This window comes from Paenibacillus allorhizosphaerae (genome assembly GCF_042659105.1).
In the GTDB taxonomy this organism is placed as follows: domain Bacteria; phylum Bacillota; class Bacilli; order Paenibacillales; family NBRC-103111; genus Paenibacillus_G; species Paenibacillus_G allorhizosphaerae.
Genome location: NZ_JBHSRV010000004.1, coordinates 1 through 57,671 on the forward strand (window position 1 = coordinate 1; position 57,671 = coordinate 57,671).

50 protein-coding genes and 1 tRNA gene (1 of these 51 running past the window's edge) are annotated in these 57,671 nt (G+C 53.9%); 9 read left to right on the forward strand and 42 right to left on the reverse strand.

The annotated features are described in order from the left end of the window. Positions 1–355 precede the first annotated feature (355 nt). Positions 356–428: transfer RNA gene (locus tag ACFQI7_RS16320), tRNA-Ala, on the reverse strand. 96 nt (positions 429–524) lie between these two features. Then, a complete protein-coding gene (nrdR, locus tag ACFQI7_RS16325) occupies positions 525–1,007 on the reverse strand; it encodes a transcriptional regulator NrdR (RefSeq protein WP_218094547.1) in 483 nt (160 codons plus the stop codon). 99 nt (positions 1,008–1,106) lie between these two features. Between nrdR and ACFQI7_RS16330 the strand changes: the two genes are divergently transcribed. Next, complete coding sequence (locus ACFQI7_RS16330) at positions 1,107–1,331, forward strand: alpha/beta-type small acid-soluble spore protein (RefSeq protein ID WP_218102453.1); 225 nt, start codon at positions 1,107–1,109, stop codon at positions 1,329–1,331. Positions 1,332–1,420: 89 nt separating this feature from the next. Here the strand turns inward: ACFQI7_RS16330 and ACFQI7_RS16335 are convergent, their stop codons facing one another. From ACFQI7_RS16335 to polA, 5 genes are all read right to left on the reverse strand, one after another. Beyond that, positions 1,421–1,999: a lytic transglycosylase domain-containing protein gene (locus ACFQI7_RS16335; protein ID WP_218102452.1), complete on the reverse strand. Its 579-nt coding sequence runs from the start codon at positions 1,997–1,999 to the stop codon at positions 1,421–1,423. Next, positions 1,996–2,592: a dephospho-CoA kinase gene (gene coaE / locus ACFQI7_RS16340; protein ID WP_218102451.1), complete on the reverse strand. Its 597-nt coding sequence runs from the start codon at positions 2,590–2,592 to the stop codon at positions 1,996–1,998. Before coaE ends, ACFQI7_RS16335 begins: the two co-directional genes overlap by 4 nt. Before the next feature lie 28 nt (positions 2,593–2,620). Then, positions 2,621–3,328 (reverse strand): MntP/YtaF family protein, encoded by a 708-nt coding sequence (locus ACFQI7_RS16345; RefSeq protein WP_218102450.1) that lies wholly within the window; start codon positions 3,326–3,328, stop codon positions 2,621–2,623. 70 nt (positions 3,329–3,398) lie between these two features. After that, positions 3,399–4,256, reverse strand: coding sequence for a DNA-formamidopyrimidine glycosylase (mutM, locus tag ACFQI7_RS16350; protein ID WP_218102449.1), 858 nt, complete (start codon positions 4,254–4,256; stop codon positions 3,399–3,401). Positions 4,257–4,279: 23 nt separating this feature from the next. Next, positions 4,280–6,961 (reverse strand): DNA polymerase I, encoded by a 2,682-nt coding sequence (gene polA / locus ACFQI7_RS16355; protein ID WP_218102448.1) that lies wholly within the window; start codon positions 6,959–6,961, stop codon positions 4,280–4,282. Positions 6,962–7,143: 182 nt separating this feature from the next. Here polA and ACFQI7_RS16360 point away from each other — a divergent pair, with 182 nt between their 5' ends. Further along, a complete protein-coding gene (locus tag ACFQI7_RS16360; RefSeq protein ID WP_218102447.1) occupies positions 7,144–7,902 on the forward strand; it encodes an HAD family hydrolase in 759 nt (252 codons plus the stop codon). On the opposite strand, the gene ACFQI7_RS16365 is transcribed toward ACFQI7_RS16360, so the two are convergent. The 10 genes from ACFQI7_RS16365 to ACFQI7_RS16410 all read right to left on the reverse strand — a co-directional run bounded on the left by ACFQI7_RS16365 (position 7,865) and on the right by ACFQI7_RS16410 (position 18,411). Then, entirely contained in the window at positions 7,865–9,685 is a 1,821-nt protein-coding gene (locus ACFQI7_RS16365; RefSeq protein WP_218102446.1) for a GGDEF domain-containing protein, read from the reverse strand. The two genes, ACFQI7_RS16360 and ACFQI7_RS16365, sit on opposite strands and share 38 nt — an antisense overlap. A gap of 120 nt (positions 9,686–9,805) precedes the next feature. Then, entirely contained in the window at positions 9,806–10,465 is a 660-nt protein-coding gene (gene phoU / locus ACFQI7_RS16370) for a phosphate signaling complex protein PhoU (protein ID WP_218102445.1), read from the reverse strand. A gap of 33 nt (positions 10,466–10,498) precedes the next feature. Beyond that, positions 10,499–11,278 (reverse strand): phosphate ABC transporter ATP-binding protein PstB, encoded by a 780-nt coding sequence (gene pstB / locus ACFQI7_RS16375; protein WP_218102463.1) that lies wholly within the window; start codon positions 11,276–11,278, stop codon positions 10,499–10,501. Positions 11,279–11,289: 11 nt separating this feature from the next. Next, positions 11,290–12,147 (reverse strand): phosphate ABC transporter permease PstA, encoded by an 858-nt coding sequence (pstA, locus tag ACFQI7_RS16380; protein WP_218102444.1) that lies wholly within the window; start codon positions 12,145–12,147, stop codon positions 11,290–11,292. Continuing rightward, on the reverse strand, positions 12,144–13,082 hold the full coding sequence (gene pstC, locus ACFQI7_RS16385; protein WP_218102443.1) for a phosphate ABC transporter permease subunit PstC: 939 nt from the start codon (positions 13,080–13,082) through the stop codon (positions 12,144–12,146). Before pstC ends, pstA begins: the two co-directional genes overlap by 4 nt. Before the next feature lie 104 nt (positions 13,083–13,186). Next, positions 13,187–14,299 (reverse strand): GerAB/ArcD/ProY family transporter, encoded by a 1,113-nt coding sequence (locus ACFQI7_RS16390; protein WP_230415594.1) that lies wholly within the window; start codon positions 14,297–14,299, stop codon positions 13,187–13,189. A 60-nt stretch (positions 14,300–14,359) separates the two neighbouring features. Next, the gene (locus ACFQI7_RS16395; protein WP_218102441.1) at positions 14,360–14,593 is read right to left on the reverse strand and encodes a hypothetical protein; all 234 of its coding nucleotides are present in this window, start codon (positions 14,591–14,593) and stop codon (positions 14,360–14,362) included. Positions 14,594–14,600: 7 nt separating this feature from the next. Beyond that, positions 14,601–15,812, reverse strand: coding sequence for a Ger(x)C family spore germination protein (locus tag ACFQI7_RS16400; RefSeq protein ID WP_230415592.1), 1,212 nt, complete (start codon positions 15,810–15,812; stop codon positions 14,601–14,603). Positions 15,813–15,839: 27 nt separating this feature from the next. Further along, the gene (locus ACFQI7_RS16405; RefSeq protein WP_218102440.1) at positions 15,840–17,369 is read right to left on the reverse strand and encodes a spore germination protein; all 1,530 of its coding nucleotides are present in this window, start codon (positions 17,367–17,369) and stop codon (positions 15,840–15,842) included. A 136-nt stretch (positions 17,370–17,505) separates the two neighbouring features. Next, complete coding sequence (locus tag ACFQI7_RS16410) at positions 17,506–18,411, reverse strand: phosphate ABC transporter substrate-binding protein (protein WP_218102439.1); 906 nt, start codon at positions 18,409–18,411, stop codon at positions 17,506–17,508. Between the two features lie 226 nt (positions 18,412–18,637). On the opposite strand from ACFQI7_RS16410, the gene ACFQI7_RS16415 reads away from it, so the two are divergent. The 3 genes from ACFQI7_RS16415 (at position 18,638) to ACFQI7_RS16425 (ending at position 20,364) form a co-directional block, all read left to right on the forward strand. Further along, positions 18,638–19,162 (forward strand): hypothetical protein, encoded by a 525-nt coding sequence (locus ACFQI7_RS16415; RefSeq protein WP_218102438.1) that lies wholly within the window; start codon positions 18,638–18,640, stop codon positions 19,160–19,162. Positions 19,163–19,227: 65 nt separating this feature from the next. Further along, positions 19,228–19,938, forward strand: coding sequence for a methyl-accepting chemotaxis protein (locus ACFQI7_RS16420; RefSeq protein WP_218102437.1), 711 nt, complete (start codon positions 19,228–19,230; stop codon positions 19,936–19,938). Between the two features lie 75 nt (positions 19,939–20,013). Next, positions 20,014–20,364 (forward strand): WGxxGxxG family protein, encoded by a 351-nt coding sequence (locus ACFQI7_RS16425; RefSeq protein ID WP_218102436.1) that lies wholly within the window; start codon positions 20,014–20,016, stop codon positions 20,362–20,364. Positions 20,365–20,417: 53 nt separating this feature from the next. Here the strand turns inward: ACFQI7_RS16425 and ACFQI7_RS16430 are convergent, their stop codons facing one another. Next, the gene (locus ACFQI7_RS16430) at positions 20,418–20,678 is read right to left on the reverse strand and encodes a YqkE family protein (protein WP_218102435.1); all 261 of its coding nucleotides are present in this window, start codon (positions 20,676–20,678) and stop codon (positions 20,418–20,420) included. 82 nt (positions 20,679–20,760) lie between these two features. Next, on the reverse strand, positions 20,761–22,083 hold the full coding sequence (locus ACFQI7_RS16435) for an ABC transporter substrate-binding protein (protein ID WP_218102434.1): 1,323 nt from the start codon (positions 22,081–22,083) through the stop codon (positions 20,761–20,763). A gap of 89 nt (positions 22,084–22,172) precedes the next feature. Here ACFQI7_RS16435 and ACFQI7_RS16440 point away from each other — a divergent pair, with 89 nt between their 5' ends. After that, complete coding sequence (locus tag ACFQI7_RS16440; protein WP_218102433.1) at positions 22,173–23,000, forward strand: AraC family transcriptional regulator; 828 nt, start codon at positions 22,173–22,175, stop codon at positions 22,998–23,000. A 134-nt stretch (positions 23,001–23,134) separates the two neighbouring features. Here the strand turns inward: ACFQI7_RS16440 and ACFQI7_RS16445 are convergent, their stop codons facing one another. Then, a complete protein-coding gene (locus ACFQI7_RS16445) occupies positions 23,135–25,447 on the reverse strand; it encodes a glycoside hydrolase family 95 protein (protein ID WP_230415590.1) in 2,313 nt (770 codons plus the stop codon). A 204-nt stretch (positions 25,448–25,651) separates the two neighbouring features. Continuing rightward, positions 25,652–27,940, reverse strand: a complete 2,289-nt coding sequence (locus tag ACFQI7_RS16450; protein WP_377517161.1) for a helix-turn-helix transcriptional regulator — start codon at positions 27,938–27,940, stop codon at positions 25,652–25,654. Between the two features lie 108 nt (positions 27,941–28,048). Between ACFQI7_RS16450 and ACFQI7_RS16455 the strand changes: the two genes are divergently transcribed. Further along, on the forward strand, positions 28,049–29,686 hold the full coding sequence (locus ACFQI7_RS16455) for a type 2 periplasmic-binding domain-containing protein (protein WP_218102459.1): 1,638 nt from the start codon (positions 28,049–28,051) through the stop codon (positions 29,684–29,686). Between the two features lie 17 nt (positions 29,687–29,703). Here ACFQI7_RS16455 and ACFQI7_RS16460 read toward each other — a convergent pair whose 3' ends face one another. The 7 genes from ACFQI7_RS16460 to ACFQI7_RS16490 all read right to left on the reverse strand — a co-directional run bounded on the left by ACFQI7_RS16460 (position 29,704) and on the right by ACFQI7_RS16490 (position 37,228). Further along, positions 29,704–30,510: a response regulator transcription factor gene (locus tag ACFQI7_RS16460; RefSeq protein WP_218102432.1), complete on the reverse strand. Its 807-nt coding sequence runs from the start codon at positions 30,508–30,510 to the stop codon at positions 29,704–29,706. A gap of 69 nt (positions 30,511–30,579) precedes the next feature. Next, positions 30,580–32,403: a sensor histidine kinase gene (locus ACFQI7_RS16465; protein ID WP_230415586.1), complete on the reverse strand. Its 1,824-nt coding sequence runs from the start codon at positions 32,401–32,403 to the stop codon at positions 30,580–30,582. Positions 32,404–32,510: 107 nt separating this feature from the next. After that, on the reverse strand, positions 32,511–33,539 hold the full coding sequence (locus tag ACFQI7_RS16470) for a TRAP transporter substrate-binding protein (RefSeq protein WP_218102431.1): 1,029 nt from the start codon (positions 33,537–33,539) through the stop codon (positions 32,511–32,513). A gap of 43 nt (positions 33,540–33,582) precedes the next feature. After that, positions 33,583–34,881 (reverse strand): TRAP transporter large permease, encoded by a 1,299-nt coding sequence (locus tag ACFQI7_RS16475; protein ID WP_218102430.1) that lies wholly within the window; start codon positions 34,879–34,881, stop codon positions 33,583–33,585. A 1-nt stretch (position 34,882) separates the two neighbouring features. After that, the gene (locus ACFQI7_RS16480) at positions 34,883–35,383 is read right to left on the reverse strand and encodes a TRAP transporter small permease (RefSeq protein WP_218102429.1); all 501 of its coding nucleotides are present in this window, start codon (positions 35,381–35,383) and stop codon (positions 34,883–34,885) included. Positions 35,384–35,566: 183 nt separating this feature from the next. Then, positions 35,567–36,898, reverse strand: coding sequence for an ABC transporter substrate-binding protein (locus ACFQI7_RS16485; protein ID WP_218102428.1), 1,332 nt, complete (start codon positions 36,896–36,898; stop codon positions 35,567–35,569). Between the two features lie 207 nt (positions 36,899–37,105). Beyond that, positions 37,106–37,228, reverse strand: a complete 123-nt coding sequence (locus ACFQI7_RS16490; protein ID WP_268966861.1) for a hypothetical protein — start codon at positions 37,226–37,228, stop codon at positions 37,106–37,108. 193 nt (positions 37,229–37,421) lie between these two features. Between ACFQI7_RS16490 and ACFQI7_RS16495 the strand changes: the two genes are divergently transcribed. Continuing rightward, the gene (locus tag ACFQI7_RS16495; protein ID WP_218102427.1) at positions 37,422–39,482 is read left to right on the forward strand and encodes an ATP-binding protein; all 2,061 of its coding nucleotides are present in this window, start codon (positions 37,422–37,424) and stop codon (positions 39,480–39,482) included. Positions 39,483–39,579: 97 nt separating this feature from the next. Here the strand turns inward: ACFQI7_RS16495 and ACFQI7_RS16500 are convergent, their stop codons facing one another. The 9 genes from ACFQI7_RS16500 to ACFQI7_RS16540 all read right to left on the reverse strand — a co-directional run bounded on the left by ACFQI7_RS16500 (position 39,580) and on the right by ACFQI7_RS16540 (position 52,333). Then, a complete protein-coding gene (locus tag ACFQI7_RS16500; RefSeq protein ID WP_218102426.1) occupies positions 39,580–42,090 on the reverse strand; it encodes a beta-mannosidase in 2,511 nt (836 codons plus the stop codon). A 42-nt stretch (positions 42,091–42,132) separates the two neighbouring features. Further along, on the reverse strand, positions 42,133–43,713 hold the full coding sequence (locus ACFQI7_RS16505; protein ID WP_218102425.1) for a helix-turn-helix domain-containing protein: 1,581 nt from the start codon (positions 43,711–43,713) through the stop codon (positions 42,133–42,135). Continuing rightward, complete coding sequence (locus ACFQI7_RS16510; RefSeq protein WP_218102424.1) at positions 43,691–45,463, reverse strand: sensor histidine kinase; 1,773 nt, start codon at positions 45,461–45,463, stop codon at positions 43,691–43,693. Before ACFQI7_RS16510 ends, ACFQI7_RS16505 begins: the two co-directional genes overlap by 23 nt. 52 nt (positions 45,464–45,515) lie before the next feature. Then, positions 45,516–46,388: a carbohydrate ABC transporter permease gene (locus ACFQI7_RS16515; protein WP_218102423.1), complete on the reverse strand. Its 873-nt coding sequence runs from the start codon at positions 46,386–46,388 to the stop codon at positions 45,516–45,518. Further along, on the reverse strand, positions 46,388–47,284 hold the full coding sequence (locus ACFQI7_RS16520; RefSeq protein WP_218102457.1) for a carbohydrate ABC transporter permease: 897 nt from the start codon (positions 47,282–47,284) through the stop codon (positions 46,388–46,390). The genes ACFQI7_RS16515 and ACFQI7_RS16520 overlap by 1 nt, the downstream gene beginning before the upstream one ends. A gap of 73 nt (positions 47,285–47,357) precedes the next feature. Further along, the gene (locus tag ACFQI7_RS16525) at positions 47,358–48,680 is read right to left on the reverse strand and encodes an extracellular solute-binding protein (protein ID WP_218102422.1); all 1,323 of its coding nucleotides are present in this window, start codon (positions 48,678–48,680) and stop codon (positions 47,358–47,360) included. 273 nt (positions 48,681–48,953) lie between these two features. Then, positions 48,954–50,084, reverse strand: a complete 1,131-nt coding sequence (locus ACFQI7_RS16530; RefSeq protein WP_218102421.1) for a DUF6807 domain-containing protein — start codon at positions 50,082–50,084, stop codon at positions 48,954–48,956. A gap of 5 nt (positions 50,085–50,089) precedes the next feature. Beyond that, positions 50,090–50,971, reverse strand: coding sequence for a sugar phosphate isomerase/epimerase family protein (locus ACFQI7_RS16535; protein ID WP_218102420.1), 882 nt, complete (start codon positions 50,969–50,971; stop codon positions 50,090–50,092). Between the two features lie 30 nt (positions 50,972–51,001). Continuing rightward, positions 51,002–52,333 carry an ABC transporter substrate-binding protein gene (locus tag ACFQI7_RS16540; RefSeq protein ID WP_218102419.1) on the reverse strand — a complete coding sequence of 444 codons (1,332 nt, stop codon included), beginning with the start codon at positions 52,331–52,333 and terminating at the stop codon, positions 51,002–51,004. A 226-nt stretch (positions 52,334–52,559) separates the two neighbouring features. Between ACFQI7_RS16540 and ACFQI7_RS16545 the strand changes: the two genes are divergently transcribed. Continuing rightward, complete coding sequence (locus ACFQI7_RS16545) at positions 52,560–53,459, forward strand: helix-turn-helix domain-containing protein (RefSeq protein WP_218102418.1); 900 nt, start codon at positions 52,560–52,562, stop codon at positions 53,457–53,459. A gap of 5 nt (positions 53,460–53,464) precedes the next feature. On the opposite strand, the gene ACFQI7_RS16550 is transcribed toward ACFQI7_RS16545, so the two are convergent. The 5 genes from ACFQI7_RS16550 to ACFQI7_RS16570 form a co-directional block, all read right to left on the reverse strand. Continuing rightward, positions 53,465–54,679 (reverse strand): Gfo/Idh/MocA family protein, encoded by a 1,215-nt coding sequence (locus tag ACFQI7_RS16550; protein WP_218102417.1) that lies wholly within the window; start codon positions 54,677–54,679, stop codon positions 53,465–53,467. A gap of 17 nt (positions 54,680–54,696) precedes the next feature. Continuing rightward, positions 54,697–55,530 (reverse strand): helix-turn-helix domain-containing protein, encoded by an 834-nt coding sequence (locus ACFQI7_RS16555; RefSeq protein ID WP_218102416.1) that lies wholly within the window; start codon positions 55,528–55,530, stop codon positions 54,697–54,699. 248 nt (positions 55,531–55,778) lie between these two features. Continuing rightward, positions 55,779–55,955, reverse strand: coding sequence for a hypothetical protein (locus tag ACFQI7_RS16560; RefSeq protein WP_218102415.1), 177 nt, complete (start codon positions 55,953–55,955; stop codon positions 55,779–55,781). Between the two features lie 36 nt (positions 55,956–55,991). After that, entirely contained in the window at positions 55,992–56,813 is an 822-nt protein-coding gene (locus ACFQI7_RS16565; protein WP_218102414.1) for a sugar phosphate isomerase/epimerase family protein, read from the reverse strand. A 24-nt stretch (positions 56,814–56,837) separates the two neighbouring features. Then, on the reverse strand, positions 56,838–57,671 hold the 3' portion of the coding sequence (locus tag ACFQI7_RS16570) for a dihydrodipicolinate synthase family protein (RefSeq protein ID WP_218102413.1). The gene runs 330 nt beyond the window's last position; the window shows 834 of its 1,164 coding nt (coding positions 331–1,164); the start codon falls outside the window, past its right edge — the gene reads right to left on this strand; its stop codon occupies positions 56,838–56,840.

The window sequence follows — 57,671 nt, forward strand, 5'->3', positions numbered from 1 at the left end:
ATCCTAGGCAAGAGGGCCGGATAGCAGGCGATCTTTCTTATTTTGCAATCCACATCAGCTAAAATTCATTGAAATGTACCCTTAAAAACAAAACCCCGAAAAAATTCGGGGCTTTGTCAACAATCTGTCGCCACTACGATTAACGTAGTGGCGATTTTTTATGGAGCCTAGGGGGATGTATGAATCTCCATTTCACTTGCTGACGGAAGTGATCTCGCAGATGCAGATCGCAGCGGTTGATTCAAACGCCGTGCTCGTACACTCCGTTCCCTGCGCGCGGGACGCCCCCCTTTCAGGGGTTCGCTCCCCATTGCAAAAAAATCGCCACTACGATTAACGTAGTGGCGATTTTTTATGGAGCCTAGGGGGATCGAACCCCTGACCTCATCGCTGCCAGCGATGCGCTCTCCCAGCTGAGCTAAGGCCCCGCGTTATTTTGTTATTCCGCAATCCGAGCGGCGACAAAAAGTAATATATCACAGCGGCAAAAAGCTTGTCAACTTTTTTCGCAAAAAAATGATGAACTACAATTTGCCGCCGTCGCCGACTACATGATGCTTCGATAACAACTCGTTCAGTTCCTTCATGAACATATTGATATCCTTGAACTGACGGTATACGGAAGCGAAACGGATATACGCCACTTCATCGACGGGATACAACTGAGTCATTACGATTTCGCCGATTTCCCGGCTATCCACTTCGGCTTGCGCCGTATTGCGAACTTGCTTCTCGACCTCGGAAACGATTTTCTCCAGCTGTTCCACGGAGACCGGCCGCTTCTCGCAAGCGCGAATCAGGCCGCGGAGCATCTTCTCCCGGCTGAATTCTTCACGGCTGCCGTCTTTCTTGATGACGATCAGCGGCGTTTCCTCCACCATCTCGAAGGTGGTGAACCGCTTTTGACATTTCTCGCATTCTCTGCGGCGGCGAATCGATTTATTCTCATTGGCGGAACGCGAATCGAGCACTTTGGTGCCCGGATAGTCGCAGTATGGGCATTTCATTTTCGCACGTACATCCTTTCATATTGCCAGCGAATCCCTGTAATGAAGAGCGCGCAAACGCGCATAATAGGATTACCAACGACAAGGAGGTGAACAGACATGGGTGCAGGACAATCCCGCAGCAGTAACGTACTGGTCGTTCCTCAAGCAAACGCTGCATTGGATCAAATGAAATACGAAGTAGCTCAGGAATTGGGTATCGCCATTCCTCAAGATGGTTACATGGGTAATATGGCTACTCGTGATGCAGGTGCAATCGGGGGTCATATCACACGCCGCTTGGTGCAAATCGCCGAGCAATCGCTTGCCGGTCAATTCAAATAATAACACGTTTTAAAGAATACGCAAGAAGTATTGGACGTTTGCCCTTGCTGCATCAAGCATAAGGAGCATGTCCAATGCTTCTTTGCTTTTTATTTGCCCTCTTTCCACGCATCCTTGTATAATTGATCGTATTTATTATAATAATACACGACGCGCTGAACGTAATGTCTCGTCTCGCCATAGGGTATCATATCGGTATTTTTGAGCGTCCCGTCCCACTCCTGCTCCTGCAGCCAGCGGCTTACTTTGCCGTGCCCCGCGTTATAGCCGGCGATAACGGCGATCATATTCCCGTTAAACTGCTTATGCATCCAGTTCAAATACCAGGAACCGAGCTCAATGCTTACGGCAGGGTTGTCCAGCTGTGAGCGGTAGTTACTCGAGAAATTCCCTTTGTCGATGATCCAATCCGATGTGTCCGGCATCAGCTGCATTAAGCCGTAGGCGCCTTTTTTGGACTCCACGCCGGTTTTGAAATTCGATTCCACTCGCATGATCGCTGCGATCAGGAACGGATCGAGCCCGTATTTTTGTGCGCTTGTGCGGATTTCATTCTCATATTGAATCGGATACAGCATGCGCCCGATCATAGAGCTGCTCAAAAATAAAAAGAGGAGAAAAGTTAGCAGCAGCAGGGCAAATACCCGCTTTTTCCGCCAAAATCTCATAGCAGCCCCCTCTCCGTCCAAAACGTATCGATTTGGCGTTCCGTTTCCTCCAGTGACCCCGAATTGTCGATGACGTAATCGGCAAGCGCCCGCTTGTCCTCGATCGGCATCTGCGAGGCCAGACGCTTCTCCGCTTGTTCTCGCATAAGCTTGTCCCGTTCCATCAGGCGCAGGATTTGAATATCGCGGGGCACGTAAACAACCATTACCTGTTCAAACATCCATTCCAGCTTTGACTCATACAAAAGCGGCACGTCGACGACGACCAGCTTGTCCGGGTAGTCCGCTGCGTAAGCCTCCATCCGAGCTTTCATGGTCGCGCGAATGGAAGGGTGAAGAAGCTGCTCTAGCGCCGTACGCGCCTCTTTATCGCCGAAAATGCGCTCGCCAAGCTTCTTGCGGTGCAAGGAGCCATCCGGAAGCAGAAGATCTACTCCGAATCGCTCGATTACACTGGCCAAAACAGGGGTGCCCGGCTCCACAACTTCTCTGGCGATTTGGTCCGCATCTACCAGCAGCGCGCCGCGGCGGACGAGCATGGACGATACCGTGCTTTTACCGCAGGCAATCCCCCCGGTCAATCCGATATTCATGGTCATCCCCCGGTCTCTAAGTGAAGTGTTAAAACAATTTCATGATGCCCATGATAATCAAAACAAATCCAGGCAATATCGATAGCTTGCGAACCCATTTCAGATTCGCGAACCGGAAGCCGAAAGACAGTCCCGCACTCAAAAACGTTCCGCTGGCTAGGGCAATGACCGCCGCGGTCAGCCAAGGCGTAAATCCGAGCAGCGCCGCGCCGAATCCGGCACCGAAGGCGTCAAGCGATAGAGCCGTGCCGAGCAGCATCGCTTCGGAAGACGAAATGTTGCCGGACCGGTCCATGTCCGCAATCGACGGCGTGCGAAGAATTTGAATGACGAGACCGAGCCGCTTCAACTCGATATACACGATCTCTTTGGCCGTAACGGCAACTGCGCCGACGGGATGGCCTTCGGTTGCCTCCGCAGCAGTATCGACCGGCGGCTTCCCCGCTTCCTGCTCCGCACTTTCGTGCTTCTCGGTAAGCATCTGGTAGATGGCCCACAATCCGATCCCCATCAAGATGACAGCGCCGATCGTTTTCGCGAACGACGGGTCGACAAACCGGCTGATCCATACGCCGATTTGCATCGACAAATAAATGATAATGCCCGAACATAACGAGATGATGGCGACGGACGGCAGCGGAATACGGATTTTTCGCAAACCGTACATGACCCCGACGCCAAAACCGTCAAGACTGACAGCCAGCGCTAGCAGCAACAACGAGACGACAGACAGCATGCCTATTCCCTCCCTCGATAAACCTCACTTTTCACTATATGGGAGGAATGGGCGGGGTGTGCCTGCGTTCTTACGAACGGCTTCGTTTCGTTCTAGGTCGTTTCAGCGGCTGGCATTGCGGGCAGTAGTGGGTGCCGCGACCCGCAACAACCGTTTTCTCGATCACGTGTCCGCAGTTAATGCACGGCTCCGCATTACGCCCGTACATTTTGAGCTGATGCTGGAACATCCCGATCTCGCCCTGGCCGTTGACGTACGATTTGACGGAAGAACCTCCGGCAGCCACCGCCTCGTTCAGCGTCGCAATAATCGCCTCGTACAGCTTGGCCTGTTCTTCTTTGCTCAACGTGTTCGCCTCTCGCTCCGGGTGGATTCCCGCCTGAAACAAGGACTCATCCACATAAATATTCCCGATGCCTACAATATATTCCTGATTGAGCAGCAACGGCTTGATTTTGGTCGTGCGCTTCCCCAGCTTTTCCCGGAACGCTTCGAGCGTAAACGAATCGTCCAGCGGCTCAAGCCCCAGTTTTTTCAGCGGGAGCTCCGACAAATCTTGGTTTAACGGAAAAATATGCATCGTTCCGAACTGCCGCACGTCCTTATAGCGCAGTTCGGTCCCGTCGGTAAAATGAAATACGACATGCGTATGCGGCTCCATCGGCTCGTCTGCGCCGTATACGCCGTATCGCCCCTCCATACGGAGATGGGAAACCATCGTATAATGATCGAATAGGAAGCGGAGGAACTTTCCGCGCCGCTGAACGGAGCGGATCGTCTCACCCTGCAGCAGCAGCGCGAACGCTTCCGCGTCGTCGGGAAGCTGAATGATCCGTTTCAGCAGCACCGATACGCGTTCCACCGTCTTGCCGATCACCAGTTGCTCCAACGTACGGCGTACCGTCTCGACCTCCGGCAATTCCGGCATGGCCTGTCCCTCCCTGATGTAAATTACTTCGCCTCGTACCAGTTCGCACCCGCATCGACGTCCACCTTCAGCGGAACATCGAGCTTCAGCGCGCCTTCCATCACTTCGGCGACGATCGCCTTCATGCGTTCCAGCTCGTCTTCCGGCACCTCGAACACCAATTCGTCATGCACCTGCAGCAGCATGCGGCTGCGGACGCCTTCGCGGCGCATCCGCTCATCCATCTGCACCATGGCCAGCTTAATAATATCCGCGGCCGTTCCTTGAATCGGCGTATTCATCGCCGTCCGTTCCGCGAAGGAACGCAAGTTAAAGTTCGACGCGGTAATTTCCGGCAAATAACGGCGGCGCTGCAGCAGCGTCGTCACGTAGCCGTCCTGCCGCGCTTTTTTCACGATATCGTCCATATATCCGCGTACCCCCTGGAAGACGGCAAAATATTGTTCGATAAAACTCGCCGCTTCCTTTCGGGTAATGTTCAAGTTCTGGGATAAACCGTAATCGCTGATGCCGTATACGATGCCGAAGTTCACGGCTTTTGCCTGCCGGCGCATATTCGCATCGACGCCATCCTCGGACACGCCGAACACGTCCATCGCCGTTTTCGTATGAATGTCCATATTGTTTTGAAACGCTTCGATCAGCTTCGCGTCCTGCGAAATATGTGCGAGCACCCGCAGCTCGATCTGCGAATAGTCCGCAGTCAAAATGCGCCAGCCCGGCTCGGACGGAACGAATACTTTGCGGATTTTGCGTCCTTCCTCGAGCCGGATCGGGATGTTCTGCAAATTCGGATATTGACTGCTGAGCCGTCCGGTCGCGGCGATCGTCTGCTTGTAATACGTATGAACCTTGCCCGTAGTCGGACGCACTTCCTTCAGCAATCCTTCGACATAAGTCGATTGGAGCTTGGCAAGCGTCCGGTAATTCAATATATGGCCGACCATCGGATGGTAAGGCTCGAGCTTTTCAAGCACTTCGGCATCCGTGGAGTATCCGGTTTTCGTCTTCTTCACGACGGGCAGCTGAAGCTTCTCGAACAAGATGTCTCCGAGCTGCTTCGGCGAGTTGATGTTGAATTCCATGCCGACCGCATCGTAGATCGACTGCATGATCACGTCGAGCTGCTTGCCGAGCTCCGCGCCGTACGCTTTGAGCTCCTCCGCATCCACCTTGATGCCTTGCCGTTCCATTGCGGCAAGCACATGCGCGAGCGGCTGCTCCAGCTCGTAGAACAGCGTATGCATATCGCTTTCTTCGAGCGCCTCCGTCAGCTTTGCCGCCAGCTTGAACGTAGCCGCGGCTTTGCGGCCCATGAAACTAGCCAGCACGTCCGCCGCAGGAACTTGGAACTTTGCGCCTTTGCCGAACACATCCTCGTCCGCCTGCAGCGCGGGCAGGCCGTAGCGCGCGGTTAACCCGTTCAGCGTCAAGGCCGATTCCGTCGGGTCGAGCAAATAACCCGCGAGCAGCACGTCAAACGCCACGCCGCGAAGCTCAATGCCCTGCCATGCGAGCGCAACGACCGACCGGTGAAGGTCGTACAACGAAACCGACTTGTTGTCCGAAGCAAACCATGCCCGTACATCGGCGGCCGCCTCTCCCTGCAGCACCCGAAACGGGGCGTAATAGCATGCCGTATTGCCGTCCGCCTCTCCCGGCGCGCAAAATGCGACGCCGAGTACTTCCGAATTGTGCGGATTGTCCCCGATCACCTCGACATGCAAAGCTTTCACAAGCGGCAGCGCCTGAATCAGCTTGTCCAGGTTGTCCGCCGTTACTTCGATCAAGTCCAGCGCCTCGTCTTCCGCGATTTCAGCCGCACCCGCAGACGAGCCGGGAGCCGATAAATTCAGCCGTTCGATCAGCGATTTGAACTCCAGCCTGCGGAACATATCGCCGAGCGTCTGGTCCTCGTATCCCTGATACGACAGCTCGTCCCAAGTAAGATCCATCGGCACCTCGCGGTATATCGTCGCCAGTTCCTTGCTCATCCGGGCGTCGTCCGCATGGGCTGCAACCTTCTCGCCCATCTTCCCTTTGATCTGGGAAGCGTTCTCGAGCACCCGCTCGACCGAGCCGTACTCGTGCAGCAGCTTAAGCGCCGTCTTCTCGCCTACCCCGGGAATACCGGGTATATTATCGGACTGGTCGCCCATAAGACCTTTCAGGTCGATGATCTGCTGCGGGTTAATCCCGTATTTCTCATGAATGTACGCGGGATCGAACAGCTCGATTTCGCTGATCCCTTTGCGCGTGAGCGCGATGCTTACCCGGTCCGAGGCAAGCTGAAGCATATCTTTATCGCCGGTTACGACGGTGACGTCGATACCGCCCTTCTCATCGGCAATGCGCGTAAGCGTCCCGATAATGTCATCGGCCTCGTAGCCGTCGAGCTCGAAGTGGCGAATGCCGAATGACTCGAGCAGCTCTCGCAGAACGGGAAACTGTTCCGACAGCTCCGAAGGCGTCTTTTCCCTTCCGCCTTTGTATTCGGTATATCCTTTATGTCTGAACGTCGCTTTCCCGGCGTCGAACGCCACAAGGAAATGCGTCGGCTTCTGTTCTTCCAGCAGTTTTAACAGCATTGTGGTGAAACCGAATACCGCATTCGTATGCAATCCTTTCGAATTGCTCAGCAGCGGAAGCGCAAAAAACGCCCGGTACGCAATGCTGTTACCGTCGATCAATATCAGCTTGGACAAATGCTACACCTCATTCCATAACCTGCTTGCTCACTATACATGATAGCATGCGGGACACCAGAAAAAAAGCTTTGTCTCCTTGCCGGAAAAAGGGGTGACGGCCGATTTTGCCGCATAAAATGAAACTAACTCGATCCTTCAGGACCACCATGAGCGTACGGGAAGGAGATCGGAGGAAGGCCATGAATGAAACGGTACGGGCGCACGGCAAACGCGCCATCTGCTTCGATGTCAATCAAACGCTGGTACAGCAAGAGTTGAGCTTCGAAACGTGCTTCCGCAGCGTATGGGAAACGTATGCCGGACGATGGGTGCACGACGATGACGTGCGGGCGGAACAGCTATGGGAGCAATATATGACCCGGTGGCAGCAGCGGCGCAAAGGAAAAACGGGCTTTCGGCAGCTTGACGAGCTGCAGCAGCAATGCTTGCGGGATGCGTTTCACGCCTTGGACTTGCCTGTCTCCGGCAGCATGGCGGAGAGCTTCATTCAGGAGGTGCGCTGGATGCAGACGAGCGCGAAGACGGTATCGCCGCAGGCGTACGAAACGCTGGAGCTGCTGTCGAAGGCGTATCGCCTGGCGATCATCAGCAACAGCTCCCAAACCGAAGTGCTGCATATGCTCGGGCGTTTCGGGCTCGATTCCTTTTTTCCCGCGGAGCATGTGTTTACTACGCAAAGGCACGGGGACAAAAAACCGTCTCCGCATTTGTTCCAAGCCGCAATGCATACGCTTCAGGTCGCGCCGAGGCAGGTCATTATGGTGGGAAATTCCTGGAAACATGATGTATGCGGCGCCGTTAAGGCCGGAATGGATGCCGTGTGGCTGCAGCAGTCCTCTTCCGCGGCGACGGACAAAAAAATATCCCGCCAGCGGCTGGGACGAAGGTATGTGTATTTGATCAAACGCCTCGATCAGCTTCGCGAGCTGCTGCCGTAGCTTCATGGGGCGCGCCGACGGTGCCGCGGCAGCATACGCTGCCGCGGCATGCTTTCGCCTGTTTTTTTAGCGCTGCGGCCGCTTGCGAGATTTGCTCCGGCGTTACGGCGGCATCGCTTTCGCATACAAGCAGCGATAACGACAAGGTGACCCCGCCCCCCTCAATCCGGCGGCCGCTGCGGTCTTCCACGATCCGCTCCCCATCCTCATAGAACAGCCCGATCCCCTGATCATATCGCCGGATCATTTCCGCACACACTTTCTCCGGCTCGCCGACGGACGTCATCGCGATGAAATCGTCCCCGCCGATATGCCCCACGAAATCGTGAGGATGTCCCGTCGTCACGATCGCTTGCTGAATGCAATCGGCCGTATACTGGATCAGCTGATCGCCTTTTTGAAAGCCGTACCTGTCATTGTACCACTTGAAATAATCGAGATCGGCATAGATGACCGAGAACCGTTTCCTTTCGGACAGCCGTTTGTTCAGCTCGCGGTGAATTTGAATATTGCCGGGGAGCCCCGTCAGCGGGCTCGCCACCTTGGCGCTTTCCATGCGAATGTTCGTGATGCACTCCAGAATCGACCGGATCGATGCAGCTCCGCGGAAGAGGCCTTGCGACGTGATGATCACGTGGTCGTACAAGTTGTGAATGTCGCGGGAGGTCGCCAGCTGCGATACATCCTCCACCGGCATATGCTCGTCCACGACAAGCGGCTTATCGTCCATGACATGCTCGATGGAACGGTTCCAGAACAGCGAGTAGCCGTACTGGCCGGCCAGCTGCTGAAACAGCCGCTCGCGCATCATCAGGCCGACCGGTACCCCGTCCGCTACGATGACGGCACCGGGCGCATTCTCGTTGCCGTGAAAATAGCCGGCGACGACGGAGATCGGGGTTCCCTTCTCAAAGCACTGGCACGCAAAAGCCAGATCTCCGATCTCCCACAGGCCTCCGGTCATTTTTTCGCTAATGCTGTTTCGGACGATATGCTCCGTCAATTCGGGACGGATGCGCGCTTCCTCCGGATCGGGGCGTCCGAGCAAATAGCCCTGCCCGTAATGAATGCCCACGCGCGTTAGCTTGAACAGCTCATCCATCGTTTCGATGCCTTCCGCGATAATGAAAATTTGCAGCTTTCGCGCAAAGGAGACCATCGTTTCGAGGATGTATTCCTTCGTTTTGGACAAATGCACATCCCGAATGAGCGAACGGTCCATTTTGATAAAATCCGGGTGCAGTTCGGCGATGGCTTGAAGCGAGGAATAGCCGGCCCCGGCGTCGTCGATCGCGATCCGGTAGCCTTGCTGGCGGTAATGGTCGAGGATGCGTTTGACCGCGCCGAAATCTTCAATCGAGCTGCGCTCCGTAATTTCAAAGACGACGTTGCCGGGGCGCAGTCCTTTGGCCCTCAGAAGCTCGAGCGTTTTGCCCGGAGCGAACTTCGGGTCCTGCAATATGTTAGCGGATAAATTGAGGAACAGCAATTGTTCTTGCGGACGGACACAGGCGCTCTGAATCGCCTTTTCGCGCGCAAGCCGGTCAAGCGGGTACAGCAGCCCTTCCGCCTCGGCCGCCTCGAACAGCTTCAGCGGCGCATGCAGCGGGCTTCCTTCCGGCCCGCGGGACAGCGCCTCGTAGCCGAGGACCGTTCCGTCGGCCAAAGAGAGAATCGGTTGATAGAAGGAGCGAACGCTGCCGTCGCGCAAAATACGCTGCAATTCTTCGCGAATGGTGTGCCGTTCGCCCGTTTCCGGAAGCAAGCTGCGGTCGTGTGCCATATTGATCCCTACTTCTCTCGGACTTTTTACAATTCGGTCGCAAGTCGGTCCGGATGCCGATATAGCGCATCTTCTCCAGTCCGAATAGGCTGCGCCGGAACGGCGCAGCCCCGCTGCCGGTTATTGATTCAAATCTTTGCGTTTGCCTGTCACCATATAGATGACGCCTTCGCCGATGTTCGTCGTATGGTCGGCCACCCGTTCGAGGAAATGCGCCGCCAGCATCAATTGCGACAGCTGCCGGTTTTTCGCGAAATCGTTCCCCATGAGAGCGTTGACGTCGAGGACTACGGTGCTGTACAGCTTATCCACCTCATCGTCTTTACCGGCCAGGGCGGAAGCCCGGTGAACGTCCCGCTCCGTGTAGGAGAGCAAGCTCTCCCGCAGCATCGCCTTGGCAAGCTCCGCCATCTTCGGAATGTCGACGAGCGGCTTGACCAGCTGTTCGCCGTTCAGACGAACGCAAATTTTGGCGATATCGACGGCATGATCGGCGATCCGTTCGAGATCGGTGGCGATTTTGATCGCCGTGCTGAGAATGCGCAAATCGCTGCCCATCGGCTGCTGCAGCGCGATAAGCCGCAGGGCGTCTTCTTCGATGCGGATCATCATCTCGTCGATTTCGTCATCCTGCTCGATCGTCTGTTTGGCGAGCGGCTCATCCATGCGGGCCAGCGCGTCGACGGCCTGATGAATAAGCTGTTCGACCCGGCTCCCCATATCGAGCAACGAATGCTGCAGTTGATTTAACGATTGGTGAAACAGAAGCCGGTTATCCATGAACCATCCACCTTTTTAACAATGTAAGGTACGTTATCCGAAACGTCCGGTAATGTAATCTTCCGTTCTTTGATCCGACGGCGTCGTAAAAATTTTATCGGTCTTGTCCGTCTCCACGAGCACCCCGTTCAGGAAAAATGCGGTCGTATCCGATATCCGGGCAGCCTGCTGCATGTTATGCGTAACGATAATAATCGTATACTTGTCTTTCAGCACTTGCGTCAGCTCTTCCACCTTCAGCGTAGAGATCGGATCGAGCGCCGAAGTCGGCTCATCCATGAGCAGGACGTCCGGTTCGACGGCGAGAAGCCGCGCGATGCACAGACGCTGCTGCTGGCCTCCGGACAACCCGAGCGCGGACTTGTTCAGCCGGTCTTTTACTTCGTCCCATAAAGCTGCCTGCTGCAAGCTGCGCTCGACAATTTCATCGAGCACCGCTTTTTTGCGCGTTCCATGGATGCGCGGCCCATAAGCGATATTATCGTATATGCTCATCGGGAACGGATTCGGCCGCTGGAACACCATACCGACTTTTTTGCGCAGCGATACGACGTCCGTGCTTGAATCGTATATATTTTGCCCGTCCACATAAATATTTCCACTGACGCGCACACTATCGATAAGATCGTTCATTCGGTTGAGCGTGCGAAGGAAAGTCGATTTGCCGCAGCCCGACGGGCCGATCAAGGCGGCAATGGCGTTCTGCTCGATCTCCAGATCGATATTATGAAGCGCATGGTTATCGCCATAATACAAGTTCAATTGATTCACTTTGATTTTCGTCCGCTCGGCGGTTTGATTTTCGGCAGTCATCAAGGTCATCGTTATTTCCCTCCCGACAGTTTTTTCTGAAGCAGGCGGCTTGGTATGGCAATGAGCAGGTTAAACAGCAGCACTACAATGAGAAGCAGTGCGGCGCTGCCTTTGGCGATATCCCGGGCGTCCGGCACGATCGCTTCGGACTGCACATACCACAAATGAACGGACAGCGTTTCCCCCATGCTGAGCGGGTTGAAATCCGGGAAGAACCGGGATACCGACAGCCCCGCCGTGTAAATAAGAATGGCCGATTCCCCAAGCGCCCGGCCGGCCACCAGCGTAATGCCGGTAATCAGACTCGGCAGCGCCGCGGGAAGCATTACCTTGCGAATCGCCTGCCAGCGGGTGGAGCCGAGCGCAAGCGAAGCTTCCCAGTACGAGTCGGGAACGGCACGTATCGCCTCTTCCGTCACCCGGACGAGCACCGGCAAATTGAGCAGCGATAACGTCGCCGCACCGCCGATGATCGAGAATTTGAGCCCCATCCAGTTGACGAAGAGCAAAAAACCGAACAAACCGAACACAATGGAAGGCACGGAAGAGAGCGCCTCGACGGAAACGCGAATGATTTCGGTGAAACGATTTTTCTTCGCGTAGATCGCCAGATACACGCCTGCGCCGACGCCGATGGGCAGCGAGAACAGCAGCGATAGAAACAAGATATAGAACGAGTTGAACAGCTGCGGACCTACGCCGCCGCCCGCCATAATTTCCGACGGTTTGCCGGTAATGAATTTCCATGAAAGCATCGGAAGGCCGTCGCCCAGTATCCGGACGAGAAACCAACCGAGCAGCACGATGATGATGCACCCGGTCGCCCAAAAGTAGATCGTCGCCAAACGGTCTGTATGTTTGCTAGTCATTTCAGTTCGCTCCTCTTCGCTACGATTCGGATGACCACGATCAGGAACAGCGAAATGAGCAGCAGCATCAGCGCCATCAAAAAGAGCGCGTTGTTCCACGTACTGCCGTAGTGCGTGTTCCCCATATCTTTGACGATCGCCGTCGTCAGCACCGTCGTTGAATCGAGCAGCGATTTCGGCATTTGCGGCGAATTCCCGATCACCATGAACACCGCCATCGTCTCCCCGATCGCCCGGCCCATGCCGAGAATGACCCCGGTCAAAATGCCCGGCCGAGCCGCCGGAAGCAATACTTTCCAGATCGTCTGCCAGCGGGTGGCTCCCAGTGCAAGCGAAGCTTCTTCCAGCCGTCCCGGAAGCGCGCGGATCGCATCCTCCGAAATCGACAATATCGTCGGTAAAATCATAATGGCAAGAATGATGGCAGCCGGCAGTATCCCGTACCCGAGCCCTTCGTTAAACTTGGCCAGAAACGGCACGATCACGGTCAAGCCGACTAATCCGTAAACGACGGATGGAATGCCGACGAACAGATCCGTCGCCGGACGCAATATTTCCCGCATCCACGCCGGCGCAATCTTCGCCATGAACACGGCGCCCGACAGTGCAAGCGGCAGCGACATGAGCACGGAGAGCAGCGTCAACAGGATGGTGCTGTACAAAAACGGAAAAGCGCCGAATTTATTTTGCGACGGCGTCCAGTCGGTCGAGAAGAAAAATTCGAGAGGCGAGACGTCCGCAAACGTTCTGACGCCTTTCCAACCGACAAAAGCGATGATGGAAAATATAATGATCGATACGAGCACGGCGCTGCCGGCAAATACCCATCGCATAAGCCGGTCGCTGACGTTCTGCGCCTGCGTCCACCGATTCGCATTGTTATCGTTGTGTTCTGCCTTCACGCGTTCCGTTATTTGATCGGCGAACGAATTCATGTGGCGATACCCCCTGCAATAAATTCACCTTAACCTTACCCTGTTCTCATCTTAATTTACGAGTGTTAGGACAAAGAACGAGAAATGTTAAGGGAATGTAAAAGTTATCGCGGAAATTTCGCCTGCCCCCGCTTCTTTTCTTTAAAGAAGGAGATAACGAGCATCAGCAGAGGCAACAGAAGTCCGATCGACGTCGCATACGGGATATATACCGTGGAATCCCAATGCGCCATATAGGTGACGTTCGGGTAAACGACGAGCGAAAATACGACCACGATCATCCCGAGCGGCAGACAAAGCGGTCGATAGTCTTTTAGTTTCAGCATTTGAGCAATGCCTATGGTGCAGGCGTAAAAGTACAGCGTCATTTTAAAATAAATCGACATAAACCATAAACCGGCCATCAACGATTCGATCCGCTCAACAAAATGGCCGATACTTATTTTTTTGGTTAAGGCATAGCTTGGATATACGTTTCTCGAGGTTGTGTCCACACCGAGCACCGATATGCAAAGGAATGTGACCAGGATAATGAAGGCACCGCCGATCAGGGTGGAGACGTAATACGCTTTTCTTGCTTTGTCCGGATTCGTCACATGAACGGGAATAATCATCAGCATGACGATTTGCGTAAACGAAGCGGTGGCCACAAGGGACAAAGCGGCTTTTAGAATCGGCTTTGCGCCGCTCTCGAAGACGGGCTGCATTTTGGGCAGTTCGATTTCCGGGACCAGAAATAAAAACAATACCAAGAACAGCATGACGAACCACGGGAAAAAGATTTCCGCGGCGCGCGCGAGCGTCTCAAGTCCGAGCCGCAGCCCCATCACAACGATGGAAATGAACAGCATGTTGATGAATTGGATCGGCGTATCCGGCATCACCTGCGTCGTCATAAAATTGCCGACGTAAAACAGCAGCGTCGACGATCCGATAAATGCGAAAAAGACAAGGAGAAGCGATACGATTTTCCCGGCCCACCTGCCAAACAGTATGTCGTTGTACTGCACCAGACTCACGTTCGGGATGCGCTTCCCGAGCGAATTGTAGAGCAGTACGACCAGGAGCATTGCGACGACGCCGACAATCGACGCAATCCATGCATCCTGCTTGGCCTCAATCGCTAGCCCCGCCGGAATGATCAGGATGGTGGTGCCGATCGTAAAAAAGGCGATCAGCACGCTAAATTGCCGAACCGAAATTTTGTTTTCACGCATGAGCACTGCACCCCCATCGCCTGTACCCTATATTTCACGTCCGCCTTTTCAACAGATCCGTCAGCCTAACCATGAAGTTATGGCGTCGCTCATCGGCTGATATACGACAGTAATCCAGTCCAGCGGATTCGGTATTTGCAGCTGCATGCTTTTGGCTATGCTAAAGCCAGTTGCCAGCAGCAATAATAGCGAAAAGCAAACCAGCTCTTTTTTCAACTTTCTTCTCACGAGGGAAGGAATTTCGATCAAACCGATGACCGCTGCAGCCAGCAATACGCCGATAATCGCCCACATACGTTCTCTACTCCTTCATCAATTTCATAAACGGATCCGAAACGGTACCGAGGCGTCTAATTTTCACATCGACATTTACGTTGACCGGCAGCTCGGCAAAAACCGAATCCCATCGGTTCTCGATTTTTTTCCATGCTTTCGGCTCAGCTCGATGAATCGCTTCGCCGAAACCGAATATATCCGCATGCCACTTGGTTTGCGCTTTGCGGATCGTATGAACGATGAACTGCTTTACTTTCTTTTCGGCGATTCGCTCCAATTCGGCAATCGTTTCGACATCGTTCAGATCGATATCGCATTCGACGTCCGTGACATCGTTTTCCAGTCGAAGTTTCACGTCTACCGCAGGTTGACCGTCCGTGAGCTTCCCTTTGATTTCCGATTTGGTGCGTATGATTTCCAGCGTTAATTTGCCGCCCTTGGGACAAGCCAACTGCCCCGCTGTGCCTTTTACTTTGTCAAGTACATAGTTATAGGCTTGGCTCTCCTCATCGTTTAACCACCCGATCAATTTATCGTTTTTAAATACCGCCAACCCCACAATATGCAGCGTGGACAGAGGAACGATATGGCGCACGTTTTCTTCGGTTCCCGTCTTATCCCTGTCGGTATCCCCGAAAATTCCAATTCCCGTAAGCACCGGCTCCTTGCCTTTGCTGATCATATCCGAGATGAGTTCATCGATCGTTTTTTTGCCTGAGGCGGCCCATAATGCGCTTGATATATCGATCGTCTTGAACATATGGTTGGCGGGAATGATTTCCTGTGGCACGGTATACGTATCAAGCATTTCTTTGGCGCTTGCGCTTCGGGCGACCACGATAAAAAAATCGGTGCGCAGCTCATGGGCCCTCGACAATACGTCGAGCAATTTCGCGATCCCCTCTCTGGCCAGCGGCTCGCTGACGACAAGCATCCGCAGATGCGATAAATACAGCTTCCTCGGCGATTGGGTCGTCATTTTGCGCAGCGCCTCGAATACAGTGCCCCCCGTCTCCGAATAAGTCACGACCGGCGCGCCTTTGCTGGTGCTTCCCTTTCTCGCGGCAATTTCGCTCGGATTCACCAATTGGGCCGATACCCGAAATTCATTTCCGATTTTGTCGATGCCCAGCGCGACCGTAATCGCCAGATCGTTCAGCTCCCGCCGGTTCCAGCAACCGGTCGTTACCGCACCCAAGAGAACAAGCGCCAGCAGCGTTCCGATCATTCGTCTCATCGGTACCGATCCTTTCTCTACGTCATATTACGGGCCTGCCTTCGATTCCGATTTGGCCGGCGCATTGTTCCGCTCCCGAATCATATTGTTTTGGCTGATCAGCCGCGGCCGGGAGAAGAGTGCCCACTGGGGCAGACGGAGTATCGAATCCTTCTGATCCTGCACGATAAAAGGAGCGAACGGCGCCATGTACGGAATACCGAAAGAACGCAAACTGCACAAGTGCAAGACGAGCGCGACGAGCCCGACGGTAATGCCGAATAACCCGAAGGTCGCGGCAAGCCCCATCAGCCCGAAGCGGATGATTCGAATGGAGATGCCCATGTTAAAAGCGGGAATGACGAAATTCGAAATCGCCGTAATGGCGACAACGATGACCATCGCAGGCGATACAAGCCCCGCTTCGACCGCTGCTTGGCCTATGACCAGCGTTCCTACGATCGATACGGATTGCCCGATGGCCCTCGGCATCCTTACGCCGGCCTCCCGCAATATTTCGAATGTAAGCTCCATCATGACGGCTTCGATAAACGCGGGGAACGGAATGCCTTCGCGCTGGGCCGCGAGCCCAATCAGCAGCGGCGTAGGCAGCAGCTCCTGATGAAATGTCGTAATGGCGATGTAGAGCGACGGCGCCAGCAGCGCGATAAATAAAGAAAGAAATCGCAGTATCCTTAGCAGCGTCGCGAAGTCCCAACGTTGATAATAATCCTCACTCGCTTGAAAAAATTGGATGAACAGTGCCGGCACCGTCATCGCAAACGGGGTGCCGTCGACAAGAATCGCGATTTTGCCTTCGAGCAGATCGGCCGCTACGGCATCGGGACGCTCCGTATTGAAAATCGTCGGAAAGGGAGTAAACGTCACATCCTGGATCAATTCCTCGACATAGCCGCTTTCCAGAATGCCGTCGATATCGATGCGGTTCAGTCTCGACTTGACTTCCCGCAGCACGTCTTCATTGGCAATCCCTTTGATGTACATGACGGCGACATCGGTTTTCGTCACCCGCCCGATAGGCATCGTCTCCAGCCACAGATGCGGGTCTTTGATCCGCCTTCGAACCAAGGCGGTATTCGTGCGCAGCGACTCCGAGAAGCCTTCCTTCGGCCCGCGGACAACCGTCTGCGCCGAAGGCTCGGTGACGCCGCGGTCTTTCCACTGCCGTTTGCTGGCCGCCAGCCCTTGCGCGCAGCCATCCAGCAAAATGACGGTATCGCCGGACAATACTGCGGTATAGAGCGTTTCATAATCGGCGATCTCCCGAACGTCGCCAACCGCGAGAATGAAATCTTTGAGCACGCCTAGCGGCGACTTCCCGGCTGCCGCGCCGGGCTCGAGTCCGGCTTCCCGGACTTCGAGCATCAAAGCTTCCAATATGCTGGCCGCGTCGGCCAAACCGTCCGTATAAATAATGCCTGCCGGAATGCTGCCATCCGATCCGATCGGTATTTCTTTGATAATAATATCGGTGCTGTTTCCCAAGGCACTTTTTATCGTCTGCAGGTTTTTCGTTAATTCCGCAAGCAGCTGCTGCTTTGGCGATGAAGCTTCCATAATCGAACACCTCCTTCGCACCGATCTATTATATATTTCCTATATTGCTATTTTTTATGAGCGCACTCCTCCAGAGAACGGCAAAAAGAGCCGTGACCGATGGTCACAGCTCCTTCGTTATTGCCTTGTTATGCCTTTATTTCTTCAACAGATTGGCCGGCAAAAATTTCAGCTCTTCGACTTTTTTGTCCTGGAATTCCGGGCTCATGATGTAGTCGAGGAACGCTTTGGTCGCGCCTTTCGGCTCACCCTTCGTGTACATGCGCTCTGTGCCGTACAGCGGGTATTTCCCGGATTTGATCGAATCTTTGCTGAACGCTACACCTTCGAATTTCAATGCCTTAATCGTGTCGTTGAGGTAAGGCGTATCCACATAACCGATGCTGTTCGCCGTTTGACCGACGCTCGTCGCTACCGCGCCGCTGGACTCCTGCGTTACACCGTCTTTCGTGAACTCTTGATTATCCAAAACGATTTGCTTTACGAGCGCGCGGGAACCGGAGCTGTCCGGACGGTGAATAACGACGATTTTACCCGGCTCGCCTCCTACGTCTTTCCAATCCGTAATCTTACCTTGGAAAATATCGGCTGCTTGCTTTTTCGTCAAGTTATCGACTTTCACGTTTTTATTTACGATCAATGCGAAAGGCGCAACGGCCACTACATGTTCTTTCAAATTTTTATCTTTATATTCAGGACCCGCTTCGATATCGGAGTTTCCGATATCCGACGTGCCGTCTGCCACGTTTTTCAAGCCTGTACCGGAACCGCCGGCCGTCGGGTTGATCGTCACTTTCGAGTTTTTCTTCATGAATTCGTCAGCCGCCGCTTTAACTAAAGGAAGCAGTGCGCTGGAACCGGAAGCCGTGACCGTTCCTTCAATCGTCGCTGTTGCGGGAGCCGGTGTCGACCCGCCCGTTTTATTATCTCCGCTTGCGCTTTGAGCCGGTGCTTCCGTTTTGCCGCACGCAGCCATAACCCCCACGGAAAGAACCATAACCATGGCCATACTAAAACCTTTCTTCGACAGCTGCTTCAACATTTCAGCATGTCCTCCCTTTTTTCTCGTGTTTTCTTTACTTGCCTATCGTAACAAGCGAATGTAAAGGAGAAACACTCCAAACGTTAAGCGAATGTAAAACTTTTCAGCCGTCCATATTTTACATTTCATTAATACAATCGTGAGAACCAGTTAATACTGCAGACCTAGACTTAGAGTTGTAAATAGGACAATGCCATTTATATTATCGGGTCTGGGGGACACAAGAATGAAGCGATTCGCACAAGCGGTGACCATGCGCGGGAAGTTAATCGCAGCGTTATGCAGCATTGTAACGCTGTTTCTGGCGGCGGCTTTGTTTAACGTATGGCAGGTCAAACAAATCAAGTCGGAGTTGGAGCGGCAGAACCGCAAGGTGGAGCTTAAGCTGACGGCGCTCGAGCTGAAGGAGATGGTCCAGGAGCTCAACATTATCGCATCCGGGCTTGAGATTTCCAAAAACTTGGACTTCATTCCGGTTTATAACGAAAAAAGAAAGCTGTTCGAAAGCCTGGTGGCGCGCATCGGCGCAACGGCCGATACGGAGGAAAAGGTCGTCTGGCGAAGCAAACTGATCCTGCTGACGGGGGAGTTTACGAGCACGTTCGATGTGGCCGCACGCCTGATTCAGGACCAACAAATCAGCCGAACGGATCTGGACAAAAACATGGAATACTTATATAACGAATCGCAAAAGCTGATGGAGCACATTTTTACATACGTCGATTCCTTTTACGTTTCATACGCGAACTGATTGCAGGTGCCGCGCAAGAGCTGCGGCAAATTTCCGGCCATACGGATACGATGCTGGAAAAAAGCATGCAGGCTGTCGCTCACACCCGTTCCGGCTCGCAAGCGATGGAAGCTTTGCAATCGGCTGCGGCCGATTCCGATGCCGTTCTTCAGCGGGTAAGCCTCTCGATGACGACACTATCGGAAAGCTCGGTCCCAATCAGCCATATGGTCGGCGCCATCTCGGACATTTCCGCCCAAACCAACGTGCTTGCTTTGAACGCTTCCATTGAAGCGGCCAGAGCCGGGGTGCACGGGCGCGGCTTCGCCGTTGTAGCCGAGGAGATCCGGCTGCTTTCGCTGCAAACCGGCGAATCGGCCAAGCGGATCGGCGGCATCGTCGCTTCGCTTCATAAGCATATGCAGCAGCTTGACGCGTCGCTGCACGCGGCGCAACGATCGTTTGCGGAGCAAAACCGGAAAGTCGAAGCAAGCCTCGGTTCCTTCCGCGATATACGCATATCAATGGACGAGCTGTCGGAGAGGATCGGCGAGGTCCATCTGCTGATCGGACAAACGGAACAAAACCACGACATGCTGGTGGAGACGATAGCGCATGTCGCCGCGATCACCCAGGAAACGGCGGCCGGCGTTGAGGAGGTGCATTCCTCATCGATGCAGCAAAATTCCGCCGTTCAACAGATCGCTGCGCAGACGGAGGATATGCTGGAGCTTGCCCGAAGCTTGTTCGCAGAAATCGGCAAGTTCCAAACCGAGCCGGACGATGCTTTGACTTGAGCCGGGAGCATATTGCACGCAGCGCTGTGAAATCATAAGAGAAATTGCTTATTTTCTCGCATGGAGGCATGGTCAATGAAAGCTTGCTTAACGCTGCTTCTTGCACTGGTCTTCGGTATGGGCGCCATGCCGTCCGCTCATGCCGAAAGCACGGTCGACCCAACAGCTACGAATCCGACAAACGCCGATCAAGTCAGCTTTTCCAAAACGATCATGTCGCATCCATTCGAAAGATCGCTTCTTTCGAATCAAAGCGGGACAGCTCCGCTTGCCGATCCGACAGGTATAACGGGAGGCCGCTGGGGAGCGACGGGGGACGAGCCGGCTGTATATCAAGCAGCGGCGGCCAAGCGCTCCGGCTGGAGCTGGCTCGGCCTGCTGGGGCTGCTCGGATTGTTCGGGCTAAGAAAAAGACTGGCGAAATAAACCAAAGAGTCCGTCTCAGGCTTCCCCTGAAACGGACTCTCTGTCGTTCCGCGCTACTTATGTTTGCGCCAATCCGCGCTGCTATTGTTAAGCAAATACTCAAAATCGTTCTCGAGCCGCTTCTTTTCCGCCTTTTGCGCCTCTTGCGCCCGCTTCTTCACTTCTTCCCGCTTCGCCTCTTCCTCCGCTTTCCACGCATCTCCTTGCGCTTTCAGCTTGGAAACGATATCGGGATTCAGCAAATCCTTCAGCGTAGCCTGTTTCTCTTGGGAGGCAGCCGGCTGCGGCACGACCGGTTTCTTTTTCTTCACCATAGCGTTCACCTCGATTTCCCCACATTATAGCAGGTTTCCTCTAAGGTTTCTATACGTTGGCGCGCATCCGTTCGCATCGGTTTTACTTGAGGCCTTCTTCTTTAATAAATTTGTCGGCCTTTTCTTCGGCTTCGCGAAGCACGGTATTGACGTCCTTTTTGTCGGCGGCCATTCCTTTGGCCGCTTCCTTCAGGAACGGATAAATTTTGATATCGAACTGCGTCGGCTCCGGCAGCGGCGCAGGCTTTGCCTTGAAGATGCCCGCCAGGTTTTTACCGTCATACAATTTGGTATCGCTCGCATGCTGCTTTTTCAGTTCCTGATCTTTCAAGATCGTCAGACGGATGCCTTTGTTCATCGTTTTTTGCGCTTCATCGGTAACCATCGATTGGATGGCGGCGTACGCAGCTTTCTTGTTCTTGCTTGTCGGCGTCACCATCGCCAGATGGAAGTCGATTTCCCGGCCATAGCCAGGCTTGTCGTCGAATGACGGGAAGGAAACGACATCCCAGTTGAAATCTTTGCCGGCTTCTTTCAGCTGCGGCAGGCGGGTAGTCAGGTTGGCGATCCAGTAAGGATAAATTGCCAGCTTCTGGTCTTTCAGGAAGTAGTCGATGCCGTAGGTGTATTTGTTCTTCGGATCGACGATGCCCGGAATGCGGTACAACTGCTCGTAAAGCCCGAACACCTTTTTGTATGCTTCGTTCGCAAGAACCGCTTTATCCTGCTTGTCGTTCACGACAGGAAGCGAATAAGCGCGGCTTAATACTTGCGGATCGCCCATATCGAGACCGACGTACTGCGTGCCTTGCTCCATGCGCGTTACGTTCTTCGCCAGGTTGATCATTTCGTTCCAGGTCATGTTGTCCTTCGGATACGGAACGGCGAACTTGTCGAAAATATCTTTGTTATACGCCGTGACGCCGTAGTTCATCGCATAAGGAATGCCGAAGATTTCTCCCTTTTTCCCGAACTTCTTCAGCAAATTGACCGCTTCCGGCTCGAACTTGCCCATATCGACTTTATACTGGCGGATCAAATCGTTCAGGTCGGTGCCCAGATCCTTTTGCATCAGATCGAACAAGTAATAGTTGCTTGTGAGAATGACGTCGGGCAATTCCCCTGCCGCGATCATCTTGTCCAGATTCGTACCGGTTACGAGTTGAACCGTGATGTTGGGAAACTTCGCTTTTACCGGAGCGCCAACGAGCGAATCCAAGTCGGCTTGTCCCAAAATCCCCGCATTATGGTTATAAAAGGTCAACGTCACAGGCTCGTTGTTATAAAGATCTTCTTTCGGCGCAGCCCCGTTCTTCGTATCCCCCGCTCCGCCGCTTCCGCAGCCGGCCAACAATACAAGTGCGGACAATCCGATCCATGCCTGCTTTTTAAAAATATTACTCATTCTTTGCCCCCCCAAATCACACTAGTGAATTCGACAATATCATACTAAATCATGTTGTCGTTTTTTGGAATATGCAATATAATCAAAACATGAACTATTCTGCTAACTTTCATGGTGATATTGTAAAGAAAAGCATATTGCTCTGCGGTTATTCGTTCCATCTCCAACGCGGCGTCCGGGGAAATAAAAATTCGGCCCTCCCCAGCTACTTGTTCCGCTTGCAGACGGAAGGAACGTGCACCGTATGGCTTGAAGGCGAGGAAATCGAAGTCGAGCCCGGCGACTTGATTATGCTGAAGCCGGGCAGCTCCTACGAGCTGCGAATCGGCGGAAGCGGCCCGAAAATCGCAAGCGGCGATTTTTACCTATTTTGCCAAGGCGCATGGATTGACGAATGGTGGGGCCGTTCCGAAAAGCCCGTTAAAATTCGAATCGAGCTCAACGAAACGGTATTGTCCCTATGGAGGCAGATCATTAAGGAAAACCGCCGGCTGGACGAAGAAAATGTGGAGATGTCCGAATATTTGTTGAGAGCGCTCTGCTTGTCGCTCGACCGGGCCGTTGAGGATACGCGCACTTCCGGTCATCGGCTGTATACGGCGCTGCGGATGAAGCAGTTTATCGAGGAGCATGCGCAGTCACCGTTTAAAATAGAGGATGTCGCGCGCCACGTCCGTCTCAGCGTATCCCGCGCTTCGCATTTTTTCAAGGAAAGCTACCGCAAAACGATCATGCAGTACGCGCTCGAGGTTCGGCTGTCCGGCGCGGTCGAACGGATGAAGCATACGTCCATGACGCTGGAGCAAATCGCCGACAGCTGCGGCTTCGGAAGCTACACCTATTTCCACCGCGTATTCAAGAAACGGTACGGCGCGTCCCCCACTTCCTTCCGCAAGCAAGAGCGTCGACTTCGTTGAATGCGCTTCCAGCACGCTTTCTCTCCTACTCATGCGAAAAACAAAAAAACACCCACCCTTGTTCCCGAGGGTGGGTGGGCTCTATTAAAACAGTGTCCGATTCGCGCCGAGCTATGCAGATACGAATACCCGGCTTACGGGCGGACCCGAATTTCGTACGTTTCGCCAGTGACGGTCGCAAATTCGACCGTATCGGAAGACGTCTCGCTGCCCGCGACGACGTTCCCACCATGTACGATTTCCACCCGAATCGGTGCCTGCAGCTTGCAGCGGCCCCCAGCGCAAGAGCGGATTTGCCCCGCTGCTAGCGCACCGTCCTTCCACTCCAACGATATTTCGAACCCGCCTCTGGCGCGAAGACCCGCCACCGCGCCGTGCTTCCACGAGGAAGGGAGCGCCGGAAGCAGCCGGATCGCGCCTTCATGTGATTGAAGCAGCATCTCGGCGATGCCTGCCGTTGCGCCCAGATTCCCGTCGATTTGGAATATTTGCGGCGGATGCAGATCGAGCATGTTGTCCGCCGTACTTGTCCGCAGCAGCTTGGCGATCATCTCGTTTGCGAGATCGCCTTCCTTAAACCGCGCCCACAGGCTGACAATCCACGCCAAACTCCAGCCGGTACCCCCGCCTCCGTACTGCAAACGGCGTTCGAGGGCGACTCTTGCCGCGCGCGACCAGCTTTCGCTGCGAAACAGCTGATCGTCCGGGAATACGCCGAAGAGATGGGACAGATGGCGGTGGCCCGGATCGACTTCCTCGTAATCTTCGTCCCATTCCTGCAGCTGGCCGTATTTACCGATCTTCGGCTCCGGCAGTTTGTCGCAAGCGGCGCGCCATTCACCGCGCAGCGCTTCATCCGTTTGCAGCAGCTCGGCCGCCTGAATGCAGCGCTCAAACAGCCCTCTCGCGATCTGGATATCCATCGCCGGATCCATGCAAATGCGGCCGGTCTGACCATCGGGGAGACGATATATGTTCTCCGGGGACACCGTCGGTCCGATATGCCATTTCCCTTGCTCGTCCTCGAACATGAAGTCGAGAATGAACAGCGCCGCTTCCTTCATTAACGGATACGCCCGCTCTGCCAAAAACCGCTGATCCAGCGTATACGTGTAATGCTCCCACAAATGGAAGCACAGCCACGCCGCCCCCATCTGCCATAAGCCCGCCCGGGCGAAATCGGTCGGCGCCGTATCGCCCCACAGATCGGTGTTGTGGTGGCACATGAAGCCGCGGGCGCCGTAATGCACGCGTGCCGTCTCCTGGCCGCTCGGCAGCATTCGCTCCAAATGATCGAACAATGGGAAATGCAGGTCCGACAAGTTGCACACCTCGGTCGGCCAATAGTTCATCTGAATGTTAATATTGATCGTATATTTGGAGTCCCAGGAAGGGACGTAGCTGTCGTTCCATATGCCCTGCAGGTTGGCCGGAATCGTGCCAGGCCGGCTGCTGCTGATCAGCAAATAGCGGCCATAGTGGAAATACAGCGCCATTAGCCCGACGTCTTCGCAGCCTTCCTTCACCCGGGCCAGACGTGCATCCGTCGGGATTTGAGAGAACTCCGCCTGCCCTTCTGCGGCGAGCGACAGCGACATCCGGTCGAACCACGAACGGTACTCGGCGATGTGCCTTTCACGGAGCGTCTCGTATGGCTTGCCGCTAGCCTGTTCCAGCTCTTCCGCACACCGCTGGCGATACAACGCATGCCGGAAATCGGTCGATACCGTCATGACCAGCGTAACGGCGTCCGCGCCCTCTACATAAATATGATCGCCAAGCGTCCTTGAACGGCCTCCGCCTTCGACAATCGCCTTCAGCCGCACGTGAAATTTCGTTCCCCAGGCGCCGCACTGGCCGTCCAGGCTGACCGTATCCGGGCCGGCCGTTTCCGTAAGCGCGTCGAATTTGCGAAACAAATTGACGCCGAAGCGGAGTCGGTTCGGCTTGTCGGCCGTCAACCTTACGATAAGCGCCTGATCAGCCGCCGTCGTAAACATTTCTCTCGTATACACGGTATCGCCGATCCGGTAGACGACTTTGGCAATACCCGTTGCGAGGTCCAACTCCCTGTAATAGTCTGCCGCAGCCCCGTCTCCATGTCCCGGGAAATAAAAACTCATTTCGCCCAGCGTCTGATAGGGCGGCTGCCGCCGGGAAACGCCCATCAAAGCCATATCAGCCATATCGTGGGCTTCTTCGAGGCGGCCTTCCGCGAGCAACTGGCGAATGTCGCCGATTGCGCTCAGCGCGTCCGGGTTATTTCGGTTTTCCGGCCCCCGGGTCCACACCGTATCTTCATTGAGCTGAATGACTTCGCGATTGACTTGCCCGTGAACCATCGCTCCGATTCGCCCATTTCCGAGCGGAAGCGCCTGGAGCCAGCGTTTGGCCGGCTTGCGGTAAAATAACTTCGTTTCCTGCATCATTGAATCCGTTGTCGGCATTTATTCATCCCCCAAACAGCATATTGTTCGCTTAACTTATTGTAAGCGTGTTCCAAGCCGGGAGCCATGATGAAAACAAACTTCCATTTGTCCAATACTGACTTGTTGCCAGCCGATGCTGCAACCGATCAAAAAGGAAAAACCGCATGAACCGAAGGGATTTCCTTCTGAATCGTACGGTTTGGCTTGCGGGCAGCTCCGGCTTCAACCCGACAGTTCATCCATCATGCTGTGGGCCGCCTGATTTTTGCGGAATTCGCCGGGGGACATTCCCGTCAATTTTTTGAACATCCGGTTGAACGACGTAACGTTCCGGTAGCCGATCTGCAGACTGATGTCGTGAATGATCAGGTTTGTTTGCGACAGCAGCTGCTTCGCTTTGCGGATCCGAATGGTATTAATGTGATCGCTGAAGTTCATGCCGGTTTTTTCTTTAATATAGACGGACAAATACGCTGCGGACAAGTTCAACTTGTCGGCCAGCATATCGAGCGAAATATCTTCGGCGTAACGGGTTTCCACGCACTTCATGACGAATTCGATCGTGTGATCCTTCTCCGTCTTCTGGCTGCGGATCAACTCGGCGCATGCTGCAAACAGCAGATCGTAAAATTGCTTGAACTCTTCCCGCGTATAGCACTGCTTCAGCATCTCAAACTCGCGCTGCTGCGTCTCGACGGCGCCTGCCCCGCTCGTCTCGACCATCTGATAGCTGCGCTCCGCGATGCCTTCCGCGAAACGGCGGTATTGAAGGAGGCTTGCTTCCTTCTTGGCCATCTGATCCAGCATCCGGTCGATCAGTAGACCGCACGCCGCGACGTTGCCTGCCTGCAGGCCCGCGTACAGCTCCTGCTCCTGCAGCGGCGTAAACGCAAAATGAGCGGTTGCCGGCGCATGCTCGGTAATGATCTGGGTTTCATCCCCCGGCTTCGCCTGCTGCACCATGTCCAGCACTTGCCGGTACGCTTCGTTGAACTGCGATGAATGCCGGTATACCGGGCTGACCGCAATCGCGACGAGCAGCAGCTCCTTATCGCGGTCCAATATGCGTTTGAGCAGATGCAGCGCTTCATGCAGGCTGCCTGCGTTGTCTTCGCCGACCGTCACAAACGATAAGATCTGATTATTCTCCATCTGAAACGTATGCGACGAAGGAAAATTTTCCGTCATCAGCACTTGAATATATTCCCGGATATAGTACGCAGCCCGGTCCGGATCCATCGGCTGTTCCGAACCTGCGAGCATCCGAAAGTGAAGCTGGTACATGACGATGACATAGGGCTCTTCTTTCACCATAATGTCTTTCCATTCGTTAATGTCCGAATTGATCGATTTCAGTTTGGTGATGTAGCCGTAACTAGTCAGAAGCGATTTTTTATTCAGCAGGTCGTTATGTATTTCTTCCTTTTCCTTGATCAGCCCGTAAAGCTCCTTATGGATCAGATCGAATTCCTGAATTTTGCTCGGTACCATTTCCGGCTTGCGGTGGAGGATGGAAGCGACGACTTGCTTGAACGGCCGATGAATCCCTCTGCTGAAAAACAAAGACGCCGCTACGCCGATCAAAATCGAAACCGCCAAAATGGCATACATCGTATAATTCAGCTTCGATACCTGGGAAGCAATGTCCGCATACGGTACCGCCGTCACATAAGTAAGCTTGGATTCATTGTCTTTATCGATAAAATAATAAAAGTCCCCCGCCAGCTTATAGTCTTGGCCGGACTCGAAGGCAGGCAGCTCGCCGACCGTAATCTCGTCTGAAGACCGATACAGCACGGAGCCGTCCTCGTTCAGGATCATGAACCGCTGGTTATTCTCCTCATTCCCGCCGTAAAAGGCTTGCATCATGCTGGAAGCGTCGAGCAGCGCGATCATTTGGTAGTTGCCCGGCGGCACCCGGAACGAGATCGGAATAAGCTGCCGGTCCGTTTCCGAATTGAGCGTCTTGATCGCAAACTTTTCCGCGGAATGCATCTTGTAGCCTATGCCGCGTTCAAACTGTGCTTCCCAGTACGCATCGGAATAATGTGCATTTTTATAAAAATTGGTAAAAAACATCGCCGACTCGCTGGTTCCTTCTTTTTCGATGACAAAAGATGGTTTATCGAAATAAATGAGCAGATTGTCCAAATAGTACACCGGATTGTAGGCGTGGGAACGCAGCATTTTCAAAATGTCGCCGGCTTGCCAAAAATTGACGTCGTGATCGGGCCGCATAACCATTTGCCTGTTGAACGCGACCAGCTTCTCATCGTTGTATATACCGAACAGCAGCGTTTTGAGCCGGGAAAAATGGGTCTGATACCGCTCGGCCGAATTTTTTAGAATAAGCCGGTTGTATTGGATGATCTCGGTTTGAATGCCGCTCGTAAAAAAGCGAAACGAAATCATGTGAAACGATACAAACAGCAATATGATAGACAAGAAGCTGAGGAAAATTTTCATGAACAACGATTGTCTTTTCATCCGGTGCCAGTTCAAGAAATCCACGCTCCTTTTCCCAAAAGTCTGGTGATTCGCCGGGCTATCCCTTATTATATTACATGAAGCGATGCCGCATTGTAACTCTTTTTTGGGCGGCAAGGAGGTTGCTCTGTGATAAGGAAAAACAAATGGGGCGCAGCCGCGTTCTCCGTTGCATTATCGGTAGTTGTGCTCGCCGCATGCACGGACGCGGGAACATCGGAAAGCAAAACAGATCCTGTCGCGGAACCGGCCAAGGGCGGTTCAAACATGAATTTGACCGGCATGCCGATTGTCAAAGAACCGGTTACGCTGACGTTTTTCACCGGAAAATCGGGCAACAACGGCAATAATTTCGCCGAAACGCTCGTATGGCAGCAATACCGGCAAAAAAGCAACATCAACGTTAACTTCCAACTGGTGCCCTTCGAGAACTTGACCGCACTGCGCAACTTGTCGCTCGCCGGCGGGGATTACCCGGACGCTTTCTATTCGGCACGCATCGGCACGGCCGACCTGCTGCGATACGGTTCGCTCGGCATATTCGTGAAGCTCAACGACTTCATCGATAGCTACGCTCCGAATTTCAAAAAGCTGCTCGACAAATACCCCGACCTCCGCAAAGGGCTTACGATGCCGGACGGCGGCATCTACTCGTTTCCTTCTTTTTACGACCCGAGTTTTTTGTCCATGCTGATCGGCGTGCCGCTTTGGGTCAAGCAGGAATGGCTGGACAAGCTGGGCATGAAGGAACCGGCCACCACCGAGGAGTTTTACCGTTATTTGAAGGCGGTCAAGGAGCAGGACCCGAATGGAAACGGCATCCCGGATGAAATTCCGTATGCAGGCAACGGCATCAATCCGCTGATCGAGCAGATTCGCGGCGCGTGGGGATTCGGCAATCGGGGCGTCGGCCACAAATACGTCGATATGGACCCGGATAAGCCGGGGGAGCTGCGCTTTTTCCGCATCGATCCGAAGTACAAGGAAGTGATCGATTATATGCGGAGATTGTACGCCGAAGGGCTGATCGACAAGGAGATTTTCACGATCAAAACCGGCGCGCTGTACGCGAAAGGACAGCAAGGCATTTTCGGGGCGACCATCAATCCGAATCCGGTCACGCAGATGAGCCAGAACGGATATATCGGACTCGGTGCGTTGAAAGGCCCGCATGGCGACCAATTGTATTCGCAGGTGAAAGTGCCGCTCGTATGGCCGGGCGCCTTTGTCATTACGAACAAGAACAAGTACCCGGAAGCAACGGTGCGATGGATCGATTATTTTTACGGCGAGGAAGGCGCCACGTTCTTCTTCATGGGGATGAAAGGCGAAACGTACGTCGAAACGGATAACGGGAAGCTCGAATATATCGACCAAATCACAAAAAATCCGGACGGCTTGACGCAGGATCAAGCGCTTTCGAAATACGTTACATGGCTCGGCGGAAGCTACCCCGGCTACGTGCAGGAAAAATATTTCCGGGGGTCGGAGTCGCTGCCGCAATCGGCGGCCGCGGCGGAAAAAGCGAAGCCGCACTTGATCCAGGAACTGTGGTATAACTTCAACTTCACCGAAGAGGAGAACGAGTTCATGTCCTCGGTCGGGTCGATGATCCATTCCTATATTTCCGACATGGAAGTCAAATTCATTACCGGCGTCGAGCCGATGAGCGAGTGGGACAAATATGCGGACACGGTGCAAAAGATGGGCCTTGCCGAATACATGAAGGTATACAAGAGCGCTTACGAGCGCTACATTGGAAAAAAATAATAGGCACGAATGCTTCGCTAGATCGGCCGCTGCGCGCCTTTATCCGGCCGGGCATGCAGCCTGCGGAATTCCGATGGCGTGGCGCCGGCCCATTTCTTGAACGTGTTGCTAAAATAGGCAACGTCCGCATATCCTACCCGATCGGCGATTTCGCTGATACGCAGCGAAGTCGTCGTCAGCAGCCGCTTCGCTTCCGTGACGCGCGCTTCGACCAGGTAATCGACGAACGTTCGGCCGAGCTGCTGCTTGAACAGCTGGCTTAAATAGCTTGCGTTCAAATGCACTCGGGCAGCCGCTTCGGTCAGCGTAATGTCTCCGGACAATTGGTTATGAATGTAGGCGACCACCTGCTCGACGGCGGAAAGCTCCGCCCCCTCTTGCGACGCCCTTGGTCCGGAGGCAGGGCCGCCGACAGAGCGAAGGGCCCGCGCTTCTTGCTCCTCGTTTTGCCTCCGCTGCATCCATTTATCGAGGCATTCTTTCAATTCCGGCACTTCCACCGGTTTCAGAAGGTAATCGGTCACGCCCGCGCGCAGCGCCTGCTGCGCGTAAGCGAAATCGTCAAACCCGCTGATCACGATCACCGACGACGCTTTGCCGGATTCCTTGAGCTGGTCGGCGAACGTCAAACCGCACATCACCGGCATGCGGACATCGGTCAGCACAAGGTCGACCGGCTCCGCCTGCGATTTCAGCCAGTCCAGCGCTTCCAGCCCGTTCGCCGCTTCTTTGACCACTTCGAAGGGCATCTCCGTCCGCTCGAGCACTTTCTTCAGCGAAGTGCGCACCCATTTCTCGTCATCCACCAGCAGCACGCGATACATAAAGGGACCTCCTTTCAATACGTTCGTTGGAACATTCCTTCGCAGTCCGTTAGCCCGCTACTCCAGCTGTTATTGCTCAAACGGCAGGCGGATACACACGACCGTCCCGGTCCCTTCGGCGCTCTGCACTGAAACGCCGTAAAGCGGGCCGTATAAATAGACGATGCGGCGGTGCACATTGGAGATTCCGATATGCTCTCCGCCTGCTAGCACGTCTCTGCACTCCAGATCCTCCCGAATGCGTTCCAATACCTCCGGCTTCATTCCCACCCCGGTATCCTTCACGGATACGACATAAGCGTTGCCGTCACGGTAAGCGCCGATCTGCACCTGCATCCGGCCGATGCCCGGCTCGATGCCGTGATTCATGCTGTTCTCGACGATCGGCTGGAGCGCGAATTTGACGATCGGCTGCTCCATCGCCCATTCCGCTACGTCCAGCTCATACGTCATCCGTTCCTCAAAACGGTACCGCTGAATGCGCAAATACATTTCGCAAAACGACAGCTCCTCCCGGAGCCGAACGGTCGGCTTGTCATTCTTCAGGTTATATCGCAGCAGCTTGGCAAGCGAAGCTGACATGCCCGCAATATCGTCCATTCCATGCTCGAACGCCATGCCGCGAATCGTTTCAAGCGAATTGTATATGAAATGCGGATTTATTTGCGATTGCAGCGCCTTCAGCTCGGTTTCCTTTTGCCGCAGCGAAGCTTCCGTTTCTCGCAATCTCGTAAAATAAATTTCCTCCAGCAAGCTTTCCAGCCGTTTGACCATCTCGTTGAACCCGTGGGTGAGCTGGCCGATTTCATCCCTGGAGGTTACTTTCAGCTTCCCCGCCGAAAAGTCGCCGACCTCCACTTTCCGCATATATTTGCGCAGTCGCTTGATGGGTCTTACGAGACTGGCCGCAAAGCCAATCCCGAGTAAGTAAGCGGCTGCAAGCGTAATAACTATCGTCCATACGATCGTGTGACCGATATAAGTGATGCCGTCCGTCAGCTCCCGGTAAGGGATTGCCGTCACAAGCCACCACCCCAAGTACGGGGAACGGCTGTAGGTAAGGAAGCTGCGCGGGCTGTCGGCCGAAATGAACGACCCGTGATCGTTCTTTATCATCTCCGGAAACTCGTTCTCGGGCCCCGGTGTGCCGACTAGCTGCAAGTCAGGGTGATATACGTAGTGATTTTGCGAATCGAGGATAAACATAAAGCCGGTACGGCCGATGCTGACCTTTTCCGAAATTTCTTGAATCCGCTTAAAGTTGATGTCCACAATCATAACCCCGGTCGGCTGCAGCGTATACGGGCTCATTACCCTGCGTACGATCGAGATGACCTGTTCCTGGCGTCCGTCTTGATAGCGGATGACACGGCTGATCAGCTTAGGTGCACCGCTCTCAGGTATGCCCGGATACCAGTACTCCTTCTTCAGCTCTTCCGCCGGAACCGTGCTTAGAAAGCCTGCCGTATCGATCGTCTGCAGATGATCGAGCATCAGCGTAATGTTGGAAATATCAGAGCGTGAATACGTCGTATTCTTCAGCACCTGCTCAACCTGCTTTCGAATGCCGCTTTGCTGGACCTCCTCGAGTGTGCGCATTTTCAACAGACGCACCACATCCGGATGATTCAGGAGGCGAAGCGTGCTGATCTCAAAATCGGTCACGTAATATTCCACATGGCTTTTTACCTGCTCCAGAATTTGCAGGCTCGACTCATTGGCTTCGCTTTGCAGCACGTCCGCGGAGCGTTCATAAGAAATAAGCCCCACAAGCCCGAGCGGTACGGCGACAATGAAGGCGGAGAAAAGGAACAGCTTGACGGTGAGCGGCAAATGGCGCATCAAAAAAAACGTCTGAATCCATTCCGATAGTCGAATCCATCTTGTTTGCACCCTATTCCCCTTTTCCGCAGCCTGAATCTCCGAATCTCCATTGTAGCTCGGATAGCAAAAGAAGCGCGCCCCTTCCCGAAGTCAGAGGGCACGCAAAAACCAATTATTTATTTTCTAGCGGAATCAATCTGATCGAGCACGTCTTTATACTCGCCGCGGTATTTGTCGATCATCGGCTTGACGGCATCCTGCCAAGGCTTCAAATCTTTCACTTCCGTGATCGTTACGCCGGCCGCGCGGATTTTCGCTTCCGATTGCTTCTCATACTTGTCCCAAGCTTCGCGCTGCGTCTGTACGGAATCCAGGGCCGCCTGCTTAATAATTTTCTGGTCTTCCTCGGACAGCTTCTTCCATGTCGACTGACTGATCAGCAGCACTTCCGGCGCGCGCTGGTGATTGTCCAAAATCATATGCTTCGCGACCTCGTAATGATTGGAGGAGTCATAGCTCGGGAAGTTATTCTCCGCCGCGTCGATAACGCCGGTTTGCAGCGAGCTGAACACTTCGCCGTAAGGCATCGGCGTCGGATTGGCACCAAGCGCCGAGATCAAGTCCATATTGATTTTGCTTTGCTGAACGCGGATTTTTTGTCCTTTCAGATCCGCCAAACTCGTCAGCGGCTTACGGGAATAAAAATGACGCGAACCAGAGCTGTAGTATGCAAGACCTTTCATTTTGGACGTTTCCAGCGTATCGAGCAATTTGTTGCCCGCGTCGCTTTGAAGGAACTTCCACAGATGCTGGTCGGTATCGAAAATGTATGGAAGACTGAATACGCCGAACTGCTTATTGAATTCCGCGAGCGGCGACGAATTTACGCGGGTAAATTCGATCGCTCCGAGCTGCACCTGCTCGATGACCGATTTTTCTTCACCAAGCTGGGAAGCCGGGAACACATCGATTTTGATACGTCCGTTCGTGCGTTCGTTTACAAGCTCTGCAAATTTCTTATCCCCGATGACCGTCGGATAGTCGGCCGGATGCGTATCGGCGAGGCGGAACGTGTACTTCTTGCCTTCGGTCTTCGCACCATTGGCTGTCCCTTGAGCCGTATCTTTCTTCCCGCAGCCTGCAAGCAGCCCGCCGGCAATCGCCATGCACGATAAGATCATGACCGTCTTTTTTAACGTTTTCATTGGATGGAATCCCCTTTTCATGTAGTTGTAGTATATCCTGCTTTTAATTTTTCATCATATTGGGAAGCCACATGACGAGATCCGGCACATACGTCAGTATGAGCAGCACCACGCACATGACATAGAAGAACGGCATCATCGCTTTCGTGCCTTCGCTGATCGATATTTTCCCTATGGCGCAGCCGACGAACAACACTGTTCCGACAGGCGGGGTCAGAAGGCCGATCCCTAGGTTGAGCATCATGATGATCCCGAAGTGAACCGGATCCATGCCAAGCTGCGTCACGACCGGCAGCAGAATCGGCGTCATGATCATGATGAGCGGAGCCATATCCATCGGCGCTCCGAGCACCAACAGAAGGATGTTAATGATCAACATGATCACGAACGGACTGTCGGAGATGCTGAGCATAGCATCGGTGACCATCGACGGTATTTTGAGGAAGGCGAGAAGCCAGCTGAATGCATCCGAAGCCGCGATCAGGAACATGACCATCGATACGGTACGGAACGTTTTCTTCAAAATGACCCACATGCGGCTGACCGGAATATCGCGGTAAACGATAAACGTAAGAATAAAAGCGTACAGACAAGCGAGCGCGCCGGATTCCGTCGCCGTGAACCAGCCGGTAAAGATACCTCCGAGAATAATGACTGCGGTCAAAATCGACAGGAAGCCGTCGCGCAAAATTTTCGGAATGTCTTTTCGCTGTACCGGATCCCCCTTCGTATAGCCGCGTTTGATTGCGATTACATAGCTTGTCGCCATCAAAGAAAGACAAAGAATAATGCCCGGAACGATACCCGCTAGGAATAAGCTGGCGATCGAGATGCCGCCTCCCGCGGCAAGCGAGTAAAGCACCAGGTTATGGCTTGGCGGAACGACGACGCCTTGAATGGCGGACGATACGGTAACCCCTACCGCATAGTCGGTATCATAGCCTTTCTTTTTCATCATAGGAATCATGACGGAGCCGATGGAGCTAACGTCCGCTACCGCGGAACCCGAAATGTTGCCGAAAAACATACACGCGACCGTATTGACCAACGCGAGCCCGCCGCGGATGCCCCCTACGATAAGCTGGGCCAAATTGACAATACGCAGAGCCAGCTTTCCTTCGCTCATAATATGGCCGGCCAATATAAAGAACGGGATCGTCAGCAGCGAATAAGAGCTCATACCCTGAATCATCCGCTGTCCTACGACGGCCAGAGGGATTTCCAAATACATGATCGTCAGCAGCGTTGAAAGCGCTAACGTAAGTGAGATAGGAAACCGCAGCAGCATCAATACGACAAAACTGATGCAAAGAATCAGGATCGCGATCGTGGTGTCTTCCATTCTAGTGTCCTCCTTCCTCTACGCCTTGGTGTCTTCTCGTATCGATACCGATGAACTGCAATAGCGTATACATACAGATCATAACGCCCGTAATCGGCATGACGACGTATATCACGCTGTTCGGCAGCTTGGTTGCTGCTAGCGTACTTTCGTTCATCAGGACAGTGAATTCCGATCCCGAGACGATCAAATACAAACCGAAGCCGAAAGTGCTTGCATAAATGATTTTGTCCAGCACCCAATTAAAGCTGGCCGGAAGCTTGGCGGTGAATGAATCGATAGCCAAATGAAGCTTCTCCCGGAACCCGATGGCGATCCCCAGAAAAGCAAACCATACGAGCAGCAGCAGCGTCACTTCCTCCGACCAGAACAATACGAAATGAAACAGCTTGCGCGTCATGACCTGCAATGTAACGATCAGGATCATGGCCAGCAGTGCGATTTGCGCAAACGCTTCAACGAAGCTGTCGATCCCTAGAGCGATGCGTTTCAATGTCCTCACATGATGTCATCCTTTCCTTTGCAAACCCTTTCATCGAATATCGCGACCTTCAGTCGGTACTTCATTATTTTAAAAAAATCGCCGCCCCATGATAATGCCACTCGTTTTAGGATGTTTTGTAATATTTTTAGGATTCATAAAAAAAGAAGAGCCGCCTCAAGGCGCGCTCTTCCAAAAATTTGCTTATTTATTTTCTTGCAGCCATTTATTCGCTTTTTCTTCCGCTTCACGCAGCACTGTATTGACATCCTTTCCGTCGTAAGCCATGTTTTTGGCGGCTTCGTTCAGGAACGGATAAATTTTCAGGTCGTACTTGTTGGATTTCGGCAGCGGACCCGGTTTTACTTTAAAGATGCCTTGCAGGTTTTTGCCTTCGTACAGCTTCGTATCCATCGCCGTTTCTTTCTTGAGCGCCGGATCGTTCAGGATCGTCAGCCTGGTTCCTCTGTTCATCGCTCTTTGCGCTTCTTCGCCGACCATCGTTTTGATCACGGCGTAAGCCGCCTTCTTGTTCTTGCTGGTCGGCGTGACCACGGCGAGATGGAAATCAACCTCGCGGCCGATGCCCGGCTTGTCTTCGAAGGTCGGCAGCGAAACGACATCCCAGTTGAAGTCTTTGCCCGTTTCTTTAAGCTGTGGCAGACGCGCCGTCGTCGGCGTCAGCCAGTAAGGGAACATCGCAAGCTTCTGGTCTTTCAGGAAGAAATCGATGCCGTACGTATATTTTTTCTTCGGTTCGACGATGCCCGGAATGCTGTATAATTTCTCATACAAGCCGTAAATCTTCTTATAGGCGTCCGTTTGAAGAACCGCTTTTTCTCCTTTTTCATCGATGACCGGCAGTCCGTATTGGCGGGACAGTGTCGTCGGTTGGCCCATATCCAGGCCGATATACTGGGTGCCTGCATCCATTCTCGTCACTTTGCGCGCCAGCTCGATCGTTTCCGTCCAAGTCATACCGTCTTTCGGATACGGAACCCCGAATTTATCGAAAATATCCTTATTGTACAGCATCATCCCTTGGCTCAAAGCATAAGGAACGCCAAGAAGTTCCCCTTTGTCGCTGAAGCTTCTCATCACCTTAATCGATTCCGGCTCGAATTTGCCGAAATCGATTTTCTCCTGCTTGATGAAATTGTTCAGATCGGAAGTAAGTCCCCACTGAATCAGATCGTGAAAGTAGTAGTTACTCGTCAAGATGACGTCGGGTACTTCGCCCGCGGCGATCAACTTATCCAAGTTCGTGCCGGTGATCAGCTGCGGCGTAATGTTTGGATACTTTGTCTTGATCGCATTCGTTACGAGCGCATCCAGCTCGGCGTTGTTCAAAACCGACGCGTTGTGAGAGTAGAACGTGAGCGTCACCGGCTCGTTATTATACGCATCCGGATTGACTGCGTCCGCCTTATCTCCTGTCGCTCCTGTGGCCGCTTCTTTACCGCCGCAGCCCGCGAGCGCAAACGCCCCGAGAATGGACATGCTGAGAAGCAGCGGCAATGCTTTTTTTCTCTTCATCGTACTTGAACCCCTCCAACAAAAATGAATGATTTTTCAATGCAAACCTATCTTAGTGCAATGCCCGCTGGCTGCCTATTGACATTTTCTTCGTTCCTTTACCGGGACAGCGTTCTCCAAAATAATGATAAGGATATAAAAAAAGGATAAGGTGCATGTAGAACGTGAATTTCATAAGAAAAAGCGGCGGTCCGATGACCGCCGCGTTTAGCTGGCATTTTCCGATTTTATATTTTGCAAGGCAAGTTGTTTCTCCCAGGCTTTCCATTGAGTCAGACTGATGCATAATTGGATACAAATCTCTTCAATACTCAAAATTTTGCGTTTCACACTCTCGTCTCCTTTGAATAAGGAAGAAATATAGGTCTATTGTATTATAAACCACGCGACCGTAACCGCATGTCTCAACTTGCGTCTCAATATTTTCTCGCAAATGCGGCAAATGTCTCAAAAGCTGAAAGGAATCCCAATATTTACTGTCGAATTTCTTGTCATTAATCGCTCACCATTGGAGGGAGTCGTTTTGGAAAATTTGAAAGAAGCCATCCTCATGGAGAGAAGACGTCTCTTCGTTGGCAGGCAAGCGGAAATTGCATACGTGGACGAGTGGTTGAGTGCGGCGCATGCGGCGACGGAAGTTGTGTTCGTCTCGGGCATGGGGGGAATCGGCAAGTCCGCCCTGCTGCTGAAATTTCTGGACATGGCGCAACGGGCGAAAGCGCTTTGCCTGTGGCTGGACAGCCGTATTTGCAACGACTCCCCCGCCGGATTCCTTGAAGCCATTCATTCCCTGATCAAACAGACGGCCGGGACGGCAGCCCCCTTCCAAGCGCCGATGACCGACATACTGGAAACCGTCGCCGGTCATCGGACGGTGCTCTGTATCGATAACTATGACTCCTTGCACCTGATTGAAGGCTGGCTGCGGGAAATGTTTCTCCCCGAGCTTCCGGCTCGGGAAGTGCTCGTTGTGCTCGCCGGGAGGCAGCAGCTTTCGTCGGAATGGCAAAACGACCTGGCCTGGCGCGGCCGATTGCGAATGATGCCTTTGGAACCGCTATCTTATGCCGACGTGCGGACCTATTACGGGAATCTTGGTTTGGATGATTCGGACGCAATCGAAACGCTCATACAGGATACGCACGGTCATCCGCTCGCCATGGCACTCGCCGCAGACACTGTACATCGGGAGGAACGGGAGATCAAGAGCGCATCGTGGCCGGTTTCACGCTTGGTCAGCGCGCAGCTGCTGCGGGAAGTCGTCTCTCCCGACTTTCATGAAATATTAGACCTGTTATGCATTTTGCCGCATGCGAATCAGGAATCTTTAAACCGTCTGCTCTCATCCCCGCTGAATGTCAATCAGCTCCATCAACTGAGCCGGCTCTCGTTTATCCGGCCGGCCATGGGCGGCTTTGCACTGCATGATGTCGCTCGCGAGCATTTGCTGGAGGACTTCCGAAACCGTGAAACGGCACGATTTCAATCCTTGCGCCGCCGTATTGTCGACGATGCCTGCATCGCGCTGAGAGCCGCCAAGCCGCATGAAAAAAACGGAATTGCCGCGACGCTGCTCTCCATCTGCAGGGACGCCTTGCCCCAAGGTTTTTTTTACAGAAAAACGGCTCCGTCCGCTTTCGATCAGTTTCGCGAAGGAGATCTTCCCCACTTACACCGGCTTTTGGTAGAAGAGAGGCCGCAGCTAGCCTTGTCGTTGGAATCGGAGGCAAAAGCGCATGAGCTGCTCGACAACTTGACGCAGCATTTCCCCGAAAGCGTCCGAGTGTTCCGCTCGGACCAGGGTATTCCAGTCATGTTCCATGCCGGTCTGCTGCTCTACCGCGATACGTTTACATTTTTGCAAACCTATATTCCGAGAGTGCCGGAAGCCTGTTTTCCTTCCGAAGCGCAGCGCATGTCCCGGCTGCGTCATGAAGAAGCGGATACATATTACCACTTTTTGGGCGGCGTCGCCGGCAGCGATGCAAAATATATACCCCAACAGTTATTCGAACTGATGTTTACAGACGGTTTTTCGCGAATTATTAGCAGGGGCATACGCTTCACGCTAACGACCAAATCGGACGAATTGATGACGAGATTACAAATGTTAGGATTTCAGACGCGGCCGCTGCACCTTCTCCCTCCAGGCCATCCTGCCCACGGAGGCACCGTCCTGGAGCTGGATTTGCGTACACGGGACTTCGGGCAATGGGTTACTTCGTTCATTCACAGCGCGATCGCGAATCATCCGCCAGTCGAGCAAATGAATCCGGATGACATCAGGGCTGCGCTCGCAGTTCTCGACGATCCGGCTGCGCTGGGGCAGACTGCTTTGGCGCGCCGGTTACTTTTGAGCGGTCACGAGACGCAGCGGCTGTTCATGAGACTGCTGAATGCGGACCCGCCGCCTCCGCCGCTGAGTGCAAGGAACCAAAGCATACTCCGCCTCCTGCGAAGCCATCCTTCTCTTAGCTCGGATGCCGCCGCCTCCAGACTGTTTGTTAGCCGAGCCACCTATTACCGTCATTTAAGCGAAACGATAGATAGGGCGATTCAAGCGCTAGAGCAGTCGCGCAAGTAAAACGTTAAGGGGTCGGATAGGAACCGTATTCCAAAATAAATAAGAGCAGTCGCTTGGATAAGCGCACCTGCTCTTATTTCATTTCCTGCTGCTATTGTCAGTTCGAGTTCAGAGCGCTGACGCGCAGCCCTTCGAACGGCACCTTCGTTCCATCCGGGTGACTGATCCGAACCGTCGCCTGCTCGCCCGGCAGCAGATCGAAGTAATTGTCGCTAAAGCGGATGTTGCCCTGCGGCAAGTCGATCTTCACCATTCTGGCGATCGTTCGGCCTGCAGTCACGGTAACAGTCTGCTCCGCTTCGCTGGCCTCCATGCGGAGATCGGCCGCGGGCATCCGCAAATCTTTCGGATCGCGGAGGTAAAATACGTTCGCCGGCGCCGCAAAGCCTTCAGCCGTCAGCTTCACGACGACCTCCTCGGGCGCATGGTCGTTCAGCGCCTCCGCTTCGGTCAAGCTGCCGATCCGTACCGCCTGATTGACGGGAACGGAGGCGTCGAAGGAATGAGTCGATACCAGCGCTCCGCCAAAGTCATAGACGGAGAGCGTCACTTTTCCTTTGCAAGCTTCCAACCGGTCGCTGACGACCCACACCTGCAGATCTTGTCCCGGTTCGTGGTCGAGCGACAGCAGCATCGGGTCGTAAAACTTTTTCGCATAGTAGAAGGAAGCTTTCGGCAGCAGCTCGTAATCGATAAGCGACCAGCTCGTGCCCGGCCAGCTGTCGTTGAGCTGCCATATGAGCGATCCGCTCGTGCGGTGCTTGTTGCGGCGGTAATGCTCGATGCCGTACTTGAGTCCTTCCGCCTGCGTCAGCATCGAGAAATTCATATATTCCTCGATGTTGCCCGGAATCCCGGTATAGCCTTCCATCAGCAAGATGCCTTTCTGATGGTTCGTATCCTTGTTGCGGTACGCCATCTCGACGCTGCCCCAGTAGAACTGGCCTTCGGGTATATTTTTCTCCAGCGTGTAGCGGTTTGCCGAAGCGTGCATCCCGAATTCGCTGCTGAAGAGGGTGAAGTCTTTCTTGTAGTTTTTGAACGTCACGCCTTGAATGCTGTAATCGAGCAGCGGCGCCTCGCCGCTTTTGCGCGGATAGACGGAGCCGTGCCATACTTGCCAGTTGTGGCGGTCGCCTTCGTCCGGATCGTTGGCGTCATTGCCGCCGAAAGGCGAAGAAGGCCAGTACGCGCGGCTGTTGTCCAGCTCTTCGAGCACATCCGGAATCAGCTCGTGATATATGCGCTCGCCATAGAATGGGCAAGTCAAATCGCCGCCGGACGTCTTCATGTCGTACAGCCAATCGATTTCGTTGTTGCCGCACCAGATGGCCAGCGAAGTGCGATTGCGCAGCCGTTTCACCGCGTACTCGACTTCCTTGCGCACGTTGTCCATGAAATTGCGGTTGAAATCCGGGAACAACGCGTTGGCAAAAGCGAAATCCTGCCATACGAGCACGCCGCGGCGGTCGCATTCGTCGTAAAACACGTCTTTCTCGTAAATGCCCCCGGCCCATACGCGGAGCATATTCATGTTGCCGTCCACCGAAAGCGAAATCAGATCGCGGTAACGTTCATCCGGGATCGCGCCGATGAAGTGGTCCGCCGGAATCCAGTTCGCGCCTTTGGCGAACAGCTTGACGCCGTTGAGCAGGAACACGAAGGCGTTGCGGCCTTGTTCATCCTTCAGCTTCAGTTCGATGGTGCGAATGCCGAGCGCGGTCCGGTATTCGTCGACCGTCTCCCCGTTCGACAGCAGCGCGACTTCGAGCTCGTACAAATAAGGCGTACCGAGGTCATGCGTCCACCAAAGCTGCGGCTGTTCGACGGCAAGGTCGACGATTCCCTTCGTTCCGGGTACAGGTACCTTGGAGGAAGCGACGGTCTTCCCTTCGGCGTCCCGCAGCCGAATCTCGCATTCGCGGCTGTGATCGCGGCGATAAGCCGTTACGTCGAAGTCCACCCGGACGATGGCGTTGTTCTCGCTGGCTTGAACCGTTCGGGCGAACACGCTGTTAAGCCTTGCCCAACGTTTGCGCTCGATACAGACTTTGCCCCAGATGCCGACGGTCACCATCCGCGGCCCCCAGTCCCAACCGAAATTCATGGCCGCCTTGCGGAGCCAGGGCCGCTCTTTCGTATAGGAAGACCATTGAAACTGCTGCTTATCCCGATTATGCAAATAGAGCGGGTCGAACTTGACGGCAATCGTGTTTCTCCCATTCACGAGCACGCGTGAAACGTCGAACGTATGTGCCATCAGCATATTGTCGGTCGTTCCGATCTCCAGTCCGTTTACGTATACCGTAGCGAATGTGTCCAATCCTTCGAAGGTCAGCTCATGCTTCTCTTCGCCGCCTTCTTCCTTCGCATAATCGAATTGGGTGCGGTACCACCATTCCTTTTGCTCGATCCAGCGGCTTTTCGCATCGTTATGCCCGAAATACGGATTCTCGATAATATTCCTTTCGATCAGTGCCGAATGCACATCCCCAGGCACTCTGGCGGTAATCCAGAAACGGTCGTCGAGCCCCGGTGAAGCAACTTCGAGCGGTCTAGCTTGCCCGACGTCAAAATGTTGAATTCTCCATACGCTTTTCAGTTCCATGCGTACCCTCTCCCTTATCACGAAATGACCTGCGCCTGCCGACTATTCCCCGTTCGTCGGCGAACCTGCCTTATCCCGATATTCGCTCGGGGTTTTGCCCGTATATTTTTTAAAAATTTGCCCGAAATATTTGACGTCCTCGTAACCGACCTCCGCCGCCACTTCGCTGACCTTTGCAGGGGACACCGACAAAATTTCCATCGCGCGGCGCATCCGCTGTTTCGTTACATAGTCGCCGAACGTCATGCCGGTTTCCTTCTTAAACACTTCGCTCAGATGGCTCGGGTGCAGATGCACGTGCTTCGCCACCTGCGCCAGCCCGACATCGCCGCCCAAATGCTCCTCGATATAGGCCATCGCTTTTTGGGCATGCGTCGTCTTCCCGTCGGCGTAGCGGTGGTGGTACAGTGTCATCACCGAGTACAAATGCGGAAACAGCGCATCCCGCGGCGCCATCCCCCGACCCAGCTGCAGATGGGTCGGTTTCGCTTCCAGCGCTCCGCCGCGTCCGGTCGCGGACATGACCCGCTCCAACCACCGATGGGCCGATACGGCCACCGATCGAACGGACGCTTCCAGCGATTCCAGCGTCATCTGCGGATCGTCAAGCTGCGACTGAATGTATCGGCCGACCCATTCTTTCAAAGCGATGGCGTCATTGTCGAGCAGGATGGAGGACAGCTCCAGCTCCTCCTCATGCGTGCACACCGTTTTGCCGCCTATGCGCTGCCGGACCGCCGTGTACTCGACCATTTTTTCCTTCAGCAATGCCCGATAGCCGAACGCATAATCCGCCGCGGCATAAGATTCGGGCAGCTGCTCCGGCTTTTCCACAGGCATGCCGGCCGCAACAAACAGGCTGCACTTCAGCATTCGTTCGATTTTGTCCATCACCGCGCGAAAATGATGAGAATCGCATCCGATCCCGCTTTTGCAGCGAATGGCGGCAACGATCCGCTTGTCCTGAACGAGCGTCTCGCAATACACGAGCAAATCGCCGAGCATGTTTTCCACGGCGAAGAGCAGCAGCGATTCGGAGGCCGGCGCGTCGTCCCAACCTTCGGCTGCGACCAGCACAATTTGCAACAGTCCGTCTTCCCCATTTTCGCGGTCCGCGAGTAAGCGGGATAAAAGACCCGCCTGCAGCTCTTGGTCCATCCCAGCCATATCTCCCGCGATGACCCATCGCTCGAACAGCCGATTCCGCGCTTCCTTGTTCTTGAACAGATCCCGGCTATGTACCGCCCACCGCTCCTCAATGCGCCGCTTCGCCCGCAGCACCGTCTTGATAATTTCTTCCGGCCGGCTCGTTTTCAGCAAATAATCGCTCACATCTTGGCGAATCGCCTGTTGCATATATTCAAAGTCATCGTAACCCGATAAAATAATAACTTCCGCTTCCGGCACGATCCGTTTCGCTTCTTCCGCAAGCTGCAGCCCGGTCTTCCCGGTCATCCGGATGTCGGTCAGAACAATATTCGGCCGCTCCCTCGGCATGCGCCCCAGCGCTTCCTCCGCCGAAGCGGCTGGTTCAAGCAGCTCGAAGCCAAGCGCCTCCCATTGGATAACTTGGGCGAGGCCGGTTCGAATAATGACTTCGTCATCGACGATCATGATTCTCATGCTGCGCCTCCCTGATCGGGATGGAGAACGACACACGCGTGCCCGCGTGCAGTCGGCTTTCGATGTGCAGCTGCGCATCCTGTCCGTAATGCAGCAGCAGCCGCTCATTCACATTTCGCAAGCCGTAGCTGTTCCCGGGATATACATGCTCTTCCGGCGACTCCAGATTGGCCCGGATCGACTGCAGCCGTTCCTCCGGCATACCTACGCCGTCGTCAAGAACGAGAAAGTTCATCCGATCGCCGTTCTTCTCTACATACACATGAATCGTCCCCCTTCCTTCTTTTTTCTGGATCCCGTGAATCATCGCGTTTTCCACCAAAGGCTGGAGCAGCAGCTTCAGCATAAGCTTATCCTGCAGCTCGGGACTGACGACAAACTCGAGGTCGAACTTGTCCGGAAACCGGATCGACTGCACTTGGGCGTAGTTTTTAATATGGGCAATCTCCTGATGGACTGGGCAAAAATCTTTCCCTTTGTTCAGGCTGAACCGCAAAAAATCGCTAAGCGCCTCCACCATATCGGCGATCCGCTTCTCCTCCCGCATGAGCGCGATCCAGTGAATGGAGGACAACGTATTGTACAAAAAATGCGGATTGATCTGCGCCTGCAGCGCACGCAAATCGGCTTCCTTCTTGCGCGTCTCGTTGCGGATCAGCTGCCGCTTGAGCGTCTCGATATGCTGGCCGAGCAAGTTGTAGCTCTCCGCAAGCCGGCCGATCTCATCTTTTGAGCCCACCGGATACACCGGCAAAGGTTCATTCGGGTCGATTCGCGTCAGCAGTTTCGTCAGCAGACGAAGCGGATTCGTCACCTGCCGCACGATAAACAAAATAAGACCGGCGCTGATGAGGATGGATAACGTCACCGCCCCGGCTGTCAGCATAATCAAGTAACGGTTCTGCTCGCTGTATACGCGGTAAGGAATCGTCCCTAAAAGCATCCAGTCGACGAGCGGCTCGCGGTAATACAGCACCATCTGCTTGTCCTCGCCTTGTCCGTACGTCCCGGAGCCGTACGGATTTCCCTCCAAAGCGCCGGTAATCCCCGGCAGCGCCGCTTCGACGGGCTCCCGAAGCCAGCGTTTTTCCGTAGAGGAAATGATTCTCTCCTTATCGTTCAGCAGCAACAGCTTGCCTAATCCGGCGCCCGGATTCCGCTCGGACAAGTAACGCGATAGCGTCAACTCGTCCAAACTGATCGACAACCAGCCCAAATTCCGGTACGTTCCAACGCCGCGCAGCGGGCGAATAAAAGTAATCACATTTTTATATCCCGCATAGTTCCGTATCGTGTACACGCCCGTCCATAGTTTGGCGCTGACCTCGCGTATGTTCACTTGCTGTTCCAGCTCCGATTCATAAATCGTCATCGTCGACAACGGCTCGAACGCATTCGCCGGAAAAATCGTAATGTTCGAAATATAAGGCTTGGACGTAACCAAATTGGCCGTAAAGCCCGTAATCCGCGAGCGCACGTCCATATCTTCGACGGGACTGGACAAATAGCTTTGAATGTCCTGCTGTCCGATCAAAAACACGGACATGTTCTCGACGTCCTGCAAAATAAACTCCAGCGTCCCCTGGATCTGCCGCATCGTATCGATGCCCGACTGCCGTGTTTTTTGCTCCGTTGTTTTGAACGAGACCGCATACGCAAAACCGCCCAAAAGCAATAAAGGCACAAGGGTCGACACCAGCATGATGACTGACAGCTTCCGTTGTAGTGAAAAAGCGATCCATCTCCACATTGTTGTCCCATCCCCTGCGCCATTCATATGATCCGAATCGAATCAGGCCGTATTATCCTTTTACCGCGCCGGCGGTCATCCCTTTCATCACTTGCTCCTGGAACAAAAGGTAGACAATGATCGTCGGAATGACGGCGATCGTCATCGCAGCAAGCGTTAACCCGTAATCCGTCTGGTACCCGTCCGCGAACGTTGCAATCGCCAGCGGCAGCGTTTTAAGACTGGACTTGCTTATAAATACAAGTGCGAAGGAGAAATCGTTCCAGAAATGAAGGAAGCTCAAAATCGTAACCGTCGACAGCGCAGGCAGCGAGATCGGCAGCATGACCCTCAGAAATACACCCCAAAGTCCGGTCCCGTCGATGAATGCGGCTTCCTCGATCTCCTTAGGGATGGAGGACAAATAAGCCGTAAGCACAAAAATCGCGGTCGGCAGCGCAAACGCCGTGTAAGGTAGAATAAGTGCCCAGTAGGTGTTCAGCAGCGACATTTGCTTCATTAATATAAATAACGGAACGAGCGTGCTGTGAATCGGGATCAGCATCCCTACGACGAAGAAACCCATGATCCAGCCTTTCATCTTAAAGCGGAAACGGGCAAGCACGAAGGAAGCGAGCGCCGAGATGAACAAGGTGATCGCCAAAGAAACCACGGATACGATAAGGGAGTTGAAAAAAGCTATGCCCATCTTGGAGCTTTTCCACGCCTTGACGAAATTGTCCACCTGCCATACTTCCGGGAAACTGAAGGGCCGGTTAATGAATTCGGCATTCGACTTGAAGGCGCTGATGAACAGCCACAATAATGGATATAACGTAATCAGACCGTAAACGGCCATCAGCGTCCAAAAGATGCCTCGTCTCCATTTTTTCACCGAAAAACCGAATTTATGTGAAGACGTCTGCACCGGAACCGTCGTATTCATTAGTGTGCCCTCCCTTCCGCATGCTTTTGTTTTCTGCTGGTCAACCATTGGCTTGTACCGATAATGAGCAGACTGATCAGGACGATCGAAGTCGAGATCGCGCTCCCGAACCCGTACCGGTATGATGAAAACGTCGAATTATACATATAGGTCGCAAGAAGCTCGGTAGAGTGCGCCGGACCGCCCTTCGTCATCACATACACCAGGTCGAACGATTTCAAACTGCCGGAGATACAAAGAATGAGCGCCACCTGCACCGTGCTCCAAATCATCGGAAGCGTAATGGAGAACAGCTTGCGTGCGCCGCTGGCTCCGTCAATAAGTGCGGCATCGTGAATATCCCCCGGAATATTTTGAAATGCGGAGATAAAAATAATCAAGTACAACCCGACGAAGCTCCAGATAAGCGGAGGCGTCATCGAGAAAATGGCGATTTTCGCGTCGGAAAGCCATTGCAGCTTCCAACTGCTTAGACCCAATTTATCGAGCAAAAAGTTAAGAATGCCGATTTGCGGGTGGTATATATATTGCCAGATCATCCCGATAATGACCGACGACAAAACCATCGGCATAAAAATGGCGGAACGCAGGAACCGCTGAAGCGCATTGCTTTTATGAAGGACGATGGCAAGCACGAGTGCAAGCGGCACTTGCCCGAAAACGGAAGCCAGCACGAATATAATGTTGTTTTTCAGCGCCCGCCAGAAGACCGGGTCGTGAAGAATTTCAACGTAGTTTTTGAGGCCGATAAATTTGGCCTCGCCGATGCCCTTCCAATCGAAGAACCCGTAATAGGCGGACCAAATGACAGGCACGAACACGAACAAAGCGTAAACGACAATGGCGGGCAGCAGGCCGAAAACCATAAAGCGCCTTACACGCAGCGTGTTGTTCATTCTCATACTCACTTCCTTTACCAAATCGTCAGCCCTCCGCTAGGGAGGGCTGCGAGTGAGGCGGTTGTTCGAATTACTTGCCTAAAGCGCCCGCCTGAGCGTCCTGAATTTTTTTGGCGATCGTTTCCGGATTACCGCCCATGAGCAGCTCCTGAAGACCGTTATTGATCACTTCAACCGCAGCGGAGCTTAATTTGGAATCGTACACCGGGCTGATTTTCGTATTTTTCATCAGTTCGTTCAGCTCAACGAAGAGCGGGTGCGCTTTGCTCTTATCTACATCGATTTTGTAGCTGACGAGCGTGCTGCTGCCCAGCGTCGCTTTTTGGCCTTCCGGACCGGACAATGCGTACAGCAATTGCATAGCCGCATCCTTCCGCGCACCGGTTACTTTTTTGCTTACGCCCATTCCTGTCCCGACAACGCCTGCAGTCGATTGCGCATTGCCTTTGCCTCCATCGATCGCCGGAAGAATGGAAATATGTGTCGTATCGAGCACTTCTTTCGGAGCGTTATTGACCAGGTTCGCCAGCGCCCAACCGCCGTCGATGAACATCGCCGATTTTCCTTGGAAATACAGCTGCATCATTTGGTTTTCGTCGATGCTGTTAAAGCCATCCTGGAACGCTTTCGACTTTCCAAGATCCTGCATCACGGTAAGTGCTTTTACAAATTCCGGATCGGTGAACTTGGCGCCGTTCTGGCTTGCCGCTTTGAGGAACCAGTCGGTCCCCGTAATGCGGTCGGCGATCGTACTGAAGATGGTCGATTGCGCTACCCAGTTCGCTTTATTGCCAAGTGCGACCGGAATGACATTGTTCTTGTTGAATGTGTCGATTGCCGACTTCAAATCGTCCCACGTTTTCGGCACTTTCACGCCGTATTTATCGAAAATCGCCTGGTTGTAGTAAATGAACGAGCTTGGCGCAAGGTTCATCGGCACCGTGTACGTTTTGCCGTCGACCGTGAAGCCGTCAAGCGCATTCGGAATGAAGTTGTTTTTCCACTCCGGCTTGCTGTTCAAAAATTCGTCGACCGGCTGCAGCAAACCGCCGTTTACGAATTCTTTGGTCATCGCGTCCGGCCACATGACGAACAAATCCGGCATTTCGTCGGCTGCGGCAACCGTACGCAAGCGCGTTTTCAAACCGTCCGTAGGAAGGCCTTCCACTTCAAGCTGTACTTCCGGATGCTGTGCCTGGAAGTCGTCCAAAATTTTTCGCATCGCAATCGCTTTCGCGTCCTGGCCCGTCCAGTTGTGCCATACGGAAAGCTTTACTTTATCTTTAGAGCCGCCGGCGGCAGCGGAACCTTGATCGTCCGTTTGCGCGCCGCAGCCCGCCAGTACGGAAGCGGCAACCGCCATCGATAATCCAATTGTGTATATTTTTTTCATTTTATTAACCTCCCCTGTTGTTTCTGAGTTCATTCTATACCCCGCAGCCCAATCGAGTAAGGGGAGAATCATCAGGTGAAGGGTAGAAAGATATCGGCTCGGAAATCGGCAGCGTTTGCGAGGTAAGGGGGTCCAGTAACAAATAAGAAAAACTGCATCTCCGATTGTTAGCTTTGTCTAACAATCGGACTGCAGTTCGTCGTAATGATAGATTTCTTTTTGAGCATATCGTTTCTTCTTATTTAATATGTATTCCGTCCATACCTCGTAGCATCACGACTGCTCTTCCAGCTTTACAACCGGCGGGTGAATATAATCGTGGTACTTACCCGCTACGCCGGCCGCCAGCGTGTCGCCCTCATGAAAATAAATGCGATGTCTGTATCGGATCGTCTCGCCTTTTTGAAACAGCTTGCCGCCCAAGAAATATAAGTTATTAGCCGCCAGAAGCCCGTAGTCCCGCACATGCCAGAAGGTTGGAAAGTCCATATTGTCCGGATGGTCGAAAGCCGCGATGCCTAGCGTCTGGCCCCCAACATTGCCGTAATAATCGCACCATGGCGCGCGCTGTCCCCAGCATTCCGCCTCGCCGACCGAACCGAACGCATTGACGATCGTTCCGCCGTTCTCCGCCTTCATGGACTCGGCGACCCGGATACCGAGCGGTCCCGCTTCCTTCGTCGCCCCGAACTCGATCCGCCCCAGCGCCCGAAGCTCCGTATCCAGATCGATGAACCGCTCTCCCGCGGGAGTGTTATAAAAGGTCATCGTCCGCTTTTCCGCCATCTGCGGCCTTTTGCCGTTATTGCACCACTGCTGGCTCGCGGTCAATCTGGCGAATACCGGTCCTGACACACGTTCCTTGAATCCATCAAACGTCTGGATGCCGTGCCGGTCCTTGGGCTCGTTCCACAGATCGACGCCGTTGACGTCGCCGACCGCCAGCCATACCGAGCGGTGATGCGGGTGCTCCTTCGTCTCAAAATCGAGCCGCGTAAAGCTTTCGCCGTAAGGACCGATTACCGGGCCAAGATAAGGTTTGGCCAGCTCCGCATCGTATACGTAGGACGTAAAATACGTTCCGCCGATATGGACATCCATCCGATTCTCTTTCTCGATCAGCGTTAGCCCTTCGACCGCTTCCTGGCGCTTGTCGCCTGCTTCCACAACAAAGACGGCCGATTCGCCGGCATCCAGCTTTTGCACGATCCAGTGGAGCGTGACGTTCCCTTCACTCTCCTCACACTGCAATGGAACCACTTCTCCAGCCGCGGTCGTTAGCCGCAGAAGCTCGATACCGCTGCCTTGTAAAAGCGGTGATTCGGAGGAAATCCAGTAAGATACCGGGCAATGCGTGCGGTTATGATTTCCGGCATTTACTACAAGCTTAAACAAAGTTTTCATCAAGGTCACCTCTGCTGAACGGATAGATTCCATATTTTTTTGACATATTCCAGCGACACGCCGCAGTCCTTCAGCCCGCTGCTTGTAAAGCATTCAGCGGAAATCCGTCCTTCGTACCCGCTCCCCGCGAGCTGCCGGAAACAGCTTTCCAGATCAATCCCATCCTTGGCGGCACCGCACGGAAAGCTGCGATCCGCTTCCGCGTAATGCACATGCGCCAGCATACCGTCTGCCGCCGCCTGCCGAATGATATCCATCGGCTCGTTCTCAAGCCGCATATGATACGCGTCGGCCAGCACGCGGATTTGCGGCAGGTTCATCGATTTTGCCAGCACCAACGCCTCGGCGACCGTATTGATCACATTGCACTCCTTGCGGTTCAGCGGCTCGATCGCTATCGTTACTCCATGCGCCGCAGCCGATGTATCGCACAGCTGCAAAAAGCGCCTTATTTGCTCTCGCCCGTGTTCGGCGGAGAAACCTTCTGGGAGCGATCTGGCCCCGCCGCTTCCGAACACGATGATTTCGGCACCGAGTGCGGCGGTTCTGGATACGGCTGCCTCCACATAAGCGCGAACGGCCTCCTCGTCGACTTCCAGTCCGGTAAGCTTCAGCCTCGGCGGAATGAAGCTGTTGAACACGGGAACTTGCAGTCCTTCCGCGTTCATGCGGCCGGCCAGACGCTCATAATCCACTTCGGTCAAAGAAGCAACCGAGCCTACCGTAAGCTCGGCAAAATCATAACCTTCCTGCAATATATCGGTCACTCCGCGAATCAACGCGTCCACGGGATCATGCTGCCGCCCTGTTTCCGGACGATGATTCCCTTGAGGCATAAAAGTTCCCGAGGGCAGGCAGCATCCCATAGGGATGAAGGCTTCGCTCATTTGCAGCATTCTCCTTTTTTGCGGATCCCGTTATTTGCCGGCCGATTGAATTTCCTTGTTCGCCTCTTCCGCCGCCTGGCGCAAAGCGGTATTGAGATCAGTTCGCCCGTATGCGAGATCGACCAGCTTATTCGTGATGGCCGTCTCCGCCGTTTTCTCAAAATCGGTCTTCGGCGAAATCGGAGCAAATTTGTTATAATAAGCCGCGTTCAAATTTTTGTCCTTATTCGGACTGTCTTGACCGAATGCCTTCTGGATGGAAGGATTGTTCAATACCGTCATTCCGCCCCGTTTGGATAGCGCCAACTGGTACTCGTCGGACACTAGATAGCTAAGCACTTCAAACGCCTGTTCTTTATGCTTCGCGAATGCCGGAATCGACCAATAGACCGGGTATTGCTGGCTGCCGATCCCGGGCAAATCTTTGGACGTCGGGTAGGCGGCGATATCCCAATCGAAAGGAACCGGCGTCGGGCTGACGACCTGCCAGTCGGAGAAGACGCCGAAGATCGCCAACTCCTGCTTCTTCAGCCATTCGCCGGAATACGGAAGCTTACCTTCCAGCTCATCCATTTTCGCCCGATACGCAGACTCTTTCGCGGGAGCCAAAATCGGATCAAGCACTTGCTTCCACCGCTCGTTTCCGAACGTCGCCTGCATCGTCTGCGGATCCACGAACGGCAAGGAATAAACGTTCATCCTCATGCTGTGGCTTGGTGAAATCGCCAGTCCCGCGATCTTCTTGTCCCCGTCCGTCCGGTTCAGCCGATTGGCCGTCTCGTACAGTTCATCCCAAGTCATCCCGTCTTTCAAGTAAGGAACGCCGAATTTGTTAAACAGCTCTTTGTTGTAGTACAGCGACATGCCGTTCGTCGTGACTGGAAGTCCCCAAATCTCACCCTTGCTATTCTTTCGAACCGCGTCAATCAGCGTCGGCTCGAACCGGTTCAAGTCCAGCCCCCGTTCCTTGATAAGTGGGGATAAATCGTACTGCGCCTTGTTTCTTGACATCGTCGAAAAGAACGTGCCGATCGATTCGTAATACAAATCGATATTGACGCCGGCCAAAATCAGGTTTTCGAACTTGCTGCCCTCTCCGTCTCTCGGGTTAATGTACTTGATGGTCACATGGGGGAATTTTTTCTTAATCAACTCGGCGTAATTTTTTTCAAACTCCTCGTTTTGCGTTCCCCCCGCGGAATAAATCGATAGCTCGACCGGCTCGGTCGGCGCGCTGCGCACGGCCTGAGCCGGCTCCTTCCCCGTTCCGCCCGTCTCCGCGGACGGCTGCGCCGGACCCGAACAGCCGGACACCCCTCCGATGCCTATCAAAGCCGAAAGCACGATCAACCTTTTGTTCATGTTGGAACGCCCCTCTCCGTCATTCGATCCGATACCATTGCATCGATGCTGCATGCATCCGTGCTATTTTGAAACCGCTGTCATTGATTCCATTATATCAACTGCGCGTTTTCGCATATGGGGGATTTCCCTCATATATATAGGGCAAAACGCTCTTTTTTCGGTGCGATGCCGCTTGTATAATGGAATTGAAGCGATTGCATTCGGATGGATGGGGTGGCATTACATGAAGCCAGTATTTTCGTCGGAGCAGCGGTTTCGTCCCGGGATGCACGTCTTCGTCAACCGGGCTTACGAAGCGTTCAGCATACCGCTGCATTCGCATGACGCGATCGAAATCAGCTTTGTCGTTGAGGGAAGCGGTTACCAGTACATTAACGGAGACACCGTAGTCCGGGTCAAACGAGGGGACATTTATTTGCTCCCGATCGGGACGTCCCACGTATACCGCCCCCCCTCGCCGGAAAAGAGCAGAACGCTCGGCATCATCAATTGCGTGTTTCGCCCCCAGGCGCTCGAAGCGGCAGGCTCATTCCCTCCGCCCGACTCCTTGCTCCACCGCGCCTTGTTCACACCGGAGCAAATGCCGCAGCCGTGGTTTCACCACTACGATACAGACAGCGCTTTCACCGAGCTGTTTCAGACGATGCTGGCCGAATACCGCCAAAGGCAGCCCGGGTACGAGCCTGTCGTTCATGCCTTGTTCATTCAGCTCATCGCCAAGCTTCACCGCAGTACGCTCATAACCGAGCCCAGTGGTACGAAAGGCAGTGGCAAAATCGAAGAGGCGATCCGCTTCATCACCCGGCACTGCCATGAGCCGATTACGCTCAAACAGGTAGCGGAGTATTCTTTTTTGAGCGAAAGCCATCTGCAGCGGTTATTCCGCCAGGCGACGGGGACGACGTTTATTTCCTACTTGCAAAATTTGCGGATTCACAAAAGCTGCGAGCTGCTGAAAGCGACAGGCATGACGGTGCAGCAAATCGCCGGCGCCGTCGGCTATCAGGACATGAAACATTTTCATGCTCTTTTCCGGCAGCGGACTGGAACGACGCCCCAGGAATATCGAAAAAACGGCGATCCCGTAACCGCCGTTTCCGATTTTATTTCGCAACTCCCGTAATGCCGTCAACGGAACATTCGGAACGCCTCGTAATTGTTCAGCGCAAAAGGCTCTGTCCGTACCGCCCACTCCACTTCCGATTCGGAAAACAGTTGGCCGGCCCGTGCAGAGCTCATGATGATCTGTTTTACATTGCCAATGACCTTCCCTGTCGTTTCTCCCGACGGCTCGATCGTTACATACTTCTCGGGAACCTGATGCATGGCTCGCGACGATTCGAAAGCGCCGTTCGCCGCCAAAACGAAGCTGCGGCATGCTTGCAGTGGACTGTACAGCGGGGCCCTGTCCCGAATCGCTTCCAGCAAATTGATGTACATCTTGTTCATCAGCGGCTCCGGACCGTAATCGAAGCGTTCTTCCCCTTCGCTTGTGCGAATCGTCATCGTATTATTGGAATGCCAGCAGATGCTTCCTTCGCTGCCTTCGATGTCAATATAAGGACTTACCGTCTGATCGGCACACAAGGTCGTATAGAGCAGCACCTCAACGCCATGCACCGTACGAATACGGACGGAGGCGGTATCTTCGCCTTCGATGCCGTTGGCCCGATATAGCTCCGCTTGAACGGAAGCCGGCTCCGCAAGGCGCGCATCGCCGCTGCCTGCGGCAATCAGGCAATTATTCAGCAAGTGCGAGAACGGGTTGAACAGCGTGCCGTCGAGCACATACTGGCCGTTATGAATGAGCTTGCCGGCCCACGGCGTTCTATCGTAATACGCTTGCGTTCTTTTCCATACGCCGATGCCTGTCACGCGCTTAATCGTCCCGATCGCCCCTTCCTGCATCTTCTGCAAGCAGGAACGAAACGCTTGGCCTGACGTGTTTTGAAAATTAACTTGGCATAACCGTCCTGTCCGCTGCGCCACGGCCGCCATTTCCTCATGATCTTGAATTGTTACGGCCGGCGGTTTCTCCAGGATCACATGAAACCCTTGTTCCATCACGTGAATGCTCATCGGCTTGTGCAAAGGAATCGGCGTCGCGATCGCCACCAGATCGATGTCCGGATGGTTACGCAGCATTTCTTCGTAATCCCGGTAATGTGCGGCACCCGCAGCGTCCCACATGGCGGCGGATTCGGCATGCGCTTCAGGATTCGTTTCCGCATAAGCGGCGCATTCGAGCAAGCCCTCCTCCGCGAGCTGCATAATGGTCTTCGTATGCACTTTGCCGAATCCGCCGATGCCGATGAGCGCAACTTTCGCTTTTGTACGATTCACCGTTAATTCCTCCTTGCTTACCCGTTATTCAACTCGTCTCCTGCGGCATTTTGCCTGCGGTATTTGTTCGGAGACAGCTTGACACTATTTTTAAACGCGCGGTAAAAGGTCGGAACGTTCTCGAAGCCGACTTCAAAGCAAACGGTGACGATATCTTTGTCCGTCTCGGAGAGCAGCTTCTTCGCCACGCTGATCCGCACCTGAGTCAAATATTGCGTCGGCGTTATGCCGAAGCATTCCTTGAATATATTGTTGACGTACCTCGCGCTGATGTTCATGATGGAGGCAATTTCTCCGGCGGTGATCGATTCAAAATAATGCTCGTCGATGTATCTGCGGATCTTGTCGGCCCGCAGCCCGTTGGAATCGGTAATGACGGCTTGTTGACCGGAACGGGCGAGCAGCAGCAATATTTCCTGCAAATAAATCCGCAGCGCCCAATCATTCAGCTGATCGGCGTTGCCCTGCTCGAACATCATTTTGCGCAGCAGCTGTCTGACTTCCGTCGCCATGAACGGATTCATGCTGACAATGGCAGAGCGGGGAAAGCGTTTGCGTAATATTTCATGCTCGACGATCGTTTCCATGGATCGGGCTTCAAAAGCGAGAACGAGCAGCGTAAGCTTCGCCTCGGCAATAATGGAATGATCAGAATGCGGCACGATCAGCACGAGCCGGTCGGGGCACAACTCCGAATAATCGCCGTCCAGCTTGATCGTCCCGCTGCCGTCGAGAACGTATAGTATTTGATGAATCTGATGGCGGTGTTCTTTCACGATGTTGCCGTCCGTATGCTTGCTTTCATATAAAAGAATTCCGTTATCCGGCAGTGTAAGCATCTTGATCTCCAAGCGGCAATTCCCCCAATGAGTAAGACGGTGATACTACCATTTTACTCCGCTTGGAATTCCGCGCAAGACTGATTATGTTTTCGTATGACGAAAAGGAACGGAAACGAGGGAACGCCGGGGGAGCGTCGGCGACGCTCGGCAGCGCAAAACCTCGTGATAAGGTCAGCGTGGGAGCCGGCAGGCACCGATGAATCCATGATATCCATAATTCCAGATTCCCTAGGTTCTCGAGGTTTCCCGGCTGCTCCCTATTTCCCCGGCAAATCCTGCTCTCCCGACCCATCCGGCTTTCCCGAATGTCCCTGCGTTTCGGAATATCCCCGCACTCCCGGCTCCCCTTGCTTCCGAGACGGGTTTACGCTTGCTTCCTCTTCTCCTTCTTCTTCCGGCCAAAAGTAGTAGCAAATGAATTCCGTCTCTAGCAAGAGGCTCGCCCCTTCCCTTTTCCGTTCATCGAGTTATTACACGTGCTCCAGATAACGGCTTTTCGTCAATGCCAGCGCCTCATCGCCCTGCATATCCCAGATTTGCCGGTTGAAAATCTCCACCTCGATCGGTCCCCGGTAGCCGGCTGCTTCCACGGCGCCGCGGATTTTGCGGATTTCGATGACGCCGTCCCCCATCATCCCTCGTCCCATCAACAAGTCCGGCGTCGGGACAATCCAATCGGATACATGAAATCCGAGAATGCGGCTTCCTGCGCGTTCAATCTCACGGTATAAGTTCGGGTCCCACCAAACATGGAACACGTCGACGACGACGCCCACATCTTCGGGCGAGAACCGCTCCGCAAGCGTATTCGCTTGATCCAGCGTGACGATGACGGATCGTTCCGCCGCATACATCGGATGCAGCGGCTCGATCGCCAGACGCACGCCGTGTTCTCTCGCAAACGGAATCAGCTTCTCGATTCCTTCTTGTACATATTGCCTTGCTAGGGCAATGTCCTTATTCGAGGAAGGCCCGCAGACAAGCACCAGCACATCGGTGCCGAGCTCCGCCGCTTCCTCGACCGCCCGGCGGTTGTCGTCCAGCTTCGCCTGACGTTCGGCCGCGGTTTCCGCCGGGAACATTCCGCCCCGGCACAAGCTGGATACCTGCAGCCCCGTGTCTTTGATGATCCGTTTGCTTTCGGCAAGCCCCGCTTCGGCAACCTTGTGCCGCCACGGCGCGATCCAGCCGATGCCGGCCCGCACGCAGCCTTCCGCCGCTTCCTTCAACGTCCAACGGTCCGTCGTGATTTGATTCAAACTTAACCGATCTATGGAATCAAGCTTTGTCATGGGCTGTCTCCTTTACCTGTTCGTTTAGTCCATACCGGACATGGTCAGCATAAGCTCCATCCGTTTGGCCGCAAGCTCGGGGTCTGCAATCAACCCGGCCTGTTCCGCAAGAACGAACAGATCCGCCAGATGGATTGCGCTGCGCGCACCCTCGGCCCCGCCGAGCATCCGGAAATGCGATTGGTGTCCGTTCAAATACGCCATGAACACGATTCCCGTTTTGTAAGCGTAAGTCGGCTTTTGGAAAATATGCCGCGAGAGCGGCAGCGTACGGTCCATCAGCTCGTGGTACCGGTCCGTTTGGCCTGCGTCCAGCGCCTGCAGAGCTGCCGATGCAACCGGCGCAATGGCGTCGAATATGCCAAGCAGCGCGTGGCTGTATCCGGCTTCGTCCCCTTTGATCAGTTCGGGGTAGTTGAAGTCGTCGCCGGTATACATACGTACGTGTTCCGGCAGTTGACGGCGCATGACGATTTCCTTGTTCGCATCCAGCAGCGAGATTTTGATGCCATCGATTTTGTCGGCATGGCTGCGAATGATGCGCAGGCATACGTCCATCGCCGAGTCAATGTCCTTATGGCCCCAATAGCCGGCAAGCGCCGGATCGAACATGTCGCCGAGCCAATGCAAGATGACCGGTCTCGATACTTGCCCAAGAATTTTCCCGTATACCCGTTCGTAATCCTCCGGCCCTTTGGCCACGGCGGCCAGTGCTCGGCTGGCCATCAATATAATATGGCCGCCCAAGCCCTCGATGTACGCGCATTGCTCTTCGTAGGCGGCTTCCACCTGCTCCAGCGTAAGATTCGGGCTGACCGCAAGCTGGTCCGTGCCCGCTCCGCAAGCGACATGTCCGCC

Coding starts and splice junctions, on each gene's coding strand:
- ACFQI7_RS16510 (WP_218102424.1), bottom strand. CDS start 45,463: ATGTGGAGATGGATCGCTTTTTCACTACAACGGAAGCTGTCAGTCATC.
- ACFQI7_RS16515 (WP_218102423.1), bottom strand. CDS start 46,388: ATGAATACGACGGTTCCGGTGCAGACGTCTTCACATAAATTCGGTTTT.
- pstC (WP_218102443.1), bottom strand. CDS start 13,082: ATGAATTCGTTCGCCGATCAAATAACGGAACGCGTGAAGGCAGAACAC.
- coaE (WP_218102451.1), bottom strand. CDS start 2,592: ATGAATATCGGATTGACCGGGGGGATTGCCTGCGGTAAAAGCACGGTA.
- ACFQI7_RS16535 (WP_218102420.1), bottom strand. CDS start 50,971: ATGAGCGAAGCCTTCATCCCTATGGGATGCTGCCTGCCCTCGGGAACT.
- ACFQI7_RS16430 (WP_218102435.1), bottom strand. CDS start 20,678: ATGGTGAAGAAAAAGAAACCGGTCGTGCCGCAGCCGGCTGCCTCCCAA.
- ACFQI7_RS16420 (WP_218102437.1), top strand. CDS start 19,228: ATGCAGGCTGTCGCTCACACCCGTTCCGGCTCGCAAGCGATGGAAGCT.
- phoU (WP_218102445.1), bottom strand. CDS start 10,465: ATGGATAACCGGCTTCTGTTTCACCAATCGTTAAATCAACTGCAGCAT.
- mutM (WP_218102449.1), bottom strand. CDS start 4,256: ATGCCGGAATTGCCGGAGGTCGAGACGGTACGCCGTACGTTGGAGCAA.
- ACFQI7_RS16400 (WP_230415592.1), bottom strand. CDS start 15,812: ATGAGACGAATGATCGGAACGCTGCTGGCGCTTGTTCTCTTGGGTGCG.
- ACFQI7_RS16460 (WP_218102432.1), bottom strand. CDS start 30,510: ATGTATCGCGTGCTGCTGGTGGATGACGAGAAATGGGTGCGCACTTCG.
- ACFQI7_RS16410 (WP_218102439.1), bottom strand. CDS start 18,411: ATGTTGAAGCAGCTGTCGAAGAAAGGTTTTAGTATGGCCATGGTTATG.
- ACFQI7_RS16405 (WP_218102440.1), bottom strand. CDS start 17,369: ATGGAAGCTTCATCGCCAAAGCAGCAGCTGCTTGCGGAATTAACGAAA.
- ACFQI7_RS16345 (WP_218102450.1), bottom strand. CDS start 3,328: ATGCTGTCTGTCGTCTCGTTGTTGCTGCTAGCGCTGGCTGTCAGTCTT.
- ACFQI7_RS16425 (WP_218102436.1), top strand. CDS start 20,014: ATGAAAGCTTGCTTAACGCTGCTTCTTGCACTGGTCTTCGGTATGGGC.
- ACFQI7_RS16330 (WP_218102453.1), top strand. CDS start 1,107: ATGGGTGCAGGACAATCCCGCAGCAGTAACGTACTGGTCGTTCCTCAA.
- nrdR (WP_218094547.1), bottom strand. CDS start 1,007: ATGAAATGCCCATACTGCGACTATCCGGGCACCAAAGTGCTCGATTCG.
- ACFQI7_RS16360 (WP_218102447.1), top strand. CDS start 7,144: ATGAATGAAACGGTACGGGCGCACGGCAAACGCGCCATCTGCTTCGAT.
- ACFQI7_RS16475 (WP_218102430.1), bottom strand. CDS start 34,881: ATGGAAGACACCACGATCGCGATCCTGATTCTTTGCATCAGTTTTGTC.
- ACFQI7_RS16505 (WP_218102425.1), bottom strand. CDS start 43,713: ATGAGAATCATGATCGTCGATGACGAAGTCATTATTCGAACCGGCCTC.
- ACFQI7_RS16500 (WP_218102426.1), bottom strand. CDS start 42,090: ATGGAACTGAAAAGCGTATGGAGAATTCAACATTTTGACGTCGGGCAA.
- ACFQI7_RS16445 (WP_230415590.1), bottom strand. CDS start 25,447: ATGCCGACAACGGATTCAATGATGCAGGAAACGAAGTTATTTTACCGC.
- ACFQI7_RS16390 (WP_230415594.1), bottom strand. CDS start 14,299: ATGCGTGAAAACAAAATTTCGGTTCGGCAATTTAGCGTGCTGATCGCC.
- ACFQI7_RS16525 (WP_218102422.1), bottom strand. CDS start 48,680: ATGAAAAAAATATACACAATTGGATTATCGATGGCGGTTGCCGCTTCC.
- ACFQI7_RS16540 (WP_218102419.1), bottom strand. CDS start 52,333: ATGAACAAAAGGTTGATCGTGCTTTCGGCTTTGATAGGCATCGGAGGG.
- ACFQI7_RS16485 (WP_218102428.1), bottom strand. CDS start 36,898: ATGAAGAGAAAAAAAGCATTGCCGCTGCTTCTCAGCATGTCCATTCTC.
- ACFQI7_RS16365 (WP_218102446.1), bottom strand. CDS start 9,685: ATGGCACACGACCGCAGCTTGCTTCCGGAAACGGGCGAACGGCACACC.
- ACFQI7_RS16335 (WP_218102452.1), bottom strand. CDS start 1,999: ATGAGATTTTGGCGGAAAAAGCGGGTATTTGCCCTGCTGCTGCTAACT.
- ACFQI7_RS16530 (WP_218102421.1), bottom strand. CDS start 50,084: ATGAAAACTTTGTTTAAGCTTGTAGTAAATGCCGGAAATCATAACCGC.
- ACFQI7_RS16415 (WP_218102438.1), top strand. CDS start 18,638: ATGAAGCGATTCGCACAAGCGGTGACCATGCGCGGGAAGTTAATCGCA.
- ACFQI7_RS16470 (WP_218102431.1), bottom strand. CDS start 33,539: ATGAAAACGTTAAAAAAGACGGTCATGATCTTATCGTGCATGGCGATT.
- pstB (WP_218102463.1), bottom strand. CDS start 11,278: ATGACTGCCGAAAATCAAACCGCCGAGCGGACGAAAATCAAAGTGAAT.
- ACFQI7_RS16565 (WP_218102414.1), bottom strand. CDS start 56,813: ATGACAAAGCTTGATTCCATAGATCGGTTAAGTTTGAATCAAATCACG.
- ACFQI7_RS16395 (WP_218102441.1), bottom strand. CDS start 14,593: ATGTGGGCGATTATCGGCGTATTGCTGGCTGCAGCGGTCATCGGTTTG.
- ACFQI7_RS16545 (WP_218102418.1), top strand. CDS start 52,560: ATGAAGCCAGTATTTTCGTCGGAGCAGCGGTTTCGTCCCGGGATGCAC.
- pstA (WP_218102444.1), bottom strand. CDS start 12,147: ATGACTAGCAAACATACAGACCGTTTGGCGACGATCTACTTTTGGGCG.
- ACFQI7_RS16435 (WP_218102434.1), bottom strand. CDS start 22,083: ATGAGTAATATTTTTAAAAAGCAGGCATGGATCGGATTGTCCGCACTT.
- ACFQI7_RS16520 (WP_218102457.1), bottom strand. CDS start 47,284: ATGAACAACACGCTGCGTGTAAGGCGCTTTATGGTTTTCGGCCTGCTG.
- ACFQI7_RS16440 (WP_218102433.1), top strand. CDS start 22,173: ATGAACTATTCTGCTAACTTTCATGGTGATATTGTAAAGAAAAGCATA.